Raw genomic sequence first — 57406 nt, 5'->3', positions numbered from 1 at the left:
ATGAGAATATTACAAGAGATTTCACTCAATTTATGAAGGAACAGACGAAAATTGATGTTATTGAATGTAAGGAAGCCATGACTGGTGAAGATTTCGGTTATATGTTAAAGGAAATTCCAGGTTTGATGTTTTGGCTGGGAGTGGATTCCTCATATGGACTCCATCATGCGAAATTAAATCCAAAGGAAGAAGCAATTGAAGTTGCTATAAATATTCTCACCACCTACCTAACGTATAAAGGAAATTGATGAAAATTGCAGCTCAAAAAACGTATTACTTCATTCTTATGTCTAAAAATGTTAAACTGAAAATTAGAAAAGATTGTTACATATCGTCGTTTATTCTTTATGATAAAAGGGTAAAACAATGAAGGAACTAATATTTATTTGGAGGGATTAGACATGCCAGAACGTATGGTAGCTAAGCAAGCGCCTAGATTTGAAATGGATGCAGTCTTACCGAACAAAGAATTTGGAAAGGTAAGCCTTGAAGAGAACATGAAAAACGACAAGTGGACAGTGCTGTTCTTCTATCCTATGGACTTTACTTTTGTTTGTCCAACAGAAATCACAGCAGTTTCAGACCGTTATGAAGAATTTGATGATCTTGACGCAGTTGTAATCGGTGCTTCTACGGATACCATTCATACTCACCTTGCCTGGATTAACACAGACCGCAAAAACAACGGTCTTGGTGAGCTAAACTATCCATTAGCAGCAGATACAAACCATGTGGTTGCTCGCGACTACGGTGTTTTAATTGAAGAAGAAGGTATTGCACTTCGTGGCTTATTCATTATCAGCCCAGAAGGTGAATTAATGTATTCTGTAGTAAACCACAACAATATCGGTCGTGATGTAGATGAGACATTACGTGTCCTTCAAGCACTTCAAACTGGCGGACTTTGTCCAGCTAACTGGAAACCAGGTCAAGCGACTCTTAATGCTTAATTCCGATCGCTCATAAAAATAAGAGACCTAACCTTAGTGGTAGGTCTTTTTAAAAAGGGGAATAGATCATGAAATTACGTGAACCAATGCCAGAATTAACAGGTGCAGTTGAATGGTTAAATGGAGAAGTTAGAAAAGAGGAATTAGTCGGTGAAAAACCTACCCTCATTCATTTCTGGTCTGTAAGCTGTCACCTATGTAAGGAAGCTATGCCGCAGGTTAATCAATTCCGTGATCAATATAAAGATAAATTAAATGTAATTGCTGTACATATGCCAAGGTCAGAAGAGGACCTAGACCTAGAGCAAATCAAGCAAGTTGCTGCAGAACATAGAATTAACCAGCCTATATTTGTTGATAGTGATCATAAACTAGCTGAGGCCTTTGAAAATCAATATGTTCCTGCTTATTACGTATTTGATCGTGAGGGGAAACTCCGCCATTTCCAAGCCGGCGGCAGCGGTATGAAAATGCTCGAAAAAAGAGTTAACCGTGTATTAGACGAAATAGATAAAACAGAATAAGTGTAATAAAGGGTGCTGTTCGTTTTACAACGAGCAGTCTTTTTTATTTTTATGTAACTATATGAAACTTTAATCGTCCGTATTAATAAATAGAGAAATGGGGGCTTTCATAAAATGAAGAAAATGTTTAAAATATTCGTTATGATATCACTAATTCTACTTTTGGCAGCATGCAGTTCTACCAGTAAAAGTGAAGAAGTGAGGATGAGCAGTGACAAAAGTGCAGAAATGGATTCAGGACAGGCAGGTATGGAAGAAAAGACACAAGTAGCACTTGACAATAGTACAAAACAAGAGTCAGCTGCTCAAACTGAATTAGATGTCCCTAACCAAATGATCATCTATCAAGCAGATTTACAGCTCCGGGTAAAGAAATTTGAGCAGACTTTACAAAACTTAGAAGAACAAGTACTAAAGTATGGTGGATACATTGCGGAATCTAACGTCTCTAAAGATGGAGTAGAGCAGGTTAGTGGAAGAATTGTTGTTCGAATACCTCAAAAGAATTTCCAAACATTCTTACATGACGCCGAGGGGCAGGCTGCAGAGGTCCTGCAGCGTACGATTAGTGGAACAGATGTGACAGAAGAATATGTGGACCTAGAGTCCAGACTAAAATCCAAAAGAGTGGTAGAAGAACGGTTAACCTTATTTATGAAATCGGCAGAGAAAACAGAAGATTTGTTAAAGATTTCTGCTGACCTTGCTGCCATACAAGAGGAAATTGAAACAATACTAGGGAGAATGAAATATCTAGAAAATCAGACGTCGCTATCAACCATTCATATTTCACTTTATGAAAATAAAGTGATTGTGCCAAATCTTGAAGATGAAGATCTTAATACTTGGGATAAAACAAAAAAACAATTTATGAAAAGTACCAACATGTTGTTAGCAGCTATTTCAGGTTTTATTGTTTTTATCGTTGGTAATTTACCTATTTTAGGAATCCTAGCAGTGGTTACTGTTTTTATCTTTCTATATTTTAAGAAAAAAGTTCGGAAAAGAAATGACATCGACTAAATAAGTATATTCAACTAATTTGGTTATGCTAAAATGAAAATAATTAATTGACTTTGCTGGGGGAATTGTAGTGAGAAAGAATTTTGCAGTTATAGGATTGGGTCGATTTGGCGGGAGTATTTGCAGAACTCTTTCTGATGAAGGTTTTGAGGTGCTTGCAATTGATAAAAACGAAGAAAGAGTAAATGCATACGCCATGATTGCCTCACATGCTGCTGTAGGGGATACAACGGATGAGACAGTCCTAAAGAGCCTGGGTATTCGTAATTTTGATCGTGTAATCGTTGCAATTGGTGATGATATACAATCGAGTATTTTAACCACTTTGATTTTGAAGGAACTCGGAGTCACTCATATTACTGTAAAGGCACAAAATGATTATCATGAAAAAGTGCTAGTCAAAATAGGCGCTGATAAGGTCGTTCACCCGGAAAGGGACATGGGAAGACGGATAGCTCATAATTTGGCTTCTAGCAGTGTGTTGGATTATCTAGAGTTATCTGATGAACATAGCATTGTTGAAATCGTGGCAAACAGCAAGATAAGTGGTCATACTATCATCGAGTTAGACATTCGAAAGAAATACGGATTAAATATTGTTGCAATTAAAAGAGGAATGGATATAATCGTTTCTCCAAAACCAAATGAAGATATCAAAGCGAATGATGTGTTAATTGTGATTGGGACGGATGAAGATATCGATCGATTTGAGAGGAAAGTCTTGCAATAAAGAAAGCGGAAGCGCCTGAACGGTGCTTCCGCTTTTTTTTAAACTTCCATAATGATTGGTAGAATCATTGGTCTGCGTTTTGTCTTTTCGTAAAGGAAAGGTGCTAATGTATCAGTAATTTCATTTTTAATTTCTGACCATTGACTTGTTTTGCGTTCCATCACTTTATTTAAATGCTTAGTAATCAGATTTTGTGCATCGTTAATTAAATCACCAGATTCTCTCATATAGACAAACCCTCTAGAAATAAGATCAGGTCCTGAAGCGATTTTAAAGTCTTTCATATTAATACTTACCACCACAACGACCAATCCTTCTTCCGAAAGGATTCTCCTGTCACGTAAAACAATATTCCCGATATCGCCAATCCCGCTTCCGTCGATATAAACAGAACCAGATGGGATTTTCCCAGCTACTTGCGCACTGTTTTCAGAAAGAGCTAATACTTCACCATTATCCATGATAAAACAATTTTCTTCTTCTACACCACAATCCACAGCTAGTTTGGCATGCATTCTTTGCATTCTATATTCACCGTGAATCGGCATAAAGAATTTTGGCTTTATTAAGCGCAGCATTAACTTTTGTTCCTCTTGGCCACCATGACCCGAGGTATGAATATTGCTTAGTTTCCCGTGAACAACTTCGGCACCAGCTCTAAATAACATGTTGATTGTCCGGTTTACACTAATAGTGTTCCCTGGAATAGGTGAAGATGAGAATACCACTGTATCCCCCGGGATAATTTGTATTTGTCTGTGAGTGCCATTGGCAATTCTAGATAAGGCCGCCATAGCTTCGCCTTGGCTTCCTGTACAAAGAATTGTAACTTTATCTGCAGGAAGACGATTAATTTGATTTGCTTCAATAAATGTCTCTTTTGGTGCAACAATATACCCTAATTCTTGACCAATATTAATAGCTGATTCCATACTGCGGCCAAAGACGGCTACTTTTCTGCCATTTGCAACTGCAGCCTCCACAACTTGTTGCAATCTATAGATATTTGATGCAAATGTTGCGAATATTATCCGGCCGGAAACCTTTCGGAAAATATCATCAATGCTTTCACCTACAAGACGTTCAGACATTGTGAATTCAGGAATTTCGCTGTTTGTACTGTCTGAAAGTAAGCACAATACGCCTTCTTTACCGATTTCAGCCATTTTTGTTAAATTTGCTGGTTCGCCAACCGGTGTAAAGTCAAATTTAAAGTCACCCGTATGGACAACTTGCCCAGGAGGAGTTTTTACAACAATACCATAAGAATCAGGAATGCTGTGTGTTGTTCGGAAAAAAGTAACAGACGTTTTGCGGAATTTTATCACATCGTCTTCTTGAATGGGAATTAACTTTGCATTCCGTAAGAGACCGTGCTCTTCTAGTTTATTTTTGATTAGTCCTAATGCAAGCTTTCCACCATAGATTGGAATATTTACTTCTCTTAATAAATATGGAATTCCGCCAATATGGTCCTCGTGTCCGTGAGTAATGAATAATCCTTTAATCTTGTCTTCATTTTTTACTAAATAGGTGTAATCAGGGATGACATAATCAATTCCTAATAGCTCATCCTCTGGGAATTTAATGCCGGCATCAATTAATATTATCTCATCCTGAAATTGTACTGCATATGTGTTTTTTCCAATTTCGCCCAAACCGCCTAAGGCAAAAACAGCAGTTTGGTCATTTTTAACAAATTTCATAAATTATCAAATCTCCAATACTTTAAAATCTTCATTTTGTTGTTCATATTCTAAATATGCTCCTGTCACTGCCTGTAAAAATTCAACGTTATATCCACGATCTGCAATTTTCTTGCGAACATCTAGAACAGATTCTCCCTCCACATAGAGAACCTTTGTTTTTTCTCTTACAGGGACTTCATTGATTCTTTCTTGAAAATAAACTTTAAATACCATAATAAATCGCTCCTTAATCGATCATGACTTTTTCTATTATATTAAATAATTACATTTTTTTCATTTAATTTCACTTTTCGCCTAAATTTAAGCATTTGGACTTATAGAAAAATATGTAAATAAATACACTGATAATCAATTTACAATAAGGAATGAGCCCTTCGCAAGTTTGAAGGGCTCGAAAAAAGTTGTTGTTAAGCAATTGATTTTTTTCGTAGTAAATCTTTCCACTGTTTTAAGAGCTTCTTTCTTAGCTTCTTTAACATAGTGGATCATCTCCTTACTTCCTATTTTAAACGATCCTTGTCCAATGTAAAGCAAGCCATGACAGATATTGTAGATTTTTTTTTATTTAAGGGTTTTTATACTAATATTATATGGAATAATTAAGAAATCTTTCATGGATAAACATGGCAGAATGATGAAAGTTTAATAAATTGACAATTATTCTTATTATGATTAGTGTTTATTAGAGAAATTATTATAAAGCTTAATCATAATTGAAAAAGGCAAAGAGGAGTTGAAATTATATGAAGAAAATTGTTTTTTTTGATATAGATGGAACCTTGCTCAATCATGAAAAAAAACTCCCCACTAGTGCTAAAAAAGCTATCCAAACACTAAAGGAGAATGGTGTATTTGTTGCAATAGCAACGGGAAGAGCACCTTTTATGTTCACAAGTTTAAAAAAAGAACTTGATATTGATTCCTACGTTAGTTTCAATGGCCAGTATGTGGTGTTTGAAAATGAAGCGATTTATAAGAATCCGCTAAAACAATCTGAGTTAGAAAGATTTCTACTGGATACAAAGACGAACGAACATCCATTGATATTTATGAATGAATTAACCATGAAGGCTACTACTCATTACCATCCATTTATTGAAACTAGTTTGGGCAGTTTATTATTTCCACATCCAGATGAAGACAAATCTTTCTTTGTTGATAAGGAAATTTATCAATCCTTACTTTTCTGTAAAGAGGGTGAGGAAAAGTTATACTTTGAAAACTTTCCTGAATTTGATTTTATCAGATGGCATCCCTATTCAGTAGATATTTTACCTAAAGGTGGATCTAAAGCTGAAGGGATAAAGAAAATGATTGACAGATTAGGGTTTGATTTGAAGGATGTTTATGCATTTGGTGATGGCTTGAATGATTTAGAAATGCTTAAAGCTGTTGGAACGGGTGTTGCAATGGGGAATGGTGTTCCCGAGGCAAAGGCACTTGCAAACTTCGTTACTTCCGATGTATCGGAAGATGGAATTTGGAATGGATTGAAAGAATTACAACTTATATAAAACTTAAATAAAAAGTAAAAGCGCAAGAGCACTTGCGCTTTTTTTATCTTTCTATTGCGATTGCACCCTCAATTGGTTTAAAAGCGTCTTTCTTATTAATATGATCATAAAACATAATTCCGTTTAAATGATCAATTTCATGTTGAAAGCAAATGGCTGGGAGACCTTTTAAGCGGAGTTTAACCTCTTCGCCTTCGAGGGTAATTCCTTTCACAGTAATTCGAGCAAACCTTTCTACATAACCAGGAATGTCTTCATCTACAGAAAGACAGCCTTCCCCTGAAACTAAATAAGCTTTTTCGACTGAATGGCTGACAATTTTGGGATTAAACAATGCATAGCTATACAAATTTCCTTTGTCGTCGTGAAGATGAATGGCAATCATGCGCTTGGAAACGTTAATCTGTGGTGCAGCTAACCCAATTCCAGGTCGTAATCCAAATTGTGAAGAAACTTCAGGATTTTGACTATTCTTTACATATTCTAAAAGGCTTTCAAGTATTTTTCTGTCTTCCTCCGATGGCGGCATAGGTACTTCAACTGCTACTTTTCTAAGAGTAGGATGGCCGTCTCGAATGATATCATTCATCATTAACATGATTGATTCACTCCTGTTTATAAACTAAAATTATTGATATTCATTAGTCTATCAGACTATTCCAGAAAAGTTAATTGAAAGTATCAACAATTATTCTGATTAATAGGAGAGAAATTCCAGGGGATATTGTCAAAAATAAGAAGTATAGATATAGTAGAAATTGTAATCAGTAAGGGGGTTGCGAATTGTCTATTATTAGATTAACACGTATTATTATAACGGTTGTAATTAGTGGTTTCTTATTAACTGGCTGTATTAGCCAGGATTCTTCAGCTGAAAAGCTGTATCAAGTATTAGAGGATGTTGTGGATGCAGAGAAAGAATTTGAAGAGCAGCAAGAGCCGCTTGTAGAGTTAGAAAAGCAAGAAAAGGAAATCTACAATGAAATTATGACTTTAGGGATGAAGCAGCATGAAAAGATTATCATGCTTTCTGACGAAGCCCTTTCTATTATTGAAGAAAGAAAAAACCATTTACAGCTGGAAATTGACAGTATAAATGCTTCTAAATCGGAATTTATGAAAGCGCAAGAAGTAATAAATGATATAAAAGATACTGACCAAAAGAAAAAGGCAGAAGATTTATCAAAAATCATGAAGAAGAGATACCAAATACATAATAGACTTTCAAAGGAGTATTCAAGTGCGCTAGATCGTGATAAAGAATTATATTTAATGCTCAAAGAGGAAAGTACTTCTTATGACAAGCTTGAATCACATATAGTTGATTTAAATACTACCTATCAAAAGGTATATGAGGCAAATGAAGAATTCAATGATGTAACAGCACAATATAATGAAAAAAAGCTTGAATTTTATAAACAAGCAGGTCTTAACCTTGCTGAAGAAAAGTAAGAAATTGGCTGATTGGGCCGATTTCTTTTTTTTTGATAAAGCAGAATCTATTTTAATATAACAGGATAAAGTGTAGAGTGATACAGAGGTTGGCATTAATCAAAAAGTTAATAACATTATTATGATGTAAAATAATGAAACATAGTATTTGACGAGCGTATTTAGATGATGTAAACTCAATATGGAATTATTTATTGTACCATTATTTTTTACGAAAATTATAGTACAGGGCAGCAGGCGATTAAAGTAAATAATTGTTTATGTTGTTTTAGGTTTTTGGGTAATCTAATATGAGTGAATTTATTTTTACATTTTTGTAACGAAAGAAAGGAAGATGTGACGAATGGCTTCTAAAACTCAGAACGCTCAAGTCGATGCTAAAAAAGTACTTGAAGTAGTAGAAGATCAATTTACAACGCTTCAAATTTTAAATGAAGAAGGCGAAGTTGTTAATGAAGCAGCAATGCCAAATCTAAGTGACGATCAGCTGCAGGAATTAATGCGCAGAATGGTATATACCCGTATCTTGGACCAACGTTCCATTTCGTTGAACCGCCAAGGACGTCTTGGTTTCTATGCACCAACAGCAGGACAGGAAGCATCCCAATTAGCTTCACAATTTGCACTTGAAAAAGAGGACTTTATCTTACCTGGTTATCGTGATGTTCCACCAATCGTATGGCATGGTCTTCCTTTATATCAAGCATTTTTATGGTCCAGAGGTCATTTCGAAGGCGGTCAGATTCCTGAGGGAGTAAATGTCGCAATCCCTCAAATTATTATTGGTGCACAGTACGTACAAACAGCAGGTGTTGCATTAGGCTTTAAAAAACGTGGAGTTAAAGCTGTTGCTCTTACATATACAGGCGATGGCGGAACTTCTCAAGGTGATTTCTATGAAGGAATGAACTTTGCAGGAGCTTACAAAGCGCCAGCCATCTTTATTGCACAAAATAATCGTTTTGCTATCTCGACTCCTGTTGAAAAGCAAACAGCAGCTAAAACACTTGCTCAGAAGGCAGTTGCAGCTGGTATCCCAGGTATCCAAGTAGACGGTATGGATGCATTAGCAGTGTATGCGGCAGTTAGAGAGGCACGTGAGCGTGCTGTTAACGGCGAAGGGCCAACGTTTATTGAAACTTTAACATATAGATATGGTCCACATACAATGGCCGGAGATGATCCTACTCGTTACCGTACAGCTGAACTTGATAATGAATGGGAAAAGAAAGATCCGCTTGTACGTTTCCGTAAGTTCCTGGAAAAGAAAGGCTTATGGAATGAGGGAAAAGAAAACGAAGTAATTGAGCAAGCAAAAGAAGATATTAAAGAAGCACTTAAAAAGGCAGATGCTGCTCCTAAACAAAAGGTGACTGATTTAATCTCAATTACAAATACGGACTTGCCTTATAACTTAGAAGAACAATATGAAATATATAAAGCAAAGGAGTCGAAGTAAGCCATGGCTCAAATGACTATGATTCAAGCAATTACAGATGCAATGCGTGTAGAACTAAAAAATGATCCGAATGTATTAGTTTTCGGGGAAGATGTCGGCGTAAACGGTGGTGTTTTCCGTGCAACGGAAGGGCTACAAAATGAATTTGGTGAAGATCGTGTATTTGACACACCACTTGCAGAATCAGGAATTGGCGGTTTGGCAGTTGGTCTAAGCTTACAGGGCTTCCGTCCCGTACCGGAAATCCAATTCTTTGGTTTCGTTTATGAAGTAATGGATTCTATTTCTGGCCAAGCGGCCCGTCTTCGTTATCGTACAGGCGGTAAATTCAATGCTCCAATAACATTCCGTTCACCATTCGGAGGAGGCGTACACACGCCTGATATGCACGCAGATAGCTTAGAAGGTTTAATGGCACAACAACCTGGCTTAAAGGTAGTTATTCCATCAACACCTTATGATGCAAAAGGTCTCTTAATTTCATCTATTCGTGATAATGATCCTGTTATTTTCCTTGAGCATATGAAATTATATCGTTCTTTCCGTCAAGAAGTTCCTGAAGGTGAATACACGATTCCACTAGGAAAAGCAGATGTAAAGCGTGAAGGTACTGATATTTCAATCATTACTTATGGTGCGATGGTTCATGAATCATTGAAAGCAGCTGAGGAATTAGAAAAAGAAGGTTTTTCTGCTGAAGTTATTGATTTACGTACGGTTAGCCCAATTGATATTGAAACAATCATTGCTTCTGTTGAAAAAACAGGTCGTGCAATCGTGGTTCAGGAAGCACAAAAGCAAGCTGGTGTTGGGGCAAATGTTGTGGCTGAAATTAGCGATCGTGCTATTTTAAGCTTAGAAGCACCTGTATTGCGTGTGGCAGCGCCAGATACTATTTATCCATTCCCACAGGCTGAAGCAGTATGGCTTCCAAACTACAAAGATGTAATTGAAACAGCTAAAAAAGTACTAAATTTCTAAATGAAAGATGGGGAATAGGATTCCTGTTTCCCGCTTTTTCTTATAATTGTCGTTCGTAAATATGTATAAATAGGAGGATGAATCGCGAGATGAGCGCAACCGCAACCACATTCCAATTTAAAATGCCTGACATTGGTGAAGGTATTCATGAAGGCGAGATTGTTAAATGGTTCATAAAGCCAGGTGATAAAGTCCAAGAAGATGATATCCTTTGCGAAATCCAAAATGATAAAGCAGTCGTTGAAATTCCATCTCCTGTTGAAGGATCTGTTATTGAAGTGAAAGTAGCAGAAGGAACGGTAGCTACTGTAGGACAGGTTCTAGTAACATTTGATGCGCCAGGATATGAAAACTTGCAATTTAAAGGTGACGAGCATACGGAAGAAGCACCGAAGCAAGAAGCAGCACCAGCACCAGCACCAGCACCTGCTGCAGTGCAAGATGCTCCTGTAACACCACCGCCGGCACCGCCTGCTTATGGTATTGGTGTAACACAACCACAAGGACAAGGACAAGTGGAAGTTGACCCAAATCGTAAAATTATTGCGATGCCATCTGTTCGGAAATATGCCCGTGATAAAGGTGTGGAAATTACACAAGTTCCTGGCTCAGGTAAAAATGGGCGCATCGTGAAAACGGATATTGATGCATTCTTAAACGGCGGTGCAGCTGCAGCAGCACCACAAGCGGCTGAAGCTCCAGCACCAGCAGCAGCAACAACTCAGGCAGAGGAAGCTCCTAAAGCTACGCCTATTCCACAAGGTGAATATCCTGAAACTCGTGAGAAAATGAGCGGAATCAGAAAAGCAATTGCAAAAGCAATGGTAAATTCAAAACATACCGCACCACACGTAACACTCATGGATGAAATCGATGTAACGAAACTTGTTGCTCATCGTAAAAAATTCAAAGAAGTTGCGGCTGCTAAGGGTATTAAATTAACATTCTTACCTTACATCGTAAAAGCATTAACTAGTGCTTTACGTGAATTCCCTGCATTAAATACATCACTTGATGATGCTACAAGTGAAGTAATTCATAAGCACTACTATAATATTGGAATTGCGGCTGATACAGAAAAAGGGTTATTAGTACCTGTTGTTAAAGATGCAGACCGTAAATCAGTATTTACAATATCAAATGAAATCAATGAATTAGCTGGTAAAGCACGTGATGGAAAGTTGGCTCCAAACGAGATGAAAGGTGCTTCTTGTACCATTTCTAATATTGGGTCGGCTGGTGGACAATGGTTTACACCAGTCATTAACCATCCTGAAGTAGCCATCCTTGGGGTAGGTCGTATTGCAGAAAAACCAATCGTACGTGATGGTGAAATTGTAGCTGCTCCTGTATTAGCATTGTCATTAAGCTTTGACCACAGAATGATTGATGGTGCTACAGCTCAAAATGCGTTAAATCATATTAAACGATTATTGAACGATCCAGAACTATTGTTAATGGAGGCGTAACAAATGGTAGTAGGAGATTTTCCAATCGATACAGACACTATAGTCATTGGCGCTGGTCCCGGCGGATATGTGGCTGCTATTCGTGCAGCACAGTTAGGTCAAAAAGTTACAATTGTTGAAAAGGAATATATTGGCGGAGTTTGTTTAAACGTAGGTTGTATTCCATCTAAAGCAGTAATTGCTGCTGGACACCGGTACGAAGTAGCGAAGCACTCTGATTCATTTGGAATTACAGCTGAAAATGTAAAAGTTGATTTTACAAAGGTTCAAGAATGGAAAGCTGGAATTGTTAAGAAATTAACTGGCGGTGTTGAGGGGTTACTAAAAGGAAATAAAGTTGAAATCGTTCGTGGCGAAGCATACTTTGTTGATGGTAATTCATTACGAGTAATAGGCGAGAATTCTGCCCAAACATACAACTTCAAAAATGCGATTATTGCTTCTGGCTCTCGTCCAATTGAGTTGCCAACTTTTAAATACTCAAAACGAGTACTAAATTCTACTGGTGCATTGAACCTGCAAGAGGTTCCAGAAAAAATCGTAGTAATCGGTGGCGGTGTCATCGGTATAGAACTTGGTGGAGCCTATGCAAATTTTGGTACTCAAGTAACAATCTTAGAGGGTGCAGATGATATCTTAGGCCTTGGAGTTTTTGAAAAGCAAATGGCTGCCCTTGTTAAGAAAACAATGAAGAAAAAAGGTGCCGAATTCTATACGAAGGCAATGGCTAAAGGTGTAGAAGAAACTGAAAATGGTGTGGTTGTAACTTTTGAAGTTAAAGGCGAAGAAAAGAAAATTGAAGCAGATTACGTATTTGTTATGGTTGGACGCCGTCCAAATACAGATGAAATGGGTCTTGACCAAATTGGTGTGAAAGTCACTGACCGTGGATTGATTGAAATTGATAATCAATGTAAAACGAGCGTCTCTAATATCTATGCAATCGGTGATGTTGTTGCAGGTCCTCAATTAGCTCACAAAGCTTCTTATGAAGGAAAAATCGCTGCAGAGGCAATTGCAGGTCATAATGCTGTTATTGACTATTTAGGTATCCCTGCAGTAGTTTTCTCGGATCCTGAACTTGCAAGCGTAGGTTATACCGAAGCGCAGGCGAAGCAAGAAGGTATTGAAGTTAATTCAGCCAAATTCCCATTTGCTGCAAATGGCCGTGCTCTGTCACTAGACAGTGGTGAAGGTTTTGTGAAATTAGTTTCACGTAAAGAAGATGGTGTCTTGATAGGTGCACAAATTGCTGGTGCAAGCGCATCTGATATGATTGCTGAACTAGGGGTGGCTCTTGAAGCAGGAATGACAGTCGAAGATTTAGCCTTGACCATTCATGCTCACCCAACATTAGGAGAAATCACAATGGAAGCTGCTGAAGTAGCGATGGGTACACCAATTCATGTTTTAAAATAGCTAAAATGAAAGTCCTTTCTGCAGTAATAGAAAGGACTTTCTTATTTTCAATCGAATGATAAATTAACACTTCTGAGCATATATTTAAAACACTACAATCTTTATTTTTAAGAAAAGATGTTGAGTGGTGATAAAAAATGCGAATGTATGTTGTAATTATATTGCAATTAATAATATGGAGTGCCTTTACTTTGATTGAATGGATGTCAAAGCATGATCAACTACTATACAAGGTGATAATGTTTTTTGTGTTTTTTTATTTAGCCTTTGTCCTTTGTAACAAATTTACCCAATCAACTGCCAAAACACTATTTATTACATCTTTAAGCCTTATGCTATATACTTCCATACACTATACACTCGCACTTTTAACGCATTAAAAAAACTCCCGGGCTGGGAGTTAGTTTTTTTACTTCCTTGGATAATAATACATGATTCTCTCATTAAAAAGGTGCAGCTCTCCTTGTAATTTCTTTGCAAGGAATTTGCAGAATTCATTAGCTTTGCCCTTATCACCGAAAGTGGATTGTTCTGGAAGAGTTACTTGTATGTAGGTTTGAATTCTATCAGTACCATCTTCATCACGAATACTTTCCTGATCAACACCAATCAAGATAGCGTAATAGCGTTCATTAGTAGAATATAAGTAAAACCATTTTCCTTTTCCATCATCTTTCTCTTTAATTTCGTAAGGAAAAGCAGAGTCACCATATTCCCAATCAACTTGGTTTCCTGTTTTACTAGTAATATCTTTATAGTAATTTAAGAGTTCCTTTACTTCCTCTACAGTAACTGTTTGCTTTGCAGATGAAGGCACAAGTTTAACAAATGCGTTTTCAGCCATCTTCATCCCCCCTATGTCCCATTTGATCATTTGATATCTCCTTTATTCTAGCATTGTAAAAACCATGGTGACAACATTAAGACACATAAATGTCATTTGTTTTAAATGAAAAAATAAATTATAATAATATTCTAAATATTATTATAATAAAAGGAGGATAATTATGGAATTATTTGACAAGCTCTATGATGAGCATGAGAATGTAAAGGTCAGGTTTATTGGATTTACTACTGAACATACTCGTTATGATTTTGGGATTATTTACACAAACATGTTCTTTGGAAAACCCCTAGTTGTATGCATGCAAACAGGTCGTTCCACTCTCCTCGATCCTAAAGAAATTGAAGATATTGAATACCTTCAAAATGTATTCCGGATTCCAGATAAACAACAAGCTGCCGATTTGGCTGAATTCTTCCGTGAAACCCTCCCGCAAATCCCATTTGTTACCCAATATGAATAATTTGAAAGTAAAAGACCTAATTATAGGTCTTTTTTGGTTAAAAATAATTAAATGTGACATACAATTTAGGCTTGATAATTTCAATGTGTTATATTATTATTGAATTAACAAGAATAAAACGTTTTCAATGTAATGAACATTCAAAAATGAAAAGGGGATTGAAAATAATGGGTACAATCGTATGCCAGGCTTGCGACTCAACAATTGATCATTTCGAAGATGAAAAAGTAACAGTTCTCTATTCTAGATGTAATTGTTGCGATAATCACCATTCAGAAGAAGAACGATAAATCTTACTTTAAAATAGAAACAGGATTCCTCATCGGAATCCTGTATTTTTATTTTATAGCTTTATATTCCTTTATGACACGTATGCTTTTTATTTCATCATCCTCAGGTCCTTGTACGGGTAAACCCGCCTCAAGATTTTCCTGAATATAGTGGAGATTCTCTTTCGTAATGATTTCACCTGGGATAAATATAGGGATCCCTGGGGGATAAACCATGATAAATTCGGCAATAATTCTACCTTCTGATTCCTCAAAAGGAATTACCTCCGTATCCGCATAAAAAGCATCTCTTGGAGTTAATGCTAAAATAGGAATATCCGGAAGAAGAACTTGTATAGGTTCAAGTCTTTCTTTTCGATGTTCTCTTTCCTCGGCCAGCTCCTTTAAAGCTTTTACTAAAATGTCTCCTTCATTATCTGTATCGCCAAGTGTTATGATACAAAGAATGTTATAAAGGTCAGACATTTCTACTTCAATATTATGTCTTTCTCGTAACCACTTTTCAACCTCATAGCCTGTTAAGCCTAATTCTTTTACTGAGATAATCAATTTTGTTGGATCATAATCAAATGTTGCCTTTGACCCTAAAATTTCTTCGCCAATGCAACGCAAATGGTCAATTTCATTAATTCTTTTTCGAATCGATTGTGCCAAATTGATTGTCTTATCAATCAGTTCTTTTCCTTTAGTAGCTAACTGCTTACGAGCTACATCAAGGGAAGCAAGTAATAAATAGGATGTTGAAGTGGTTGTCAGCATACTAAGTATTGCTTGAACATGCTTGGCAGAAACAAGACCTTCTTTTACATTTAAAATAGAGCTTTGTGTCATTGATCCTCCAAGTTTATGGACACTGGTTGCAGCCATATCAGCACCTGCTTGCATAGCTGATAGAGGCAATTCGTCATGAAAATGAATATGGACCCCATGGGCTTCATCAACAAGAACAGGTACATTATGAGAGTGAGCAATTTCCACTATTTTCTTTAAATCTGCGGATATCCCAAAATACGTGGGGTTTATCACTAAAATCGCTTTTGCATCAGGGTGTTGTTTAAGAGCCTTTTCGACCGAATCAATCGTTATACCATGGGATATACCTAAATCTTCATCAATTTCTGGATGAATAAAAACAGGAATAGCGCCAGAGAAAACAATCGCTGACATAATGGATTTATGGACATTTCTAGGGACAATGATTTTATCCTCTGGTCCACAAACAGCCATAATCATAGCAATAATGGCCCCGCTGGTTCCTTGGACGGAAAAAAAGGTTCTATCAGCGCCAAATGCTTCAGCTGCCAAATCTTGTGCTTGTTTAATTATACCTTTTGGCTGATGAAGGTCGTCGAGTGGACCGATATTAATAAGGTCTATCGATAAGGCATTATCACCAATGAAATTTCTAAAATCAGGATCGATTCCAACACCTTTTTTATGACCAGGGATATGAAATTGAACGGGATTTTTTTTTGCATGTTCTAATAAACCGCTAAATAACGGTGTTTGGTTTTGAGACAATTTATTTCCACACCTCTTTATATACAAATTGCTTTTAGTTAAATACAAAACAAATGAATTATAGCATTAATACCAATGCTTGCATAGAAATTTCTGTCTAAATTAAACCACTTTTTATAGTGTTACGTTAGTTTATCAATTAAACAGGAAAATTAACCTTTAGTAACGAAATATGAAGGTAACAATAATTAGGAGGGGTTTTAATGAATTGGCAAACTCGAGTTACTGAAATTCTTAATATCAAATATCCCATTATACAAGGAGGCTTAGCCCATCTAGCCTATTCTGAACTAGCAGCAGCTGTTTCCAATGCAGGTGGACTAGGTCAAATTACTGCCATGTCACTGGATAATCCGGATCAACTTCGGGAGGAGATTAGAAAAGTCAGGGAGCTGACAACTAAACCATTCGGCATAAATTATGCAATTGGACAGCATAATCGCCCCTTTGAAGATATGCTTCAAGTAGCCATTGATGAAGACGTGCCAGTTATTTCTATGACAGGTGGGAATCCTGCACCGATATTTGAACAGTTAAAAGGAACATCGATAAAAAAGTTAGTTCTTGTAGCTGCTAGGAGGCAGGCTGAAAAGGCTGAAGAATTAGGCGCAGATGCGGTAATGGTAGTGGGACAGGAAGGTGGCGGTCATCTTGGACGGGATGATATAGGAACGATGGTATTGATCCCTCAAGTGGTTGATGCGGTTTCTATCCCAGTAATTGCCTCAGGTGGCATTGGCGATGGCAGAGGACTCATGGCAGCTCTTGGTTTAGGAGCGGAAGGAATTGAGATGGGGACGAGGTTTATAGCTACAAAAGAATGTGTACATGCTAGTGAACTATACAAAAATAGACTTGTTGAGGGCAGTGAAGCGAATACAGTTATAATTAAACGCACACTTGGGGCGCCCGCACGTGTAATTTCAAATAATTGGACAGATAAAATTTTAGAGATTGAAAAAGAAAATGGCGGTTATGAACAATTAAAAAATTATATTAGCGGACAGGCAAACAAACGATATATATATGATGGAGTGGAAGATGAGGGGTTTGGATGGGCAGGTCAAGTGATGGGACTCATTAAGGATATACCAACCGTTAAGGAATTATTTAATCGAATGATTACTGATGCAGAGCAAATTCGTGGTAAATGGGCAAAATAAGAGTATTATACATATATGTAAAAAAAGTAAGCAGGTGAAAACAACTTGGAATACCAATACCCAATTAATTATCATTGGACAACAGATGAGATTGTTGATGTAATTAAGTTCTACGGAGCTGTTGAACAAGCATATGAAAAAGGAATTGACCGAGATGAACTAATGGCTATTTACCGGAGATTTAAAGAAATCGTCCCGAGTAAAGCGGAAGAAAAAACACTTTGTGGTGAGTTTGAAGAAATGAGTGGTTATTCTTCCTATCGAGCAATAAAAAAAGCCAAAGATGCCTCTCTTGGTGACAGGATTAAAATGAAGTAATGAGAAAAAACTCCGAACAAGGTTCGGAGTTTTTTTATTTGATAGTAAGAGCAATTTTATAGAAAGGTGCAACTTTATTAAAGACGTAATCAACCTGCTGTAGGAATTCTTCATTGGTTAATTTAAGAACATCTTCCCGTTTAATTTCGTATCCGCATAATAATTCTGCTTTTTTCACCTGTTCCAGTCTTTCAAACATACTCCGTAAATCTTCTTTTGAAAGATTCCCATGTGGCACCGATTCCGATTTTGTATGGTCTAATGACCAAACAAAGTCTTTTGGAGTTTCTTTATAAATTTTATTTAAATTTTTTATAAATCTTTTAGCAAAGTCTTGTTTTTGGGGTGCTTCATAAATAACAGCAAACCAAATGAATAAATGAGTATGCCATAGACCAATTTGAAAATGTGGAAGCATTTTGTATCCACGTGGATTATTTGCAAATGCTACCCAAGTATCTTTAGGCGGGTTAATCGTCCTCCTTGCATGTTTGGCTACATGAACAAATAGTTCATCCCCAGTCAATGTTGTTAACACAGGAGCAAAATTGTGTCCTAGGCTTTCTAATTTTGGACGAATTCTCTCTTTAAGTGCGTCCATTCTTGCCTCTAATCCATCTATTTGAAAAACATCGAAATCTTCATTCGTAAAGTTTTTAAAGTCCATAATCAACCCTCCGTATGCTGACATTTGTCATTCATTGTAGCATACTGGCGGAAATTCTTGAAACGAACTGCTTATATAGGTTAACGCACATATTTGTTGCAACCTTCCATGATGGTTCATATTATATTACTAAAAATAGTCTGAAAAATTAAATAACGGTTGAAAGGAGAAAGCTAAAATGAAACAATTAATGAATACTTCTCTAAAAAAAGTTGGCGATAAGGAAAAAATGGCATATTTACGATTGGAAATGGATTATGAGCTGGCAACATTATTTGAAGCTCTTGAAGAAAAAAATGAAAAAAAAATGAAGGAGTGTAAACAAAAGTTAGAAAAAATCCGCCAAGAGTTATTAAAACTAAAAGCTCTTTGATAATTTGTTTTCAAAGGGGATACAATTTAGAATGAACATAAAGATTTTTATAATGAAATTATAAAACGAACTCTGTGTAGGAAATTAGAGAGTTCGTTTATTGTTTTGTCCTAATTGTATAGGACTGTTAAAAGTTGAATGCTTACCTAATTTTGATTAAGCTAAGTATGTATTACATAATATGGGAGGGAAAATATGGACTGGGAATACATTGATCTTCAAGCTAAGCAATGGGTAATGGAAGCAGGGGATAAAATTAGGGATTCTTTTTCTAAGACTCTAAATATCCAAACCAAATCCAATCCCAATGATTTAGTAACAAATATAGATAAAGAGATTGAACAATTTTTTATTAATAAAATCAGAAGGACTTTCGTAAACCATAGGATATTTGGTGAAGAAGGGTTTGGGGATGAGGTAGATAATCTTGATGGTGTTGTTTGGATTATTGATCCGATAGATGGCACGATGAACTTTATTCATCAACAGCGGAATTTTGCAATATCTTTAGGTATTTATGAAAATGGTATTGGTAAAATTGGGATTATTTACGATGTTGCCCATAATGAATTATATCATGCTGTTAGTGGTAAGGGGGCCTTTATGAATGACACCCCGCTTCCTCCATTAAATAAAATAACAGTTAAAGAATCAATCATAGCATTAAATGCAACTTGGGTAATGGAGAATCAGCGAATTGACCATAACCTGCTAGTTCCACTGGTTAGAGAGGCAAGAGGTACAAGGTCATATGGTACAGCTGCACTTGAAATGGTTTTTGTAGCAACAGGAAGAGTAGATGCCTATATTTCAATGAGGCTGTCACCTTGGGATGTGGCGGCAGGTGCTGTTATTGTTGGAGAATTAGGAGGTATAGTAACCAATCTGAGAGGAATAGAGCTTGATTTCCTTTCAAAAGATACACTCCTCGTCGCAAAACCAGGATTACACCAAACCATTATAAGTGATTATTTAAAAGAAGGAAAATGGTAAAAAAGAAGCCTGGATAGGCTTCTTTTTTTGTCGAGCTAGATTGCATTTTGCGCTGCAGCTTGTCCTATAAATCTCCATTAGCTCTAAATTTAGCTTTTGTTATAAATCCTAATCCCATTACGAGTACTAATACGATGATACTTCCAATGATTCCTAATATACTTTCTTCACCAATTGCTACACCAATTCCCATAATACTTACAGTTGCAAGTATAGCGTAAAGTACAAAAATCCATTTAATTTGCTTCATTTTGCTAATCCCCCTTGTCACAAAAATAAGAAAAATTCTTATGGTAATTAAATATAGCTTTATTCTATAGAAAATGCTTTTAGTTTTCCACCATTAATGTGGTATAATACTTTAGTTGTTAATGGGAAACTATAAATAGCTTAAATTTTTGAAATAGAGGCAGGAGTGAATCATTTGAAATTAAGAGAAGATATTCGCAATATAGCAATCATCGCACACGTTGACCACGGGAAAACAACTTTGGTTGACCAATTATTAAAGCAATCAGGAACATTTCGTTCAAATGAGCACGTAGAAGAACGTGCAATGGACTCAAATGATCTGGAAAGAGAACGTGGAATAACGATTCTTGCTAAAAATACAGCGATTCAATATAAAGATACACGTATCAATATCCTGGATACACCAGGTCATGCTGATTTTGGTGGCGAAGTTGAACGTATCATGAAAATGGTTGATGGAGTATTACTAGTAGTGGATGCCTATGAAGGAACAATGCCTCAAACACGCTTTGTATTAAAAAAGGCATTAGAACAGAATTTAACTCCAATTGTGGTTGTTAATAAAATTGACCGAGATTTTGCTCGTCCTTTAGAAGTAATTGATGAGGTTATTGATTTATTTATTGAACTAGATGCGAATGAAGATCAGCTTGAGTTCCCAGTTATTTTTGCTTCTGCAATAAATGGAACTGCCAGCACAGATCCTGAAAAACAGGATGAAAATATGCAATGCCTTTATGATTCAATCGTTGAGAACATTCCATCACCAGTTGACAATCGTGAAGAGCCCCTGCAATTCCAAGTTGCTCTTCTGGACTACAATGATTATGTAGGAAGAATTGGGATTGGCCGAGTTTTCCGCGGTACAATGCATGTTGGCCAACAGGTTTCATTAATGAAGATAGACGGTACAGTTAAACAATTCCGTGTAACAAAAATCTTTGGTTTCTTTGGGTTAAAGCGTCAAGAGATTCAAGAAGCAGTAGCTGGAGACTTAATTGCTGTTTCCGGTATGGAAGATATCAACGTCGGTGAAACGGTTTGTCCGGTAGAACACCAAGAAGCATTACCAATCCTAAGAATTGATGAGCCAACTTTACAAATGACTTTCGTCGTAAATAACAGTCCATTTGCTGGAAGAGAAGGTAAATACCTAACTTCGAGAAAGATTGAAGAAAGACTTCACGCTCAGTTGCAAACAGATGTAAGCTTACGTGTTGAAAATACAGATTCACCAGATGCATGGATTGTATCAGGGCGTGGTGAGCTTCATTTATCCATTTTAATTGAGAACATGCGCCGTGAAGGGTATGAGCTTCAAGTTTCAAAGCCTGAAGTTATTGTAAAAGTAATTGATGGTGTTCGTAGTGAGCCGATTGAAAGAGTACAAATTGATGTACCAGAAGAGCATACAGGTTCTGTAATGGAATCCATTGGTGCCCGTAAAGGCGAAATGATTGATATGATTAATAATGGATCAGGTCAAGTACGCTTAATCTTTAATGTTCCGGCACGCGGATTAATTGGTTATACTACAGAGTTCTTAACTATGACACGCGGGTATGGAATTATTAATCACACATTTGACAGCTACCAGCCAATGGTTCAAGGTCAAGTGGGAGGAAGACGTCAAGGTGTGCTAGTATCAATGGAATCAGGAAAAGCTTCTACTTATGGTATTATGAATGTTGAGGACCGTGGTACAATTTTCGTTGAACCTGGTACTGAAATATACGAAGGTATGATTGTTGGCGAACACACGCGCGAAAATGATATTACCGTTAATATCACAAAGGTAAAGCAAGCAACAAACATTCGTTCAGCGAACAAAGACCAAACTTCAGTTATTAAAAAACCAAGAATAATGACACTTGAAGAGTCATTAGAATACCTAAACGATGATGAGTATTGTGAAGTTACACCAGAATCCATTCGTTTACGTAAGAAGATTCTAGATAAAAATGAACGTGAAAGAATGGCCAAAAAGAAAAAGGTTGCAGAATTAAGTTAATATCTCTTCGGGGGAGGTAATATGCGTGAATGTAGCGGACCGGCTTTCTTTTTTTCCAGCCCTCTATAACGTAACTGAACAACCCAAATTGGGGATGTGGCTGCTTTATATTACTATTGTAGCTTTATCAATTTTGGTTTATAAACTTGGCTTTGCACAGAAGCAAAAGCTGCCGTTAATAAAATCAATATTGATTTATATCTTTTTAGCCGCAGGGTGTACGATTCTTACTGCACTCGGAATCTTTTTACCAATAACAGAGGGGCTAGTTGTAGCAGCTTTGATTTTAATCATTTACAAAATACGCTTACATCAGTCGAAAAAACAGCACGCTGAGGCAAAGTAACGGGGGATATAAACATGAAATCGGTACAGGATGCACTCTATAATTGGTTATCGATAAAGGTTGTTTGCGATGCTCGTCCTGATGATACTGCAGCAAGAGAAACGTTAGATCTTTTTGATGACATTATTAAGAATGAACAACATTTAACGAATATTGAAGTGACAACAGATGATGTAATGTATTATGTTACTTACATTCTTGAGGGTGCATCAAAGAAGACGAGATTTCCTCGTGAACTTATCGAAGTAATGCTTAATCAAATTAACCAAGAGCCAGATAAATATTGCAACTTTCCATTTGAAAATGAATAAAAAAACATGCCAATTCCATAATGGAATTGGCATGTTTTTTACCAGTCATCCTTCTCAGACTGTGTTCGATAAAATCTAAAATTACCTGTATCAATTCTCGCTTTTGTTTTATCGGAGATTCTACTACTACAGTCTTGACACATATATGTATGGATAGGACGATTTCGAAGTCGTTTAGCTATAAATGATTCATCTTCAATTGATTCAATTTTGTCGCAAATTACGCATTTTACTCTCATAAAGCACCTCTTGGGTCCATTCTAGTCTTGCTTTTCATATATTATAGTATATCATGCAAATGTGATAACAAGTAAATCAATTGTGTTTAAGTTGCTGAAAAAAACAGATAATAGTACTATTAGAATGTCTGTTTTTTTGACATGAAGATGTAAGGAATTGAATGAAGGGGTTGTAAGTATGCCGAATCAAGTAGAACCAAGACTCATTAAGCCATTATTTGATGAGCTGCAGAAAGAAAGGTTTGTAACACTAGCAAGTGTAGATTTTGAAACAGGTGGTCCAAATGTTAGCGCAATATCTTGGATTTTAGCAAAAGATGAGGAGACGATCTATTTTGCTGTAGATAATAAATCTAGAATTATTCAAAATATCACACAAAATAATAAAGTGGTTATTAATTTAATTGCTAATGAATCTACATATTCCATACAAGGTGAAGCATCATTGAAGGAAGAACGGCTCAAGGATGTTCCTTTAAAGCTTGCATTGATTAAAATCCAGATTCACGAGGTTAGGGATGTTATGTTCTATGGTTCAAAAATTGTTTCAGAACCACAGTATGACAAAACATATGATAAAAATGCCGCTGCCCGGCTAGATACCCAGGTAATGGAGGCAATGAAAAAAGCTTAGTCATCGACTAAGCTTTTTTCATTTATTTATAATGTTTGGATTCTTCTTGCTGTTTATCCTCTAAACTTTTCTTCTCGTTCTCCTGCAGCTTTTTCTTTGGTTCTTCTGGGGCATTTTTAGGATTAGGGTCGATCATATCTCCAGGGATTTCAGGCATTAGTCTGCCTGCCACGTCTGCAAGCTCTTCCATTATACCTTGGATGGGTCTCCCTTTTTCAATATCTGCGGCAATTTCTTTCAGTCGCTGATTTGTATCTGCATCAGCCACTACAATCGCACGTGCACCATAGGGGTCTTCCTTAAGGCTTTCCGCAACTGAATATTTTATTGAGCCGACTTGAGACCGTTCAATTTTTGAATTTACATCAATACCAACAATGGCATATCGGCCAATAACAACTGCAGTAGCATCATGAACATTTGGAATACTTGTGGCAAGTTCAACTAAACGTTTGGAAACCTCCTGACCCGTCTTCCGGTCTACATCTTCTATATAACTGTTCTTAACGTTAATCATTGATTGCTTTTCATTATTTTGGGCATTGTTACTGTTGTTATTGTTACAAGCTGCTAGGACTAATACTAAAGTAGTAAATATGAAAAGCTTCTTCATGATAAAAGCCACCTCCGAAATAGAGTTGTATAACCGATTCACTTGTATCCACCTGAATTTTGTTATACTCAACTTACATTTATTGTGCGGAAATCCTTCTATCTTTATTCGAACAAACATATATTTTACCAAAGTCCTATCTAGCAATAGGTTTGTAATGAACGGATTATCAAACCAATCAACTAGGAAAAGTGGAGGCGTTGCTTTGAGTAAAATATACGTGTTAGATACAAATGTCTTATTACAAGACCCGTATTCCATATTCTCATTCGAAGATAATGAAGTAGTCATTCCTGCAGTTGTCCTTGAAGAAGTGGACTCAAAGAAAAGGTACATGGATGAAATTGGGAGAAATGCCCGTCATGTATCAAGATTAATTGATGAATTGCGAGCAGCGGGGAAGCTTCATGAAAAAATTCCTCTTGAAAATGGGGGAACGATTAGAATTGAACTTAATCACCGTGCTTTTCATGAATTACAGGAAATTTTTGTAGAAAAAACAAATGACAATCGAATCCTTGCAGTTGCAAAAAACTTATCAACAGAAGAACAACAAAAGGAAAATGGAAAGCCAGTTATCCTTGTAAGTAAAGATACATTAGTCAGAGTAAAGGCAGACGCTATTGGATTAATTGCTGAAGACTTTTTAAGTGACAGAGTGGTCGAAATTGACCATATTTACACCGGATTTTTGGAAGTTTTTTTATCTGTAGAGTTGCTGGGTTCCTTTTATGAAAAAGGGGAGTTACCATTATCGGAAATTGGAAAGTATTCATTTTACCCCAATCAATACTTAATCATGAAAGATGCATTAGGAGGCTCGGCATCAGCGTTAGGAATGGTCGATAAAACAAGAAAAAAGGTAAAGAAACTTGCCATTAATCAAGAACATGTATGGGGAATTCACCCTAGAAATGTGCAGCAAACGATGGCAATTGAGCTGCTGCTTCGTAAGGATATCCCGCTTATTACCTTAATAGGAAAAGCCGGGACAGGTAAAACCTTACTGGCACTGGCATCTGGATTAATGCAGACTGAGGACTTTAGAGAATTTAAAAAGCTATTAGTAGCCAGGCCGATTGTACCAGTTGGTAAGGATTTAGGGTATTTACCTGGTGAAAAACAAGAAAAACTTAGACCATGGATGCAGCCGATATTTGATAATCTTGAATACCTATTTAATACTAAAAAACCTGGGGAATTGGATGCCATTCTTGCAGGAATGGGTTCGATAGAGGTAGAAGCTTTAACGTATATCAGGGGAAGAAGTCTGCCAAAGCAATTTATTATTATTGACGAAGCCCAGAATTTAACTAAGCATGAAGTGAAAACCATCTTAACTCGTGTGGGCGAGGGCAGTAAAATTGTTTTAATGGGTGACCCTGAACAAATAGACCATCCATATCTAGACGCTTACAATAATGGTCTAACCTATGTCGTGGAACGTTTTAAAGACCAAGTTATTTCCGGACATGTTAAGCTTTTAAAAGGGGAGCGATCAGGATTAGCAAGGCTGGCAGCAGATTTGCTATAACAGTGGGGGAATTTGATAATAATCGCTATAACGGGTACCAAATTGGCACCCGTTGTTTACTATTTAATGATCAATTCTCTAACATTTTTTATCGGGTGTTTTAGGTTAGAACCATCACCGAAATAAACATGGACAGGTCCATCTTCTGAAAGTGGTTTACCACTATTTGAAAAACCTAATAGTAGATTCTTTGCCTTATCAAGAGATATTTCATGTTCTGATGTTGTAGTTTTTATAATTAAAGAAACAGCATCTACATCAAGTTCTGCATTTTTTAAAAAAGGCAGGATAGGTATACCGAAACTACCTGTTAACACCTTTTCTTTCTCATATTTCTTTTCTGTTTTTAATGTTGGTGGATAGACAGCACCCTCCATGATTTCACGGTCCCAATGTTTAGATACCGATTTAGTGTACTCCTCCAGTTCATTTGTCTGTTCAAAAGACGTAGAGAAGTATGTAGTCAAATCGACCTTTCGATCATCAAAAATCCAAACTGTGGGATCGAGAGTAATTGAGAACCTTACCTTTCCGGATAGTACGATTATATTTTCCATCTTTTATTCCTCCAGTTCATTTCTACTAAAGTATAACGTGAAATAGAGTGAATGTCATATAAGGAATACGAATGAAGTATATGGCCACGGGTTATTGTTCTTGCATTTTTCTGTGGTAAAAGGTAAAATTTATAGATAAGTTGGGTTATCGCTCTGAAATGGGGGGATCAATGTTGGCGTCTGAAATGATAGTGAATCATCAGGAAAAAGCCTATGCCTTGTTACAGGCAGACGCTGAAAAAATATTAAAGCTTATTAAGGTGCAAATGGAAAATCTTACGATGCCTCAATGCCCTCTTTATGAAGAGGTATTGGATACGCAAATGTTTGGGTTATCAAGAGAAATAGAATTTGCGGTTAGATTAGGCTTAATTGAAGTCAAGGATGGGAAAGCGATTCTAGATAAATTAGAAAGAGAGTTATCTGCGCTTCATGAAGCATCCCTTAGAAAATAGCTAAAAAACTCAAACAATGTTGATGTGTTGTTTGAGTTTTTTATTAACCTTTACCATTTTCAGAATATTCCCATTCAAAAGATTGATGTAATGTAACTTTTCCTCAACTAATTCGTTCCATTTTCTATTATAATAGCAATAACGATACTATTAAAAACGAGGAAGTTATTACATGTTAAAAAAAATATTTAAATCCTATGATTATTCACTCATTATCGCAATCATTCTTTTGTCTTTATTTGGATTAGTAATGGTATATAGTGCCAGTATGGCTTCAAGCGTCCAACGGTATGAAGTTCCAAGTGACCATTTTTACACCAGGCAAAGACTATTTTTACTAGGCGCAGCTGTAGTATTTTTCTTTACTGCATTATTCCCTTATAAAATAATGAAAAGCACAAAATTTCTAGTGCCTATGGTTTTTCTTTCGGTCTTTGGGCTTTTGGGACTTTTTATTTTTGGACATGTTGCTGGAAATGCTCAGAGTTGGTTTAAAATCGGTCCATTAAGCCTGCAACCAGCAGAGTTTGTGAAAATCTTTGTCATCATTTACTTGTCTGCAGTTTATGCAAAAAAGCAGTCATATATTAATAAATTTAATCACGGAGTTCTGCCTCCCTTAGCATATCTTGTTATTGTTTGTGGTTTAATTGCTTTGCAGCCTGACTTTGGAACTGCAATGATCATCGGTTTAATCGCAGGTACAATTATTATTTCATCTGGAATGAACTTTAAGAATATAACAAAGTTAATTCTGCTAGGGCTTATTTTAGCCTCTCCATTCCTTATTGCCTTAAAGGGTGAAATATTTTCTCAGAAACGAATAGAGCGATTTACGGTTTTAAGTAATCCATTTAAGGATGAATTGGATGCAGGTTTTCACCTAGCAAATTCATACATTGCAATTGGTTCGGGTGGGGTAAATGGTTTAGGTTTAGGAAAAAGTGTCCAAAAACTTGGCTATTTACCAGAATCCCATACTGATTTCATAATGGCAGTAATTGCAGAGGAACTGGGTATTTGGGGCGTAAGTTTTGTGGTACTTACGTTGTCATATATTGTTTTAAGAGGTATATATATTGGGTTGCGGTGTAAAGACCCATTTGGAAGTTTATTGGCCATAGGGATTTCTAGTATGATTGGAATACAATCGTTCATAAACCTTGCTGGTGTTTCAGGTGTTATACCGCTTACAGGTGTGCCGCTGCCGTTTGTAAGCTATGGAGGCTCTTCCCTCTTGCAATTAGCTATTGCTTCAGGAATTCTAGTAAATGTTTCTATGTTTGTTAAGTATGAAAATAAATATAAACAACAGCACCAAGAAAAGAAAAGTAATCATCAGGATAGCAACGTATACCAATTTAGATCATAGCGCGGGGAGAATGGTATTCCCTGCGCTTTTTTCAAAACGAGTTAAGGGGTGCAAAAAATGACAGGACAAATTAATAAAGTGTTAGTTGCAAACAGAGGAGAAATTGCTATTCGGGTTTTTAGGGCCTGTACTGAATTAAATATTAAAACCGTTGCAATCTATTCTAGGGAAGATACTGGAGCCTATCATCGCTATAAAGCAGATGAGGCCTACTTAATTGGTGAAGGCAAGAAACCTATCGATGCCTACCTGGATATTGATGGAGTCATTGAAATTGCTAAGTTTAGCGGAGCAAATGCGATTCATCCGGGATATGGTTTTTTATCAGAAAATATTCATTTTGCGAGACGTTGTGAAGAAGAAGGAATTATTTTTATTGGACCAACATCAAGTCATCTTGATATGTTCGGCGATAAAGTCAAAGCTAGGAAGCAAGCTGAACTAGCAGGTATACCTGTAATTCCTGGAAGCGATGGACCTGTCGAAAACATCAAAGAAGTGCAGGAGTTTACCTACCAGCATGGTTATCCGATTATTATTAAAGCAGCTCTTGGCGGCGGCGGTCGTGGAATGCGGATTGTAAGGAACCAGGAGGAAATGCAAGAAGCGTTTGATCGTGCTAAATCAGAAGCCAAAGCAGCTTTTGGAAGTGACGAAGTTTACCTGGAAAAATTAATTGAGAAGCCAAAACATATAGAGGTACAAATATTTGGAGATAAACAGGGTAACATCGTCCATTTGTATGACCGGGATTGTTCCGTACAGCGCCGTCATCAAAAGGTTGTAGAAGTAGCCCCAAGTGTATCAATATCCGATTCATTACGTGAGAAAATTTGTGCTGCTGCAGTTAAGTTAATGAAGAATGTAGCTTACTTAAATGCGGGGACAGTTGAATTTCTTGTTTCTGGTCAGGACTTTTATTTCATAGAAGTAAATCCAAGGATTCAGGTTGAACATACTGTAACAGAAATGGTAACAGGAATCGATATTGTACATACGCAAATCTTAGTGGCTGAAGGTCAGGATTTACACAGTCCAATTGTCGGAATTCCTCCCCAAGAAGAGATTAGGATTAACGGATTTGCAATCCAATCGCGTGTTACAACAGAAGACCCGCTTAATAATTTTATGCCTGATACCGGGAAAATTATGGCATATCGCTCTGGAGGGGGCTTTGGTGTTCGTCTTGATGCAGGAAATGGTTATCAAGGTGCTGTGATTACACCCTATTATGATTCTTTGCTTGTGAAGCTTTCTACATGGGCATTAACATTTGAACAAGCAGCCTCTAAAATGGTACGAAATCTTAGGGAGTTTAGAATTCGTGGAATTAAAACCAATATCCCTTTTCTTGAGAATGTTGTAAGACATGAGAATTTTAGAAGAGGAGAATATGACACTTCATTTATCGATTCAACTCCAGAGTTATTCGTATTTCCTGCTAGTAAGGACCGTGGAACCAAAATGCTATCGTATATTGGAAATGTTACGGTGAATGGGTTCCCAGGTGTTGAAAAAAAGAAAAGACCTGTGTTTTCAAAACCGCGAGTACCAAAATTGAAATATGATTTTCCTTACCAAGACGGAACAAAACAAATCTTAGACCAAAAGGGTGCAGAAGGTCTTGTTCAGTGGGTAAAGAATCAAGATAAAGTATTATTAACGGATACTACCTTCAGAGATGCCCATCAGTCGTTATTGGCAACAAGGGTAAGAACCACCGATATTTTGCATATTGCAGAGCCGACAGCAAAGCTTATGCCTAACCTGTTTTCTCTTGAAATGTGGGGAGGAGCAACTTTCGATGTTGCCTATCGCTTCTTAAAAGAAGATCCATGGGAAAGGTTGCGGTCACTTCGCGAAAAAATTCCGAATGTTTTGTTTCAGATGTTAATCCGCGGTTCCAACGCAGTTGGTTATACAAATTACCCGGACAATCTCATTCGAGAATTTGTTAGAAAGTCTGCAGCGGAAGGCATTGATGTATTCAGAGTTTTTGATAGCTTAAACTGGGTACCGGGAATGGAAATTGCTATTGAAGCTGTTCGTGACAGTGGGAAAATCGCTGAAGCAGCCATCTGCTATACGGGTGATATTCTAGATTCAACTAGAGTGAAATATAACTTAAACTATTATAAAGCACTAGCTAAAGAACTAGAGAATCAAGGGGCACATATATTGGGGATAAAAGATATGGCTGGCTTATTAAAACCTGAAGCAGCCTACCGGCTTATATCTGAATTAAAAGCAACAATCGATATTCCGATTCATCTTCATACCCATGATACAAGCGGTAATGGTATCTTCACCTATGCCCGTGCCATAGACGGTGGAGTAGATATTGTGGATACAGCCCTAAGTACGATGGCGGGGCTTACTTCACAGCCAAGCGCCAATTCTCTTTATTATGCATTAGAAGGTAAGGATAGGAAACCAAATGTTAATATTAATGCCCTTGAACAGCTATCCTATTATTGGGAGGATGTAAGGAAATATTACCATGATTTTGAGAGCGGAATGGTTGCACCCCATTCAGAAGTATACCAGCATGAGATGCCAGGTGGACAATACAGTAATTTACAACAACAAGCAAAGGGAGTGGGGCTTGGTGATCAATGGGATAAAGTCAAACAGATGTACACCCGGGTCAATCACATGTTTGGGGATATCGTAAAAGTTACGCCATCTTCTAAAGTCGTCGGGGATATGGCACTCTTTATGGTACAAAATAATTTATCAGAAGCTGATGTCCTTACTAATGGAGACTCTATTGACTTCCCAGATTCGGTAGTGGAATTGTTTCAGGGGTATCTCGGTCAGCCTCATCAAGGATTCCCGGAAAAACTGCAGAGCGTAATATTAAAAGGGAAAAAACCTTTAGAGGTTCGTCCTGGTGAGTTACTGCCTGAGATAAATTTTTCAGAATTAAAGGAAGAGTTAGCTAAAGAGTTGGGACGAAACATATCGGAAATTGATTTGATTTCCTATGCGCTCTATCCAAAAGTTTATAAAGAGTATTTGAATACGGTTGACCTATATGGAAATATATCGTTTCTAGATACACCTACTTTCCTTTATGGTCTTAGACTTGGTGAGGAAATTGAAGTAGAAATTGAAACTGGAAAAACACTTATTGTTAAACTTGTCTCAATTGGTCAGCCTCAGAGTGATGGTACACGTATCGTTTATTTCGAACTAAATGGTCAGCCTCGTGAGGTTAATATTAAAGATGAAAGTATAAAAGCAGCAGTAATTACTCGATTAAAAGCCGATCCTAAAAATGAGACACATATTTCGGCCACGATGCCTGGTACAATTGTCAAAGTATTAGTGGAGAAAGGGGAACAAGTGGAGCGGGGAGACCATCTCCTAATCACTGAGGCAATGAAGATGGAAACAACCGTTCAAGCTCCTTTTTCAGGTGTAATAAAAGAAATTCACGTGAAAAATGAGGAAGCCATTCAAACTGGGGATTTGCTGCTTGAATTGGATAAATAGTCAAAAAAAGTTGCCAAGTGTAATACCTGGCAACTTTTTTCTTATTTCTTTCGTGATCTTGATAGTAAAAAGAGAAAATAGCTTAGAACACCAAATAAACAGGTAATAAATAATGCATGCATTAAAGCGATGAAAAGATTTAACTGTGTAAAAATAACAAGAGCACCGGATACTACCTGAAGAGATACTAAAGTAAACGCAGTAATCCAGCCCCAATAGATAACTTTTTGCTGGCGATACTTTTTTACTGCTAGAAAAGTGACATATCCAATCCAAATAAAGATGAGGCCTGCTGCTGCACGATGTCCCATCTGCACCCATTCAAATAGGTTAGTTGGTAGCGAAGGATTGTCATTGATACACAATGGCCAATCACGACAAACTAAACTTGATTTGGTATGGCGAACGAGTGCACCTGTATAAATAACAAAATAGCTGTAAATAGAAATAGAGATAATATGGAAACTCATTCTTTTATCAATATAGATTTTATCTGCATCAAACTTTTTATCGATTTCAAAGATTAATAAAGTTAGCAAAAATACAGCTGCGAATGAAATGAGTGATATACCAAAGTGCAGTGCGAGGATAAAGTCTGACTGTTCCCATATAACAGCTGCTGCACCTATTAATCCTTGCAATAGTAAAAAGAAAAAAGAAAGAAAGGATAGGAATTTTGTTTCCCTAATATGCCCAATTACTTTCCATGTCCAAATGGATAATATGAGTACCATAAAACCGAGCGCGCCAGATATTAGTCTGTGAGCGAGTTCAATAACTAATTCAGGAGTAATATCGGTTGGAACGAACTCCCCATTACATAATGGCCACGACCTTCCGCACCCCATCCCAGATTCTGTTTTTGTAACAAGTGCGCCCCCAAGTAAAACTAATATCATTCCAATAGTAGTTGCTACAGCTAACCACTTTAAAGAGCGTTGCAAACAATCACCTTCTTAATAAAAGTCTAATAAATTTTATTCAATATTTTGTAAGTATAATGATTTGGGATATCAAGCGATAAAAGTACTACCTTATCATAACGAAAACATAGGAAAAAGAACAGAAATAAAACTGAAATTTTTGCATAACTTTTTATAAAATATGATTGCAGATAACTTTAAGTTAATACTATTATTATAGTGAAAACTATTACTAAAAGAGAAGTGTCTGTTAGAAATAAAAAGATAGGTTAAATTAATCTTATCTATAACAACATTACTAAATGCTTTCGTTGTCTATAACACAAAGAAAATATTAAGTTTTTGTTTAAATTAGAGTGTATATTATTATCTAAAGATTCTAATATGTAGTATAATGGTTATTAATAACCCTTGGACACAATTTAGACAAAAATTATTCAAAAAAAATTCACAAAAACATACCAAAGTGTGATTTAATATACAGAGAAAGCGTTCCTTAAATAACAGTATTATAAAATAATAATAGCATTTAAATAACTATTATAATTTGGTAAAGTTATCTATCGGGATTATAATAATAATTACAACATATTTAGGAGGGGGAAAGATGCCAAATTCAAAGGCATATGGTGAAGCAACGATAGAAAATGGCTCAACGGCTCTAAATTCACATATGGCAAAATCCACTATGTGGAAAGATTTTATGGCACTTATAAAGATCGGAATTGTAAATTCTAATCTTATTACAACTTTTACTGGCATATGGCTGGCACTTCATTTTAGTGGTCAAAGTTTTCTAAGTAACATAGATATAGTTTTATTTACCGTTATTGGTTCCTCCCTTATTATTGCGGGTTCATGCAGTATAAATAATTACATTGATCGTGACATTGACCCCTTAATGGAAAGAACCAAATCAAGACCTACGGTAACGGGGAAAATAGTTCCTTCAAAGGTACTTGGATTGGGTATTTTCTTAATTGTTCTAGGAACAATTTTTCTATTGTTTACTACCATAACTGCAACAGTGATTGGGCTGCTTGGGGTTTTTAGTTATGTTGTACTGTACTCCTTATGGTCTAAACGGCAATTGGTGTCAAATACAATCATAGGCAGTATTTCAGGTGCTGTACCGCCGCTAATTGGCTGGGCTGCAGTTGATGGAAATCTTGATATGATAGCATGGGCTTTGTTTATTATTATGTTTATTTGGCAGCCTCCCCATTTTTATGCATTAGCAATGCGGCGGGTAGAAGAATATAGAGCTGCAGGAATCCCAATGCTTCCAGTAGTAAAGGGATTTAAGACAACTAAGAAACACATTTTAATATGGGTAGCTGCATTATTGCCGACACCTTTATTACTTACTTCATTAGGAATCCCATTTCTAATTTTGGCAACCGTGTTAAATATCGGTTGGCTTGTATTAGGGATTTATGGATATAAGATCAAAGATGATATTAAGTGGGCAAAATTAATGTTTGTGTATTCATTGCAATACTTAACGATTATTTTTGTTGCAATGGTCATTGTTACATTAGTTTAGCTGGAATGTTCTTTCTTAATAATGGGGATTATAAGTATTCCTAAAGGTTATTAATAAAATATCGGAGGCATTTATACTTTCTTTTGTCTCCGTGTTTCTTTTAACGTTAAGAAGGAACAATACTACATACATGTTTGATCACATATACGAAAAGAAATCATTTATCGAAAGAGGGGTATGAATTAGCTATGAAAAGGCTTGCAAAATGGCGTTTAATTTCGATATTTGCGATTCTTTCGCTTATCCTTTCAGGATGTGGCGAACCGTTCCTATCGACATTAAGGCCTGCTGGTGAAGTTGCAGACATTCAATATGATCTGATGAAACTAAGTACATTGATTATGGTAGGGGTTATTGTAGTTGTAATGGTAATTTTCTTTATCGTTTTGATTAAGTTCAGACGTAAAGATGAAAAGATACCAAAACAGGTAGAAGGAAGTCACAAACTAGAAATTATTTGGACAGTTATACCTATTTTATTACTATTGCTTTTAGCAGTTCCAACGGTTTCTGCTACGTTTAAATTAGCAGATGTAAAAGAAATGGATAAAAAAGACTCAGATGCACTTGTCATCAATGTACGCTCCAATTTATATTGGTGGGAATTTGAATATCCAGGCCAAGGAATTGTTACCGGTCAAGATTTAGTCGTTCCAACAGATGAGAAGGTATATTTTAATTTAATATCTTCTGATGTAAAGCACTCCTTTTGGGTGCCAGCAATTGGCGGTAAGCTAGATACCAATACAGAGAATGTTAATAAATTCTGGTTAGAGTTTGATAGTGCCAAGGCTAAAGAAGCTGGGGATTTATTTTATGGTAAATGTGCAGAGCTTTGTGGACCATCGCATGCATTAATGGACTTTAAAGTTAAAACCATGAGCCGTGATGACTTTGACAGCTGGGTTGCAGATATGAAAGATGTTGAAGAACCAAAAGTAGCAGAAACTGAAAGTGCTCAACGTGGTCAAGAAATCTTTAATAAAAGCTGTATAGGCTGTCATGCTGTTACACCTGCAAACGCTACACCACCGGAAGCAAGACGTGCTCCAAATTTAACAAACTTTGGCGAACGTTCTCGTATAGCTGGTGTATTGGATCACAGTGAAGAAGATTTGAAAAAGTGGCTTAAAGATCCTGAAAAATACAAGCCGGGTAACTTGATGACAGGTAGTTATTCATTAACAGATGAACAGATTAATGATGTAGCAGAATATTTAATGGGATTAAAAGTTCAGGAATAATTGGGGAATTGGTAGAAAGGGAGGTAAAAAGCGTGAGTACCTACGCACAAAAAAAGGGATTTGGCGCAACTATATGGGATTATTTAACGACAGTTGACCATAAAAAAATCGCCATCCTATATCTTATTGCAGGTGGATTCTTCTTTGTAGTCGGCGGATTAGAAGCTGTTTTTATCCGCATCCAGCTTGCAGTACCAAACAATGACTTTGTAAGTGCAGGATTATTCAATGAAATTATTACCATGCATGGAACAACGATGATATTCCTTGCAGCAATGCCGCTTGTTTTTGCTTTTATGAATGCCGTAATGCCATTACAAATTGGAGCGCGTGACGTTGCATTTCCGTTTGTCAATGCATTAGGATTTTGGTTATTCTTCTTCGGAGGAGTTTTTCTAAACCTTTCATGGTTTTTTGATGGTGCACCTGATGCTGGATGGACTTCTTATGCGTCCCTCGCAATGGCCTCCAAAGGTCATGGGGTTGATTTCTATGTATTGGGATTACAGATCTCAGGTATAGGTACCCTTATTGGTGGTATAAATTTTCTTGTAACAATTATTAACATGCGTGCACCAGGAATGACATATATGAGGATGCCATTGTTTACTTGGTCGACTTTTGTTACTTCAGCACTTATTTTATTTGCATTCCCTCCATTAACTGTTGGTCTCGTCTTAATGATGTTTGACCGTATGTTTGGATCGAATTTCTTTGTTACTACCATGGGTGGTAACACGGTTATCTGGGAGCATTTATTCTGGATCTTCGGACACCCAGAAGTATATATATTAGTACTTCCTGCATTTGGTATTTTCTCGGAAATCTTTGCAATGTTCTCAAGAAAACGCCTATTCGGATACTCTTCAATGGTATTCGCAACAGTATTAATCGGTTTCTTAGGATTCATGGTTTGGGCTCACCACATGTTTACTACTGGACTAGGTCCCGTGGCAAACGCAATTTTTGCGGTTGCTACTATGGCAATTGGTGTACCGACAGGTATTAAAATCTTTAACTGGCTATTAACCATGTGGGGCGGAAGTGTCAAATTTACGACTCCGATGCTTTATGCTTTAGCATTTATTCCATCATTTATTGCCGGTGGGGTTACAGGTGTAATGCTTGCGTCTGCTGCTGCAGACTATCAATACCATGATACGTATTTCGTAGTCGCTCACTTCCATTACGTTATCGTTGGTGGTGTAGTATTTGCGATTCTCGCAGGGACTCACCTTTACTGGCCGAAAATGTTTGGAACAATGTTAAATGATACACTAGGAAAAATCACATTCTGGTTATTCTTTATTGGTTTCCATATGACATTCTTTATCCAGCACTTCTTAGGTTTATGGGGAATGCCGCGCCGTGTATTCACATACCTGCCTGGCCAAGGATTTGAAACATCAAACTTAATTAGTTCATTGGGTGCAGTTTTCATGTCACTAGCTGTGCTAGTCCTATTATACAATGTCATCATGACATCAGTGAAAAATGTACGAGTTGGAAATGATCCATGGGGAGATGGAAGAACACTTGAATGGGCATTACCATCACCGCCGCCATTCTATAACTTTAAACAGCTTCCATTGGTTCGTGGTTTAGACGCTTACTGGTTGGAAAAGATGGAAGGCAAAAAAGGGATGACTCCAGCAGAACCATTAGGAGATATTCACATGCCTAATTCATCATTCCTGCCATTTGTAATTGCTTTCGGTTTATTTGTTGCAGCGTTTGGTGCATTGTTTAACATGGATGATAAAGCATGGTCAGTACCAGTTCTTATTATTGGTTTATTGATTACCTTTGGAGCGATGTTCTTACGCTCTGTGAAGGATGACCATGGTTTCCATATTCATAAAGAGGATTTAATGGAAGATGATAATGATAAGGGGGCTAAGGCATAATGCAAGCAGAAGATAAATTAACATATGAAACATGGCCTGCTGAGCCTGAAAAATCAACCCTTGAGGCAAAAAATAAATTTTTAGGTTTTTGGTTCTTCCTTGGTGGAGAGACTGTGCTTTTTGCCTCTCTCTTTGCTACCTACCTAGCTTTAAAAGATAAAGTACCTGATACAACACATACTTTAGCAAAAGATTTGTATGACTTGCCATTGACATTTGTAGCTACAATGTTGTTATTAACAAGTTCTTTAACAAGTGTGTATGCGATGTATCACATGAAGAACTTTAATGCTAAAAAAATGAATCTTTGGTTAATCCTAACCCTATTATTAGGTCTTGGATTCCTTGGATTAGAGATTTATGAATTTACTCATTATGTTCATGAGTATCATCATACCTTTACAAGCAGTGCATTTGGTTCTGCATTTTATACATTAGTTGGTTTCCATGGGGGGCACGTTGCATTCGGTCTTTTATGGATCACTACGTTAATTGTTCGTAATGCTAAACGTGGCTTGGATCTATATAATGCTCCTAAATTTTACGTAGCCAGCCTATATTGGCATTTCATTGACGTAGTTTGGGTATTCATCTTCACAGTAGTTTATTTAATGGGAATGGTGGGATAAACTGATGGCAAATTCACAATTAAATTCAGGGAACCCAAGAGTTGACATTGAATATCGTCGTAAAAAAAGCGCTGAAGAAATGAGACATCAAGTTGTATCATTTGCTTTGATGATTTTCTTAACATTAATCGCTTTTGCAGTAGTAGCTGCTAAAGGATTTTCAGCTTGGTTTATCGTGCCGTTTATTCTTTTACTAGCGATTGTTCAAGTTATTTTTCAGCTTTACTATTTTATGCATATGAGCCATAAAGGTCATGAGGCACCATCACTGTTTCTTTATTCAGGATTGCTTGTTGGCTTAGTAACAGTGTTAGCTTTCTCAACAATTATTTGGTGGTAGACAGTAGAGAAAATCGGCGTATGCCGATTTTCTTTGTATAGGAACTGTTTCATTTCTTTGCGCCCATGAATTAAAAATGTATATAATAAAATTATGATTTCATTACTATTTAGAGGTGATTTGCGGTGCTTACATTAGATATTTTTGGCTTTAAAGCACTTTGGAGCCCGTACTTTCTATTAAGTCTGCTTGCAATAACTGCAGTATACTTTTTAATTACCATAAAATTTCGTAGCATGTTTGTAGATAGTGAACCACTAACAAAGAAACAAGCAGGGTTATTTTTGCTCTCTATCTCACTAATCTATGCTATTAAAGGGTCTCCATTAGATTTAATGGCTCATTTAATGTTTTACGTCCATATGATATCAATGGCAATATTAGTGCTTGTCATACCGCCAATATTTATTTTTGGTATTCCGGTGTGGATATGGAGAAAGCTTTTCAAAGTAAGGCTGATTAATTCTTTGTTTAGGTTTTTCACAAAACCATTAATAGCATTAATCATTTTTAATGGATTGTTTTCTTTTTATCATATCCCAATGATTTTTGACCGTGTTATGCAAAACTTCTGGTTCCACGCTGGATACTCTGTTCTTCTTTTTATCGTTGCGATATTCATGTGGTGGCCGCTAATTAACCCTGTTCCAGAACATCAAAGATTAAGCGGATTAAAAAAGGTTGGTTATGTCTTTGCTGATGGTATTTTAATTACTCCTGCATGTGCCTTAATCATTTTTGCACCAGGATCCATCTATGCAACCTATTCTGATCCCGAGGTATGGGCACAAGTGATGAGCCTTTGTGTTGGACCAGCAACATTTGCAGGGTTGAGTATCAGTGGTCCAGAGTTATTTAGTTCGATGTCATTATTACATGATCAACAACTCGGTGGAGTTTTAATGAAGATTATTCAAGAAATTGTTTATGGTGTTATCTTAGGTCATGTATTCTTTGAATGGTACCGAAAGGATAAAGCAGATTCGGAAAATGAACTGAATCAGCCGACTCTAAAGCCTTCGCTTATTGAATAAATCTCCCATTTGACTGGGAGATTTTCTTTTTGTTGAAAAAAAAGGTTATCTAAACTAAGATTATTGTAGAAAATAAAAAAAGAAGTGAGGCTAATTCCATGAATTCCCTAGTGTTATTACCAACGATAAGTACCACCTTTATCGTTTTAAGTGCTATTACAGTAGCAATTGGCTGGTGGCAAATTAAACAAAGGAAAATAGAAGCACATAAAAAAACTATGTTTCTAGCTGCAATATTTGCTCTTATTTTCTTTATTATCTATGCATCAAGGACTATTTTTATCGGAAATACGGCCTTTGGAGGACCAGATAATCTAAAAATTTATTACACGATTTTTTTAATCTTTCATATCTTTCTAGCAACCACTGGAGCAGTTTTTGGAATCGTGACACTCTATACAGGTTATAAAAATAACCTTACTAAACATCGAAAGCTTGGTCCGGTTACAAGTGTTATTTGGTTCTTTACAGCTATAACAGGTGTGGCTGTATACTTATTACTTTATGTTTTTTACACCGGAGGAGAAACAACCTCGACAATAAAAGCTATATTAGGAATATAAAGTGCCTTCAATGGTACTTTTTTTGTATGATAAAAAGGAATTTTTGGCTATTTAGAGAAATATTTTATAAAGGGAGTGAGGGTCTTGGAAATCAGAGAACTAAATGAAAAGGATTACTTAGAATCACTTAAGCTATCAATGTATGCTTTTCAATACAAAATACCTGAAGACAGTGTAGCACAAAGACTAGAAATGCTAAATGACCATACAGTAATAGGAGCCTGGGAGGATAATAGTCTGGCAGCAAAGCTTCATATTATTCCTTATCATATTAATATGAAGGACAATTCTTGGAAAATGGGAGGTATAGCTGGAGTAGCAACATATCCTGAATTTAGAAGAAACGGATATGTAAAAAGATTAATCATTACTGCATTAGAACGCATGGTTCTGGAGGACCAGATTGTTTCACTATTACATCCCTTTGATATTGGCTTTTACCGAAAATACGGCTGGGAAGTATTTACTGAAAATAAGAAGTTGCTTATTGAAAAAAAGAATCTTATATTTTTAGAAAATCAACCTGGTTCCATTAAACGGTTTACGAAAGAAAGCCACGATGCTGTCATTGAAACTGTTTATGGGCTCTACAGTAAGAAATTCATGGGGATGCTTGTTCGTGAGACATCTTGGTGGAAAAATAACATCTATGGTGAGGGTCAGATTGCTGTTTACTACGATAAAAATGAAGATGCAATAGGGTATATCTTATTTGAAGTAAAAGACCGGACAATGGTAGTTGAGGAGTTTGTTGCGTTAAATAATGAGGCGAGGTATGGATTGTGGAATTTTATTTGTCAGCACGACTCAATGGTTGATAATGTCAGCATTCTAACTTCAAGCCATGAGCTTTTACCATTTATCCTGCATCAACCAAAAGTAAAGATGGAGGTTGCTCCGTATTTTATGGCACGGGTTGTCAATGCAGAGCAATGCCTAAATAAATATCCTTTTAATAACATAACTAATAATGTATTCCTGCATCTTGAAGATGAATATGCGCCTTGGAACAATGGCACCTATCTCCTTAGTAATGGAGAAGTAAAAGTCTATAAAAACAAACAAGGAAGTAATTGTGTACAGTCCCCTAAACGAGGTGTAAGATTAGATATTAATTCATTGACCGCATTACTATTTGGTTACAAACGGCCTGCTGAATTATTTGAACTAGGTTACTTACATGGTCAAGAAACAGAAATAGAAGCCTTAGAAGAACTGTTTCCACAAACCAAACCATTTTTTTACGATTTCTTTTAAAAATAGGCTGTGTTAAAGAATACTGTTGATTTATAGAACCGGTTGATTGGAGCGGAAGGGCGCTTGACTCCTCGAAAATGCTATCGCATTTTCTTCGTGCGTGGGCAGATTCGAGGATGTAAATCAAAGTCCTGCGGGATGAACGAGCTGAGTGAGACCCCGCAGGAGCGAAGCTGCGAGGAGGCTCACGGGCGAGCCCGCGGAAAGCATAGCGCCCTGGAGCGCAAATCAACAGCCTAGTTTAACACAGCCTAAAAATAAAGAGACGCATGAATACAATTCATGCGTCTTTTTGCTTACAAAGCAAATTTATCAACTTCGGTTTTGATACCCTCAAGAATTTTCTTGCATTGATTTACTAGTGATGTTGGGAAGTTTTCCCCTTCACCATATTCTACACCGTGAGGATAATAATGTTTCCCTAATAATGGCGTCATTAACTCGATAACTGCCTTATTGGAATCAACGTTTCCTTCAACTGCATAGCCCTGAACCCGTAGGTAAAATGTTCCTTCTTTTAATTCAAACTTACGGTCGTATGTAACACGGTCGTAATCCCACTGACCTTCTCGAACTAAACCGTACTCAAGCATTACATCATCTAATCGGTTTAAATCAGCTTTCATCTTTTCATAGCCAGTATTCTCGAATTTCATAAATAGTCCCTCCTAGAAACAATGCCTTATCTAAGCAAATTAATTCAATTTAATAATAGTTGAAAATGTTTAAACTTGCAATGAATACATCATCGAATATATTATTCCCTTTTGGTAAACATAAGAAAATGTTAAAGAAAAATTATTAATAACTGGGGGCGTAGAATTGGAAAAGATACGTGATATTATGACAGATAATGTAGAGTGCTGTACTTTGTTGGATAATGTTTTTGAAGTGGCAGTGAAGATGAAAGAATTAAATGTTGGAGCTATTCCTATTGTTGACAAGGACAAGATTGTTGGTATGATTACAGACAGAGATATCGTGGTTAGAGGTGTCGCTGAAAAACACCCTGGTTCTACAAAAGTGGAAGATATTATGAGTAGTAAACTTGTAACAATATCTGCAGACGCTACAACAAAGGAAGCAGCAGATTTAATGGCTGAGCACCAAATACGCCGGCTCCCTGTTGTGGAAGGTGATAAATTAGTTGGCATTGTTTCTCTGGGGGATTTTGCGATTCGAAAATTGACTGACGATCAAGCGAAAGAAGCACTTACAGAAATTTCAGAGCAGAATTACAATGGGGTACAACACTAATAGGGAGAGCAGATACATCAAAATGGTGTATCTGTTTTTTTGCTTAATTATATTTTTCTGACAAGTTTAATATTCTCTATTACTTACGATGATAATGGTGATATAATTATTAACATAAGACATATTAGAATGAAAAGTAATAGAGAGGGTGAAAACATCTGCGTACTCTCTTCAGAATCCTCATCCTAACGTCTATTTTCTTAATGATTGGTTTTTATGCAAATATCAATGAAAATGGCGATAATGAAGTTTTAATTACTGATGACCATACGTTAGAAATGAATAAATCATTATATCAAAATCAGGACAATAATATTCAAGAGAAAACTTCTGGGGAACGGCCAAACAGTGGGATGGGCTTACTAATTGGTCAAGACCTCACCTATTTAAAAGGAATCTTAGGAGAACCACAAAGAATCGATGCATCTCTATATGGGTACCAATGGTATATTTATAATATTGACTACTCCCGTTATGTTCAGGTTGGTGTGGAGAATAACAAAGTAGTAACTGTTTTTGCAATTGGTGATAGCTTGGATGTTTCACCTTTTATAATTGGACAGCCAATTGAAGAAATTTTTAATTCACAGACTGTTGATACAAATATAGATATTGAGTTTAAGGGGAATTCTTATCGTTTTGAATTGAATGATACGGATTTGAATATTCGTCCATTAATAAAATTGGGTGATATTTTTGTCCAATTATATATAGACCAATTTACTGGCAGTCTTTCAAGTGTGCGCTTTTTGAACGATGAAACCTTAATTAAACAGCGGCCATATGAACTAGTTTATAGCGGTGAATTAATTGAAGCACTTGAGCCTAGTGAAGATTTGTGGAGAGTCATCGAGGAAAGTACAGAGAAAGAAATACTTGATATTACTAATGTTATGCGGATAAGGCATAATGTAAACAGTTTAAAATGGGATGAGGAGACTTCAGAGGTAGCCTATGGTCATAGTAAGGATATGTCCGAAAACAATGACTTTTCCCATACATCTAAGAAGTTTGGCAGTCTATCTGATCGGCTAAAAGCTGCAGAAGTTGCCTATAAGTCTGCTGGTGAGAATATTGCGGCTAATTACACAGATGCTCCTGCAGTGGCGGAGGGCTGGTTAAATAGTAAAGGGCACCGGGAGTCATTATTAAATGAGGATTTCACTCACCTAGGTGTCGGAGTATATCAAAAATATTATACGCAAAACTTTATTCAAAAGGATGAGGAATAGATAAAAGGTAAAAAGGTGACTTTAAAGTCACCTTTTTACTTTTTATCTATATGTACCTGTTGGTATTCGTTAAAGTGAAAATGATTTCCTACCCAGCTGCCATATATTCTTACAACGTCGCCAATCGAAAAGGTTGCCATTTCAGTATTATTTCTGATTGGGACTATTTTTTTAGCTTTTATTAATTTCGTTTCGGTTTGGATTGAAAGTTCATATAAAAGGATAAAGCGATGATAATAGAAACGTTGTTTTTCTTTGTTGATACTTATTATTTCACCAGTCAGAACCGCTTCTTTTGCTACTTCAGCAGATGCTATCCACTTACTATCATTTAGTTTCATTTCTTTCCTAGTAATCCAAAAGAAGTAAAGGCAAAGTATGGGAATAACAACTGCAGTAACCATTTTTTCTTTCTCCTCGTTCACGCTATTTTTGAATAATGAAAAATGTTCCTGTTGCATGTGCTATTTTTTTTCCGTCCGAGCGGAAAGCTTCTCCTGAAATCACAACTGTCTTGCTTCCGTGATGAATGATTTCAGCTTTACAAAGGAGGGAGTCTCCTATTCCAGGGGCAATATAATGGATATTCAGTTGATTTGTTACTGCTCCATAACCTTCTGGAAGGATAGCGTTTATTACTGTCCCCATGACAGTATCAAGTAAAGTGGCTGTGATTCCTCCATGGACCATATCTAATGAATTATGCCAAATGGCATTTAATGGCACTGTGATTTCACAGGTTTTCTTTTCCTTATCTATTTTTCTCTCCATATGTAAGAGTCCATCAATATACTGTGTATACTTTTTATCGATATTCTTTTGAAATCCTTCTAATAAATAGGCAAGTGCATGTAAGTCCTTTTCAGATCCTTTTTCAATACAATTGTTTAATAATTGTTGTAGTGCGTCTTTCATCAGTAATCCCTCTCTCGTTTCTCATTCTGAAGTCATCTTACCATTATAAATATAATTTTTACAGCAAGTAGTTTTTCACAATTTTTAATCTAACACATATCGTATAGTAGGCACATTGGATTTGGGCAGGGGTGAAGTATTATGCAAAAGAATTTACATCCTTCCGTGATTAAATTTAAAGAATTTGTGAAAAATAACCCGGCGTTAATTAAGGAAGTAAGGAATGGAAATTCAACTTGGCAGGAGTTATATGAAGATTGGTATTTACTTGGAGAAGAAGATAATCGTTGGGATACAATAGGGGTTAAAACTAGTCCTAGTGTTGAAAAGGAAGAGGATAAAAATGGAGATTGGGTATCAACCATTCTAGGAACCGTACAAAAAATGGATCCGAATCAAATCCAGCATTATGTCAATAACTTGAGTCAAGCGCTGGGGGCTATCCAAGGCGTACTTTCCCAATTTCAGGGCAGTCAATCTAAACAAACTCCATTAAAAGTTGAACACAAACATCCTTTTTCATTTCGTAAAGACTAACTAAAGGGGAAAATTTTCATGAGAAGAGATGTATTCGAATATTTAAATCGCCAAAAAGAATTAAAAAAATTTATCCGAGAACAGCCTTTGTGGTATCGAAAGCTGTCTAGGAACCCTTATGATCTGCAGACTTTAGAAATTGAGTCACTGCATTATTATAAAAAAACGATTCCACACAAGGTTGAGAAATTTACAAATAATGTACAAATGGCATCCATGATGTTTTACATGCTTCAGTCTATGAAAGACCAAGATTAATGAAAGACCACATATCTTGTGGTCTTTTTTCGAGTGTAAAAAAAGGCTAAAGAGTAAAAAAAATAAACAAGGTGAACAATACAGGTAAAAGGAGTGATGGATTTGAAAAAGCGCATGAAAGTAACCATTCTTTCTATATTCTTAGTTAGTATTCTTTCGGGTTTCCGGGGTTCACCTGTTACACCTGTCTTCACTGAATACTCAGTCAAGAATCCCACGTTATTTGTTCAATCTAAAACGAATGGCAAAGATGTATTTGTTGAATGTATTTTATCTGGAATCAGCTTTCGGCAATCAGATCATAATGGTCAGAAAGTAGGTAAGTTGGTAATTTGGGTGGATGGGAAAAGAACAAAGGAAGTAAACGCAGCAGCCTTTATCATTAAAGGTCTTCCTCCTGGGAATCATGAGGTTAAACTGGAGGTTGTGGATTTACATAACAAACCTTACGGATTAACGAGTGAGTTCTTGGTAAATATCCCTAAGTAATAGTTTATTTCACTTTCAGCCTCCTTTCATGTTAAAATGTGAATGGAGGTGGGCGTACATGCTTGCTACATCAGAAAGAGTAGAACTATTAGAATATGCTGAGGAATTAGCACAAATGGTTATAGAATCTGATATTTTAGAACAGTATCAGATTTGCCTATATAAAATGAAGACGAATAAGGAAACGCAAGAGAAGATTCATCGTTTTGTCAACCTTAAGGAGCTTTATGAAGAGGTGCAGCGGTTTGGCAAGTACCATCCAGATTATAAAAGGGTAATGAGTCAAATTCGTGAATATAAAAGGGACATGGACTTAGATCCACATGTGGCTGAATTCAAGTTAGCAGAAAATGACCTGCAAAATCTGCTCGATGAAATCAGTATCCAAGTGGGTGGCGCAGTTTCTAAACAGATTAAGGTTCCTACCGGAAACCCATTTTTCCATTCCGATTCTCACGGCTCAGGCTGTGGCGGTGGTGGAAGCTGTAGTTGTTCAGCTTAAAAAAGCGGCTTAATTTTGATTAAGCCGTTTTTTGTTACCTTTTTAAACGCGTACAATCAACGCACAGGTTCCCGCAGCAAAACATTTTTTCTTGCGGTACATAAAACCGGTGGCGATAAACCAAAAGCACGCCATCCTGCCTCACAAAAATTGTCTCACTGTGCAAACGGTGACCCTTCATTGCGACAACAGAACATTTTTTAATGATTTCCTCAAGAGTCCGCTGAGATACATTAGGAGTTATGATAATATATAAAAAAGGAATTCCAGTTATCTTTTTCCAATATACATTTGTTATACTCTTGTTGGATGAGAGTTTCTTAATAAATTGCTGCCAGATTGGCTCTAAATCCATATGGATCACCATTATCCTTTGGTGTTTTGATTAAATTACCGAATCATCAGTAAAGTTTGAATTGAAAAAGAGTGTTTTAATATGCTAGACTTATTAAAATGATGGTTTATTGAAGGGGAAAATAAGTATGTTCGTTCAAAGGCAAGGATTGGTTATTTGGCTCTATTCCTTAAAACAAGCAAAGATGTTAAGGCGTTTTGGGAATGTTCATTACGTTTCAAAAAAATTAAAATATGTTGTACTTTATTGTAATCAAGATGAACTTGAAGTGATTATGGAAAAGATAAATTCCTTTTCATTTGTTAAGAAAGTGGAACCGTCATATAAGCCTTTCTTAAAGATGGAATTTGAAAACGCAGCACCAGATAAAGCAAAAGAGTATGATTATAAAATGGGTATATAAAAAAGGCTTCAGCGCATATGCGCCGAAGCTTTTTTATTGTTTTAATGAAGAGGTTTAATATAATGATTTAGTCTTAATATGGCGATTAAATGTTGATAATACAAGTCCTTTTCATGAAAAATAGTGGATGGTTTAACGGAAAGCTGAATAATTTGCTTTCCAAGTTCCTCTGCAGTCTGCTGAAATAAATCATATCTTTTATTCGGAGTAAAGTTTGGATTAGGGATACCCTCACGGCAAATATAGAGTGCTTGGAATTTTCCTGGATCTGTGAGCTGCAAAACGACTGCTAAAGATGTCACTTGCTTATCATTCTTTACTGTATGAAATGCCATCATATGAAGAAGTCGGTGGTGATTAGCCTTTGCTAGTTCAAGCAACTCGTATATATCCGAATACCCCTCGCCTAGTTCAATAAAGCGTTGTATCAAAGATAACTCTCCTTTATGTAAGAATTCATTCCATACTTTATCATATTTTTAGATATAAAGCTTTAAAAAGAAAAAACCCTGCAGACATTCATCTGCAGGGTCCTTCTATATCCTTATTAAGGATAGAAGGCAAAGGGAGAGGAGAAACCGGAGGAAGAACTTATGGGGAAACGTAAGTCTTCTCCGCGGTTGGCAACAACATCCTCGAATTGATGTTGTTAATTACATTATTTCCACAACTACCAAGCTTATACGTATTTAAAATAATTTTTCGTAATATAATCCGACAAGTTGGCTAGTTTAGTCAATTATGATAGGATATTGTTAAAATAGAATACAGAAAAATTGTGGTGATTAGTATTGAGAGTCGTTTCAGGAGTTTGTAAAGGAAGAGCATTAAAAGCTGTTCCCGGAAATACAACAAGACCAACAACTGATAAAGTAAAAGAAGCCTTGTTTAATATGATTGGACCCTATTTTGAAGGTGGATTAGGGCTGGACCTTTTCGCTGGCAGCGGTGGATTAGGATTGGAAGCGCTAAGCAGAGGGCTAGAAAGAGTCATTTTTGTCGACCGGGATGCGAAGGCAATTCAAACAATTCATGAAAATATTCAAGCATGCAGGATGGAGGAGAAGGTAGAAGTATATCGGAATGATGCAGACAGAGCATTAAAAGCCCTAGTAAAAAGGGATATTCACTTTGATTACATATTTTTAGACCCGCCGTATAAAAAGCAGCAGTTACTCAGTTTGATGCAGAAAATTTCGGAATATAGATTATTAACAAATGACGGGTACATAATTTGCGAACATAGTCATGATGTTGATTTGCCAGAAAGGGTAGGGGAGTTCTCACAATATAAGCATGAAAAGTATGGAATTATTGCAATAACAATTTATTCACAGCATAGTGAGGAATAAGGGGGAGTCTTTTGTGGCAAGTATTGCCGTTTGTCCTGGGAGTTTTGATCCAATTACGTATGGTCATTTAGATATCATCAGAAGAGGCGCAAAGGTATTTGATATGGTCTATGTGAGTGTTATGAATAACTCATCAAAAAACCCGCTTTTTAGTGTCGAGGAGCGGATTAGTCTCATAAAAGAAGTAACAAAGGATCTTCAAAATGTGAAGGTGGATGAACATTCCGGACTTCTTGTTGAATATGCTAAGTCAGTTAATGCGAATGCTATCATTCGTGGCTTACGTGCAGTCTCAGACTTTGAATATGAAATGCAAATAACCTCCATGAACAGAGTTCTAAATGATGAAATTGAAACCTTCTTCATTATGACTAATAGCCAGTACTCATTCTTAAGCTCTAGTATTGTAAAGGAAGTATCAAAGTACAATGGTAATATTTCAGAGCTTGTCCCACCTGTTGTAAAAAATGCACTAGATAAAAAATTTAATAGATAATGTAAAAAGCCTTCAGGGAATCCTAAGGCTTTTTTGGTGTTCTTACCGAATTGAAATATAAGATCAAAACATATAGTGAAAGTGAAAGGATGGTAATTAATGGGCCAAGTTCAATGGTTTTATGGTATAAAGTATGCATCCATGTACCTTCTTCAAACAAACTTACCGGGATTGCGTTAGATGGCTGTTCTGTTTGATAAAATCGAACATAGATTGGTTTCCACAAAATAAAAGCAAATATACTTGCGAATATCCCTTGTGCAATTCTTGCAATGAAGAACGGTTTAAAGCGTATATCCGACTGGGCTAAAATACTGGCAACCTGTGCTTGAACACTAAAACCGCTAAATGCAAGAATAAAGCTTGTAATAATCGCTTGTTGGAGTAGAGTAGCGTCCCCGACTCGGCTAGTTAAATCACTTCCCATTGTAATTTCAAATAATCCTGAAATGAATGGAATGCTAAGCATTTCAGGAAATGAAAATGTTGAAAGAGCAAAATCAAAACCTTTTGCGAGAGCAGCAGTTATATGTAGATGAAAGAGAAGCTTGTTAACTACTGAAAATAAAATAATAAATCCACCAACCATTAACAAAGTTTGAATGGAAGAACTTACAGCATCGCCTAGAAGTTTGCCAATGGGGCGGTTGTCATTTATTCTTGTTTGGTGAAGTGCTGAGAAAGCAGACCTAAGTATAAATGTTCCTTGCTTGTCCTCCGTTTTATCGGGGGTTTCCCTGCCATAAAACCTCATCATAAGACCCACACATATATTTCCTAAGTAATGAGCTAAAGCTAAAATGACTCCTAAATGAGGGTTGTGGAAAAAGCCAACTGCAACGGCCCCGAAGATAAATAAAGGATTTGAGGAGTTGGTGAAGGAAACAAGCCGTTCTGCTTCAATTTGGGTTAACTGACCTTCCTGGCGAAGTCTTGTAGTCAACTTAGCACCTGCCGGGAATCCAGAAGCCATTCCCATAGCCCAAACAAACCCACCTACACCAGGAACTCTGAATAAAGGTCTCATGAGAGGCTCTAATAACACACCAATAAATTTAACTACCCCAAACCCAATTAACATTTCAGATACAATAAAAAACGGTAATAAGGATGGAAAAACAATTTCCCACCACATATTAAGTCCACGGATTGAGGCTTCAAAGGACTCCTTAGGATATGCAATCATGGAACCAGCTAAAATAATAGCAGATATCGATAAAAATATTGTTTTTATTTTTGATTGAAACAAAGAAAGAGCCTCCTCCCCGAGGGTTTTGTTATACTGTGTAAATAAATAATGTTAAAATAAGGATTATTCATTCATTTATCACTCTGGCCTTGTCCCCATATAACACAAATATACTCATAGAACGCTAATTTAGACCATAAGATTGAACGAGATTTCTCCTAACATATTTTGTATTGTCATATGCTTTTAAAGCTTATGAAAGGGAGGGAATGCTATGGAGCGTCCTAAAATAGGTTTAGCACTTGGTTCTGGCGGAGCACGGGGATTTGCCCATTTAGGGGTCATTAAAGTTTTGAAGGAAGCTGGAATTCCTATTCATATTATCTCCGGCAGCAGTATGGGAGCATTAGTTGGCAGCTTTTATGGGGCAGGTATTGAAATTGACCGTTTATATAAATTATCAACTGCATTTAAACGTAAATATTTTTTAGATTTTACTGTTCCGAAAATGGGATTTATTGCAGGAAAAAGAGTAAAGGATTTCATTAGGGTTTTTACTCACGGAAAAAATATTGAAGATTTATCCATTCCATTAGGGATTGTGGCAACCGATTTACTTACAGGTGAAAAAGTTGTGTTTAAAGAAGGTCCCGTGGCAGAGGCTGTAAGAGCAAGTATATCTATCCCTGGGATATTTGTCCCTGAAAAATATAATGGAAGAATCCTGGTGGATGGTGGAGTGTCAGATAGGGTTCCGGTATCCGTTGCGAAAGAAATGGGTGCTGATATTGTAATTGCTGTTGACGTATCGAGGGTAAAACGTAATGCGGAAATCACCTCTATATATGATGTCATTATGCAGAGTATTGATATTATGCAAACAGAAATCCTTATTAATCGTGAAATTGCTTCTGATATCATGATTCGTCCGCCGGTTGAGGAATATAGCTCCCGTGCATTCACAAATATCGACGAAATCATTACTCGTGGAGAAGAAGAAGCAAAAAAACAAATAAACCAAATTAAACATGTTATAGAGGGATGGAAGGGGTAAACTGCTATGAGAAGAAAAATATTTGTGAGTTCTTCCATTGTTATTGCCATACTGATGATTGCGGGCATATTTTATTCATTACCTTATTATGTTTCAAAACCAGGTATTGCAAAAGAATTAGCTCCCATCATTCAAGTAGAGGACCGAAAGGCTGGGAAGGGCAGCTTTATGCTAACAACTGTAAGAATGGGAAGAGCCAATATCTATTCTTATGCGGAAGCTAAGCTTTTTGATTACGTTGAATTGTATCCGGTGGATGCCATTTTACATGAAACAGAAACGCAGGATGAATACAATGCCAGGCAGCTTCACATGATGGCAGGGTCGAAACTAAATGCAATAGAAGTAGCTTATAAAAAGGCAGGTTATCCTGTTGAATACGAATATAAGGGTGTCTATGTTGTTCAAGTAGTCCCCGATATGCCAGCAGAAGGAAAATTACTTCCTGGAGACCGTATCATTGAGATTGACGGTCAAGAATTTCCATCTTCAGAACATTTTATCGAATTTGTTGGCAGCAAAAAGGCTGGTAATCAAGTAGAATTAACGATTATCAGGAATAATAAAAGTAAAAAAGTAAAAGTTACCCTTCAAGCTTTCAAAGAGGATGCGAAAAAGGTAGGTATTGGAATTTCTTTGGTGGATGATAAAGAAATTATTGTAAGTCCAAAAGTAACAGTTAAGACCGATGAGATTGGCGGACCTTCAGCAGGATTGATGTTCGCATTGGAAATTTATGATCAATTAATGGAGGAGGACTTTACAAAAGGCTACAAAATTGCAGGAACAGGGACCATTGATTCAAAAGGAACAGTGGGGCCAATTGGTGGGATTGACCAAAAAATTGTTGCTGCAGACAAGGAAGGAGCAGAAATTTTCTTTGCTCCGAATGAAAAAGGAAGCAGTGATTCCAATTACAACATAGCGGTTAAGACAGCAAATGACATTGATTCAAAAATGAAAATTGTTCCGGTAGACAAAATTGATGATGCGATAAATTACTTGAAGAAATTACCTATGAAATAAGAAAGATGATGTCTCTTTGAGGCATCATCTTTCTACATAAATAGGGTGTTGTTTAAATTCTTGTTGTAATAAGATGTTTCCATTTTGTTTTCCTAACCCAAAGGAATATACACGTGATGCTTTAACATCGAGGGAAATATCGTTTTCTTTATATGCTGATAGTTTGGAAATAAGCGGAAGGTTAAATTGTGATTTATTTTTATTTAAGTATTCTTTTCCTCGTCTTGTCATTCCTAATAGTCTTAGATATGAAGCTTTTTCTAAAGTACCGCTCATTTCTGCTTTTTTTGTATTGGTTAAGATATGGACACAAATCCTTTGAAGTCGAGTCCAGGTATAGCGTTTTGTTTTTACTTTTTCCATAAATTCTTTAAAGTTAAAGGACTCTAGTGCAGCTGCTATTAATCTGTTTTCTATTCCTTCTTCAACCTCGTAAATTTCTCTAAGTTCAAGTGGGGTGCTATGGATTAGGCGAAAACGTAAAAAACTCCAATAATTTTCCCATTCATGAAAATTACCGTAACCATTTAGATACTCTTTGAGCAATGTGCTTGTTGTATCAGGTACATATTGTTCAATGGAGCTGTTGTTTCCTGTAGGAGCAAAGAGTGCTTTTCGAATGCTTGTCGCACTAGCAATGGTCTCAGTGGCAAAGTGTTCATCATGGTAATCCGCATTTTTTCTCTTTACCGTAAATGGAACAATTGAACTTTTTTGCTTTTTTAGAGCTTTTACATAATGAAATCCAAGGATATTATTTGGTTTATCTAAACTTAATAGGTTTTCAGTACTTGACAATGACTGAAAAGACAACGATAATGCTTTAGGGAAACTTACACCTGTTTTGATATTCATTTTTATTTTTTCATCTAAACAATCTTTATGCAAATCCATATAATCGACTGTTTTCTGGAAGGTTGAAATTTCACCGCTTTCACTGCCGAAGCAAAGTGAATGGCACCCAATGGCATCTAGAATCGAGACTGCACCATTTGCAAAGGTTTCGGCCTTTTGAGTTGCAAATGGATAAGGAAGTTCTATGACAATATCAACCCCGCTAAGGAGTGCCATTTTTGTCCGGTACCATTTAGAAACAAGAGCAGGTTCACCGCGTTGAAGGAAATTCCCACTCATAACAGCGACAGCAAGATCAGCATGAGCAGTTTCCTTTGCTGCTTGTAGATGATAGGCATGTCCATTATGAAATGGATTATATTCAACAATTACACCAACAGCTTTCATGATTAAATTCTCCTTATTCTTTAAAATATCTTGGTATTTTTTCAGTAATCGTATTATAGCAAAAATTACCAAAATAAGATATTGGTTCATAATAATGGCAAACGTGGATTGTAATAGGATTGAACTGGGTAAGCTAGTATGAAGAAAGTGTTTTGGAAAAAAGTAAGATGAAAATCACGTTTTTAGGTGTAAAGAAAAAACATTGACAAAAATTTAATCGAAGGCTATAATTACCTTTGTTGCCTTGGGGTGATTCAATTGAAATGGACATTAAGCCAATTACAAAAATATCGAAACAAGGATTTTCTGATAGATGATACGATTAGAGTTGATGAAGTTATTGAAACGGATCCATCGATTCGTGAAGTATCTCCGATGCATATTACCGGTCGGGGTGACATTGATTCAACAAAAGTGACATTTCATTTGAAAATAGAAGGTTATTTAATCCTGCCTTGTTCTCGTACTTTAGTGGATGTAAAACTTCCGATTAATGTCGACACAACTGAAACTTTCCTCTTACAAGGTTCAGAATATGAAACTGAAGAGGAAGTATATCAAGTAAAAGGGGAAGTAATTGATTTAATGCCAGTCATTAGAGAAATCCTTTTACTAGAAGTTCCAATGCAGGTGTTCTGTGAGGATGTTAATCATGAAGATGCTGCACCACAATCCGGTAAGGACTGGGAAGTTGTTCATGATCAAGATCAATCCAAGAAGATTGATCCAAGACTAGCAGGTCTTGCAAAGTTTTTTGATAAAAACAATTCTTCTTCCGAATCATAATCAGCAAAACAAGAAGCAAAGTGAAGAACCAGCATTCCTGGCCTTCATTACTTTCTTAATACTCTTTAAGGAGGTGGGAAGAATGGCTGTACCTTTTAGAAGGACTTCTAAAACAGTAAAAAGAAAACGTCGTACACATTTTAAATTAAATGTACCTGGTATGGTAAGCTGCCCAAACTGTGGTGAAATGAAAGTTTCACACCGCGTATGTAAAGCTTGCGGAACATACAAAGGAAAAGACGTTGTTAACGACTAATTTCCATTAGGATAAAGCACAAGGCGCAATATGCCCTTGTGCTTTTGTCGTTACCTGAGAATTTTATTTACATACAAACAGGGAGAAAGGTGGAAGCAGTTTGTCTTATTCGATTGAGAAAAGAGATAGTGGGTATTTATTATTTACAATTGCAAGAAGTAATAAAAGAAATGCGATAAATTATGATGTCATGCAAGGATTAACAGAAGCTGTTTTCTTAGCAGATGATCCTACTATAAAGGCGCTTGTTATTACGGGGGAAGGTGACACTGCTTTTTGTTCAGGTGGTGACTTATCTGTATTTCATCAGCTTAAAACAAAAGAAGAGGCCTATGTAATGCTTTCGAAGATGTCCAAAATTCTTATTTCAATACTGACAATGACGAAACCAACGATTGCGCTTATTAATGGTACGGCCATTGGCGGGGGATGTGAGATTGCAGCCGCATGTGATTTCCGTTTAGCAAGAGAAGGTATAAGAGCTGGATTTGTTCAAGGTAAACAAGCAATTACCACTGGTTGGGGAGGGGGCACGATTTTAGCAGAAAAACTACCAGCCGCGGGAAGTATGAAGCTTTTAATGGAAGCTGAAATTCAAACAGCTGATTATTTAAGAGAAGCTGGTTTTATAGATTTGATTTATTCAAAAGACCCCATCGCTTCCTGTGAAGCCTATTTGGAGAAGTTGTTAGCTGTTGAATTAAGTGTATTAGAATCATATAAAAGGATGTGGATTCGAAAATGGGAGGAAAGTAAGCTTCTGGAAAGAATAGAGGAAGAAATTAGTCGTTGTAGTGTCCTATGGGAAAGTGAGTCGCATCATAGATATGTCCAAAAATTTATTAGTAAAAAAATACAGAAATAAGAATAAAGACAATCTGTTAATCAGTCTATCTTTTCTAGTAGATGCATATGTATGAATAAAAACACTAGGAGGGATTTGACTTATGTCACCAACTCGCCAAGATGCATGGTCCCAAGATGAAGATTTATTGCTTGCTGAAGTTGTGTTAAGACATATTCGAGAAGGCGGGACGCAGCTCCAAGCATTTGAAGAAGTTGGAAAACAGCTATCTCGAACATCGGCTGCCTGCGGATTCCGATGGAACTCGTTTGTTAGGAAGCAATATAAATCAGGAATTGAACTGGCAAAAAAGCAGCGGAAAGAATTAAAAAATCAGGGCGTGCCTGCAGAAAAAGATTATCCGAAAGAGTTAGTTAATGAAGAAACGACGTCACCTGTTTCAGCTAGGAGTGAAGGGGTTACATTCCAAGCTGTGCTGCACTTTTTAGAAAACCTTCATAAGAAAGCTTCGGCTGCGTCAAGCATCGAGGAGGCGAAAGAGAAGTCTATTCAAAAAATAAAAGATCTTGAAAAGAAATCTTATTCACTTGCAGCGGAAAATGAAAGATTATCAAAAAACCTAAAGGCAATCGAGGAGGACTACCGTTCTTTAATTGAGATTATGGAAAGAGCACGAAAAATGGTTGTCTTGCAAGAAGAAGATAGACAGCAAAAAGTAAAATTCCAAATGGATAAAAACGGGAACCTCGAAAGAGTTGAAAAATAGTAAAAAGCGGACAATATGTCCGCTTTTACTTATTCGTGATGAGCTGCTTCTACACCTTCTGGGTACCAGACAAGTGGATTTTCCCCTCTGTCGCGTTCCATATCGTATTCAACATTTGTAAAGTTCATATGCTCCCAAAAGCTTCTTGATTGTACTCTTGGGTTGGTTTTAATTGGGAGACCAAAGCTCTTTGCAAACTCTACAAGTACTTTTCCATAGCCCTTGCCCTGATATTCTGGTAAGACTTCAAGCTTCCATAATTCTAAATAATTTTGTGGAGGATAGAAGTATCGATCAAACTTCGAGTCTATTTGATATAGACTCATACGGGCTACTAGTTTGTCTCCAAAATAGATACCGTAAAAAGGAGAGTCGCTATTATTATCAACCATATTTGCTTCTAAATCCTCGAGCATAGAAAGCTCTTGTATTCCATATTCTTTGAATTTTTTAAATTCCTCTAGTGTTTTATAATTTACTTTTAATTTTTCAACCTTCATTACCATCATAAAGCCCCCTAAGAATTGATTTGCATATGAATTGTATATATTCATTTATTACTGAATAATATGGAATGTGATTAATGAGAAGATTATTCAAAATGAATTAATATATATTATATAACAAATAAACAAAAAATTCTTTAAATAAATGATTGAAAGAAAGCGTTTCCTGACTTGCAGTAGTAAAAACCTAAAAACATAAGGATTTAGGTGGAAAAAAGGTGATAATTTAATTCTAATCTAGAAGTCCCAACTCACAAATAATTGAATTGGGATTTTTCTTTTTTTTAAACAGACTTACAAACTAGTATCTGCTAAAATATAAATAAAATAGATAAAATTGGGTGGATATCATGAATACTATTGGCATTGTCGGTGCTGGGTCGATAGGATTATTATTTGCGTCATACTTGGCTAAGTCCTTTTCTGTAACACTTTATACAAGAACAAGTGAACAAGCAGAAATAATCAATCAAAAGGGTATAATCCTTCAGAAGGGTAGTACTCAAAGGACAATCCGCGTTAAGGCCTTTCCAATTTCAAAATGGCAGGGTAATGAAGAATTAACAATCATTGCGGTTAAACAATATCACCTTCATTCTATTATTGACCATGCAACTAAATACGATTGCAGCCCACAAAATCTATTATTTTTACAAAATGGTATGAGACATTTACCATTACTTGAAAAAATGGATGCTGCTGCTATTCTTATAGGATCCGTTGAGCACGGAGCAAGTAAGGTGAATTCAAATACGGTACGTCACAATGGTGAGGGTGCTGTAAATGCAGCTGTATATAAAGGTGAATCTGAAATTCTCATGGAGCTTGCAAAAATATGCGCACCAATGTACTT

67 protein-coding genes (2 of these 67 cut by a window edge) are annotated in these 57406 nt (G+C 36.5%); 49 read left to right on the top strand and 18 right to left on the bottom strand.

All coding sequences use genetic code 11. The features are described 5' to 3' along the window. The 5 genes from M3189_RS01875 to M3189_RS01855 all read left to right on the top strand — a co-directional run. Positions 1–248, top strand: the 3' end of a protein-coding gene (locus M3189_RS01875) for an N-acetyldiaminopimelate deacetylase (RefSeq protein WP_251631284.1). Its footprint begins 871 nt before the window's first position; the window shows 248 of its 1119 coding nt (coding positions 872–1119); its start codon lies off the left edge, out of view; its stop codon occupies positions 246–248. A gap of 153 nt (positions 249–401) precedes the next feature. After that, entirely contained in the window at positions 402–950 is a 549-nt protein-coding gene (locus tag M3189_RS01870; protein ID WP_179158453.1) for a peroxiredoxin, read from the top strand. Between the two features lie 68 nt (positions 951–1018). After that, positions 1019–1474: a TlpA family protein disulfide reductase gene (locus M3189_RS01865; RefSeq protein ID WP_251631282.1), complete on the top strand. Its 456-nt coding sequence runs from the start codon at positions 1019–1021 to the stop codon at positions 1472–1474. A 114-nt stretch (positions 1475–1588) separates the two neighbouring features. Further along, the gene (locus tag M3189_RS01860; protein WP_251631280.1) at positions 1589–2497 is read left to right on the top strand and encodes a DUF4349 domain-containing protein; all 909 of its coding nucleotides are present in this window, start codon (positions 1589–1591) and stop codon (positions 2495–2497) included. Between the two features lie 70 nt (positions 2498–2567). Next, positions 2568–3227 (top strand): potassium channel family protein, encoded by a 660-nt coding sequence (locus M3189_RS01855; protein WP_251631278.1) that lies wholly within the window; start codon positions 2568–2570, stop codon positions 3225–3227. Between the two features lie 38 nt (positions 3228–3265). Here the strand turns inward: M3189_RS01855 and rnjA are convergent, their stop codons facing one another. Next, entirely contained in the window at positions 3266–4933 is a 1668-nt protein-coding gene (gene rnjA, locus M3189_RS01850) for a ribonuclease J1 (RefSeq protein ID WP_251631276.1), read from the bottom strand. A gap of 6 nt (positions 4934–4939) precedes the next feature. Continuing rightward, positions 4940–5149, bottom strand: coding sequence for a DNA-dependent RNA polymerase subunit epsilon (locus M3189_RS01845; RefSeq protein ID WP_251631274.1), 210 nt, complete (start codon positions 5147–5149; stop codon positions 4940–4942). A 530-nt stretch (positions 5150–5679) separates the two neighbouring features. Between M3189_RS01845 and M3189_RS01840 the strand changes: the two genes are divergently transcribed. Further along, entirely contained in the window at positions 5680–6450 is a 771-nt protein-coding gene (locus M3189_RS01840) for a Cof-type HAD-IIB family hydrolase (RefSeq protein WP_251631273.1), read from the top strand. 43 nt (positions 6451–6493) lie between these two features. Here the strand turns inward: M3189_RS01840 and def are convergent, their stop codons facing one another. Then, positions 6494–7048, bottom strand: coding sequence for a peptide deformylase (def, locus tag M3189_RS01835; protein WP_251631272.1), 555 nt, complete (start codon positions 7046–7048; stop codon positions 6494–6496). A 185-nt stretch (positions 7049–7233) separates the two neighbouring features. On the opposite strand from def, the gene M3189_RS01830 reads away from it, so the two are divergent. The 5 genes from M3189_RS01830 (at position 7234) to lpdA (ending at position 13230) form a co-directional block, all read left to right on the top strand. Further along, positions 7234–7902 carry a YkyA family protein gene (locus M3189_RS01830; protein WP_251631270.1) on the top strand — a complete coding sequence of 223 codons (669 nt, stop codon included), beginning with the start codon at positions 7234–7236 and terminating at the stop codon, positions 7900–7902. Positions 7903–8245: 343 nt separating this feature from the next. Then, entirely contained in the window at positions 8246–9361 is a 1116-nt protein-coding gene (gene pdhA / locus M3189_RS01825; RefSeq protein WP_251631268.1) for a pyruvate dehydrogenase (acetyl-transferring) E1 component subunit alpha, read from the top strand. A gap of 3 nt (positions 9362–9364) precedes the next feature. Further along, positions 9365–10342 carry an alpha-ketoacid dehydrogenase subunit beta gene (locus M3189_RS01820; RefSeq protein WP_251631266.1) on the top strand — a complete coding sequence of 326 codons (978 nt, stop codon included), beginning with the start codon at positions 9365–9367 and terminating at the stop codon, positions 10340–10342. Between the two features lie 77 nt (positions 10343–10419). Further along, positions 10420–11811, top strand: coding sequence for a dihydrolipoamide acetyltransferase family protein (locus M3189_RS01815; protein ID WP_285889295.1), 1392 nt, complete (start codon positions 10420–10422; stop codon positions 11809–11811). A gap of 3 nt (positions 11812–11814) precedes the next feature. Next, complete coding sequence (gene lpdA, locus M3189_RS01810) at positions 11815–13230, top strand: dihydrolipoyl dehydrogenase (protein WP_251631264.1); 1416 nt, start codon at positions 11815–11817, stop codon at positions 13228–13230. Positions 13231–13639: 409 nt separating this feature from the next. Here lpdA and M3189_RS01805 read toward each other — a convergent pair whose 3' ends face one another. Continuing rightward, positions 13640–14074: a DUF1885 family protein gene (locus M3189_RS01805; protein WP_251631262.1), complete on the bottom strand. Its 435-nt coding sequence runs from the start codon at positions 14072–14074 to the stop codon at positions 13640–13642. A gap of 163 nt (positions 14075–14237) precedes the next feature. On the opposite strand from M3189_RS01805, the gene M3189_RS01800 reads away from it, so the two are divergent. Together M3189_RS01800 and M3189_RS01795 are read left to right on the top strand one after the other, a co-directional pair. After that, complete coding sequence (locus M3189_RS01800) at positions 14238–14537, top strand: DUF3055 domain-containing protein (protein WP_251631260.1); 300 nt, start codon at positions 14238–14240, stop codon at positions 14535–14537. Positions 14538–14704: 167 nt separating this feature from the next. Then, complete coding sequence (locus M3189_RS01795; RefSeq protein ID WP_251631258.1) at positions 14705–14827, top strand: GapA-binding peptide SR1P; 123 nt, start codon at positions 14705–14707, stop codon at positions 14825–14827. A gap of 48 nt (positions 14828–14875) precedes the next feature. Here M3189_RS01795 and M3189_RS01790 read toward each other — a convergent pair whose 3' ends face one another. Further along, positions 14876–16348, bottom strand: a complete 1473-nt coding sequence (locus tag M3189_RS01790) for an aminotransferase class I/II-fold pyridoxal phosphate-dependent enzyme (protein WP_251631256.1) — start codon at positions 16346–16348, stop codon at positions 14876–14878. A gap of 203 nt (positions 16349–16551) precedes the next feature. On the opposite strand from M3189_RS01790, the gene M3189_RS01785 reads away from it, so the two are divergent. Beyond that, entirely contained in the window at positions 16552–17511 is a 960-nt protein-coding gene (locus M3189_RS01785) for an NAD(P)H-dependent flavin oxidoreductase (protein ID WP_251631254.1), read from the top strand. Positions 17512–17556: 45 nt separating this feature from the next. Continuing rightward, the gene (locus M3189_RS01780) at positions 17557–17829 is read left to right on the top strand and encodes a UPF0223 family protein (RefSeq protein ID WP_251631252.1); all 273 of its coding nucleotides are present in this window, start codon (positions 17557–17559) and stop codon (positions 17827–17829) included. A 34-nt stretch (positions 17830–17863) separates the two neighbouring features. Here the strand turns inward: M3189_RS01780 and M3189_RS01775 are convergent, their stop codons facing one another. Then, a complete protein-coding gene (locus M3189_RS01775; RefSeq protein ID WP_251631249.1) occupies positions 17864–18496 on the bottom strand; it encodes a YktB family protein in 633 nt (210 codons plus the stop codon). A gap of 178 nt (positions 18497–18674) precedes the next feature. Between M3189_RS01775 and M3189_RS01770 the strand changes: the two genes are divergently transcribed. Together M3189_RS01770 and M3189_RS01765 are read left to right on the top strand one after the other, a co-directional pair. Then, positions 18675–18869: a hypothetical protein gene (locus M3189_RS01770; RefSeq protein WP_251631247.1), complete on the top strand. Its 195-nt coding sequence runs from the start codon at positions 18675–18677 to the stop codon at positions 18867–18869. Positions 18870–19064: 195 nt separating this feature from the next. Beyond that, positions 19065–19862 carry an inositol monophosphatase family protein gene (locus M3189_RS01765; protein WP_251631244.1) on the top strand — a complete coding sequence of 266 codons (798 nt, stop codon included), beginning with the start codon at positions 19065–19067 and terminating at the stop codon, positions 19860–19862. 64 nt (positions 19863–19926) lie between these two features. Here the strand turns inward: M3189_RS01765 and M3189_RS01760 are convergent, their stop codons facing one another. Beyond that, the gene (locus M3189_RS01760) at positions 19927–20112 is read right to left on the bottom strand and encodes a YlaF family protein (protein ID WP_251631242.1); all 186 of its coding nucleotides are present in this window, start codon (positions 20110–20112) and stop codon (positions 19927–19929) included. Between the two features lie 174 nt (positions 20113–20286). Between M3189_RS01760 and typA the strand changes: the two genes are divergently transcribed. The 3 genes from typA to M3189_RS01745 are packed head-to-tail and all read left to right on the top strand — an operon-like array spanning position 20287 to position 22782. Next, on the top strand, positions 20287–22125 hold the full coding sequence (gene typA, locus M3189_RS01755; protein ID WP_251631240.1) for a translational GTPase TypA: 1839 nt from the start codon (positions 20287–20289) through the stop codon (positions 22123–22125). 25 nt (positions 22126–22150) lie between these two features. Continuing rightward, a complete protein-coding gene (locus M3189_RS01750) occupies positions 22151–22471 on the top strand; it encodes a YlaH-like family protein (RefSeq protein ID WP_251631238.1) in 321 nt (106 codons plus the stop codon). Between the two features lie 14 nt (positions 22472–22485). Further along, a complete protein-coding gene (locus tag M3189_RS01745) occupies positions 22486–22782 on the top strand; it encodes a hypothetical protein (RefSeq protein ID WP_251631236.1) in 297 nt (98 codons plus the stop codon). A gap of 38 nt (positions 22783–22820) precedes the next feature. On the opposite strand, the gene M3189_RS01740 is transcribed toward M3189_RS01745, so the two are convergent. After that, positions 22821–23021 carry a YlaI family protein gene (locus tag M3189_RS01740; protein ID WP_251631234.1) on the bottom strand — a complete coding sequence of 67 codons (201 nt, stop codon included), beginning with the start codon at positions 23019–23021 and terminating at the stop codon, positions 22821–22823. A 178-nt stretch (positions 23022–23199) separates the two neighbouring features. Here M3189_RS01740 and M3189_RS01735 point away from each other — a divergent pair, with 178 nt between their 5' ends. Beyond that, complete coding sequence (locus tag M3189_RS01735; RefSeq protein WP_251631232.1) at positions 23200–23655, top strand: pyridoxamine 5'-phosphate oxidase family protein; 456 nt, start codon at positions 23200–23202, stop codon at positions 23653–23655. A 22-nt stretch (positions 23656–23677) separates the two neighbouring features. Here the strand turns inward: M3189_RS01735 and M3189_RS01730 are convergent, their stop codons facing one another. Continuing rightward, complete coding sequence (locus tag M3189_RS01730) at positions 23678–24268, bottom strand: YhcN/YlaJ family sporulation lipoprotein (RefSeq protein WP_251631230.1); 591 nt, start codon at positions 24266–24268, stop codon at positions 23678–23680. 157 nt (positions 24269–24425) lie between these two features. Here M3189_RS01730 and M3189_RS01725 point away from each other — a divergent pair, with 157 nt between their 5' ends. Then, a complete protein-coding gene (locus M3189_RS01725; RefSeq protein WP_251631229.1) occupies positions 24426–25802 on the top strand; it encodes a PhoH family protein in 1377 nt (458 codons plus the stop codon). Between the two features lie 59 nt (positions 25803–25861). Here M3189_RS01725 and M3189_RS01720 read toward each other — a convergent pair whose 3' ends face one another. Continuing rightward, positions 25862–26359 carry a peptidyl-prolyl cis-trans isomerase gene (locus M3189_RS01720; protein WP_251631227.1) on the bottom strand — a complete coding sequence of 166 codons (498 nt, stop codon included), beginning with the start codon at positions 26357–26359 and terminating at the stop codon, positions 25862–25864. A 173-nt stretch (positions 26360–26532) separates the two neighbouring features. Between M3189_RS01720 and M3189_RS01715 the strand changes: the two genes are divergently transcribed. The 3 genes from M3189_RS01715 to pyc all read left to right on the top strand — a co-directional run bounded on the left by M3189_RS01715 (position 26533) and on the right by pyc (position 31684). Next, the gene (locus tag M3189_RS01715; RefSeq protein ID WP_095247795.1) at positions 26533–26814 is read left to right on the top strand and encodes a YlaN family protein; all 282 of its coding nucleotides are present in this window, start codon (positions 26533–26535) and stop codon (positions 26812–26814) included. 172 nt (positions 26815–26986) lie between these two features. After that, a complete protein-coding gene (locus M3189_RS01710; RefSeq protein ID WP_251631225.1) occupies positions 26987–28186 on the top strand; it encodes an FtsW/RodA/SpoVE family cell cycle protein in 1200 nt (399 codons plus the stop codon). Between the two features lie 57 nt (positions 28187–28243). After that, positions 28244–31684: a pyruvate carboxylase gene (pyc, locus tag M3189_RS01705; RefSeq protein ID WP_251631223.1), complete on the top strand. Its 3441-nt coding sequence runs from the start codon at positions 28244–28246 to the stop codon at positions 31682–31684. A 41-nt stretch (positions 31685–31725) separates the two neighbouring features. Here the strand turns inward: pyc and M3189_RS01700 are convergent, their stop codons facing one another. After that, positions 31726–32628 carry a COX15/CtaA family protein gene (locus M3189_RS01700; protein WP_251631221.1) on the bottom strand — a complete coding sequence of 301 codons (903 nt, stop codon included), beginning with the start codon at positions 32626–32628 and terminating at the stop codon, positions 31726–31728. Positions 32629–33214: 586 nt separating this feature from the next. On the opposite strand from M3189_RS01700, the gene cyoE reads away from it, so the two are divergent. From cyoE to M3189_RS01660, 8 genes are all read left to right on the top strand, one after another. Then, positions 33215–34153: a heme o synthase gene (cyoE, locus tag M3189_RS01695; RefSeq protein ID WP_251631219.1), complete on the top strand. Its 939-nt coding sequence runs from the start codon at positions 33215–33217 to the stop codon at positions 34151–34153. A gap of 188 nt (positions 34154–34341) precedes the next feature. Beyond that, positions 34342–35397: a cytochrome c oxidase subunit II gene (gene coxB / locus M3189_RS01690; RefSeq protein WP_251631217.1), complete on the top strand. Its 1056-nt coding sequence runs from the start codon at positions 34342–34344 to the stop codon at positions 35395–35397. A 32-nt stretch (positions 35398–35429) separates the two neighbouring features. Next, entirely contained in the window at positions 35430–37304 is a 1875-nt protein-coding gene (gene ctaD, locus M3189_RS01685) for a cytochrome c oxidase subunit I (protein WP_251631214.1), read from the top strand. Beyond that, positions 37304–37933, top strand: coding sequence for a cytochrome c oxidase subunit 3 (locus M3189_RS01680; RefSeq protein WP_251631213.1), 630 nt, complete (start codon positions 37304–37306; stop codon positions 37931–37933). Before ctaD ends, M3189_RS01680 begins: the two co-directional genes overlap by 1 nt. 4 nt (positions 37934–37937) lie before the next feature. After that, positions 37938–38273: a cytochrome c oxidase subunit IVB gene (gene ctaF / locus M3189_RS01675; RefSeq protein ID WP_133369495.1), complete on the top strand. Its 336-nt coding sequence runs from the start codon at positions 37938–37940 to the stop codon at positions 38271–38273. A 125-nt stretch (positions 38274–38398) separates the two neighbouring features. Continuing rightward, positions 38399–39307, top strand: a complete 909-nt coding sequence (gene ctaG / locus M3189_RS01670) for a cytochrome c oxidase assembly factor CtaG (protein WP_251631211.1) — start codon at positions 38399–38401, stop codon at positions 39305–39307. A 98-nt stretch (positions 39308–39405) separates the two neighbouring features. Further along, entirely contained in the window at positions 39406–39870 is a 465-nt protein-coding gene (locus M3189_RS01665) for a DUF420 domain-containing protein (RefSeq protein WP_251631208.1), read from the top strand. A gap of 84 nt (positions 39871–39954) precedes the next feature. Beyond that, positions 39955–41127 carry a GNAT family N-acetyltransferase gene (locus M3189_RS01660; protein ID WP_251631206.1) on the top strand — a complete coding sequence of 391 codons (1173 nt, stop codon included), beginning with the start codon at positions 39955–39957 and terminating at the stop codon, positions 41125–41127. Between the two features lie 296 nt (positions 41128–41423). On the opposite strand, the gene M3189_RS01655 is transcribed toward M3189_RS01660, so the two are convergent. Next, positions 41424–41783, bottom strand: a complete 360-nt coding sequence (locus M3189_RS01655; protein WP_251631199.1) for a YugN family protein — start codon at positions 41781–41783, stop codon at positions 41424–41426. A gap of 166 nt (positions 41784–41949) precedes the next feature. Between M3189_RS01655 and M3189_RS01650 the strand changes: the two genes are divergently transcribed. Together M3189_RS01650 and M3189_RS01645 are read left to right on the top strand one after the other, a co-directional pair. Then, positions 41950–42384, top strand: a complete 435-nt coding sequence (locus M3189_RS01650; RefSeq protein WP_251631197.1) for a CBS domain-containing protein — start codon at positions 41950–41952, stop codon at positions 42382–42384. A gap of 203 nt (positions 42385–42587) precedes the next feature. Continuing rightward, positions 42588–43616 carry a CAP domain-containing protein gene (locus tag M3189_RS01645; RefSeq protein WP_251631195.1) on the top strand — a complete coding sequence of 343 codons (1029 nt, stop codon included), beginning with the start codon at positions 42588–42590 and terminating at the stop codon, positions 43614–43616. 35 nt (positions 43617–43651) lie between these two features. Here M3189_RS01645 and M3189_RS01640 read toward each other — a convergent pair whose 3' ends face one another. Continuing rightward, on the bottom strand, positions 43652–44020 hold the full coding sequence (locus M3189_RS01640; RefSeq protein ID WP_251631193.1) for a hypothetical protein: 369 nt from the start codon (positions 44018–44020) through the stop codon (positions 43652–43654). 22 nt (positions 44021–44042) lie between these two features. After that, positions 44043–44531, bottom strand: coding sequence for a PaaI family thioesterase (locus M3189_RS01635; protein WP_251631192.1), 489 nt, complete (start codon positions 44529–44531; stop codon positions 44043–44045). A gap of 141 nt (positions 44532–44672) precedes the next feature. On the opposite strand from M3189_RS01635, the gene M3189_RS01630 reads away from it, so the two are divergent. From M3189_RS01630 to M3189_RS01610, 5 genes are all read left to right on the top strand, one after another. After that, complete coding sequence (locus M3189_RS01630; protein WP_285889294.1) at positions 44673–45068, top strand: YlbD family protein; 396 nt, start codon at positions 44673–44675, stop codon at positions 45066–45068. Between the two features lie 18 nt (positions 45069–45086). Next, entirely contained in the window at positions 45087–45326 is a 240-nt protein-coding gene (locus tag M3189_RS01625; RefSeq protein ID WP_251631190.1) for a YlbE-like family protein, read from the top strand. 102 nt (positions 45327–45428) lie between these two features. Then, the gene (locus M3189_RS01620; protein ID WP_251631187.1) at positions 45429–45815 is read left to right on the top strand and encodes a hypothetical protein; all 387 of its coding nucleotides are present in this window, start codon (positions 45429–45431) and stop codon (positions 45813–45815) included. A 58-nt stretch (positions 45816–45873) separates the two neighbouring features. Beyond that, positions 45874–46317, top strand: a complete 444-nt coding sequence (locus M3189_RS01615) for a YlbF family regulator (RefSeq protein ID WP_251631185.1) — start codon at positions 45874–45876, stop codon at positions 46315–46317. Between the two features lie 482 nt (positions 46318–46799). Further along, entirely contained in the window at positions 46800–47075 is a 276-nt protein-coding gene (locus tag M3189_RS01610) for a YlbG family protein (protein ID WP_045515404.1), read from the top strand. 41 nt (positions 47076–47116) lie between these two features. On the opposite strand, the gene M3189_RS01605 is transcribed toward M3189_RS01610, so the two are convergent. After that, positions 47117–47506, bottom strand: a complete 390-nt coding sequence (locus M3189_RS01605) for a DUF7147 family protein (protein WP_251631183.1) — start codon at positions 47504–47506, stop codon at positions 47117–47119. A gap of 360 nt (positions 47507–47866) precedes the next feature. On the opposite strand from M3189_RS01605, the gene rsmD reads away from it, so the two are divergent. Further along, positions 47867–48427 (top strand): 16S rRNA (guanine(966)-N(2))-methyltransferase RsmD, encoded by a 561-nt coding sequence (rsmD, locus tag M3189_RS01600; protein ID WP_251631181.1) that lies wholly within the window; start codon positions 47867–47869, stop codon positions 48425–48427. A 13-nt stretch (positions 48428–48440) separates the two neighbouring features. Further along, entirely contained in the window at positions 48441–48923 is a 483-nt protein-coding gene (gene coaD / locus M3189_RS01595; RefSeq protein WP_251631179.1) for a pantetheine-phosphate adenylyltransferase, read from the top strand. A 22-nt stretch (positions 48924–48945) separates the two neighbouring features. Here the strand turns inward: coaD and ylbJ are convergent, their stop codons facing one another. Continuing rightward, a complete protein-coding gene (gene ylbJ / locus M3189_RS01590; RefSeq protein WP_251631177.1) occupies positions 48946–50172 on the bottom strand; it encodes a sporulation integral membrane protein YlbJ in 1227 nt (408 codons plus the stop codon). Positions 50173–50386: 214 nt separating this feature from the next. On the opposite strand from ylbJ, the gene M3189_RS01585 reads away from it, so the two are divergent. Next, positions 50387–51166, top strand: a complete 780-nt coding sequence (locus M3189_RS01585) for a patatin-like phospholipase family protein (protein WP_251631174.1) — start codon at positions 50387–50389, stop codon at positions 51164–51166. A gap of 6 nt (positions 51167–51172) precedes the next feature. After that, positions 51173–52192, top strand: a complete 1020-nt coding sequence (locus M3189_RS01580; protein WP_251631172.1) for a SepM family pheromone-processing serine protease — start codon at positions 51173–51175, stop codon at positions 52190–52192. Positions 52193–52216: 24 nt separating this feature from the next. Here M3189_RS01580 and M3189_RS01575 read toward each other — a convergent pair whose 3' ends face one another. Further along, complete coding sequence (locus tag M3189_RS01575; RefSeq protein ID WP_251631170.1) at positions 52217–53434, bottom strand: nucleotidyltransferase; 1218 nt, start codon at positions 53432–53434, stop codon at positions 52217–52219. 258 nt (positions 53435–53692) lie between these two features. Here M3189_RS01575 and M3189_RS01570 point away from each other — a divergent pair, with 258 nt between their 5' ends. From M3189_RS01570 to M3189_RS01555, 4 genes are all read left to right on the top strand, one after another. Continuing rightward, positions 53693–54220, top strand: coding sequence for a YceD family protein (locus M3189_RS01570; RefSeq protein WP_251631168.1), 528 nt, complete (start codon positions 53693–53695; stop codon positions 54218–54220). Positions 54221–54302: 82 nt separating this feature from the next. Further along, entirely contained in the window at positions 54303–54476 is a 174-nt protein-coding gene (gene rpmF / locus M3189_RS01565) for a 50S ribosomal protein L32 (protein WP_251631166.1), read from the top strand. A 100-nt stretch (positions 54477–54576) separates the two neighbouring features. Then, positions 54577–55341, top strand: coding sequence for an enoyl-CoA hydratase/isomerase family protein (locus tag M3189_RS01560; RefSeq protein ID WP_251631163.1), 765 nt, complete (start codon positions 54577–54579; stop codon positions 55339–55341). 82 nt (positions 55342–55423) lie between these two features. Continuing rightward, the gene (locus M3189_RS01555; RefSeq protein ID WP_251631161.1) at positions 55424–56047 is read left to right on the top strand and encodes an RsfA family transcriptional regulator; all 624 of its coding nucleotides are present in this window, start codon (positions 55424–55426) and stop codon (positions 56045–56047) included. Positions 56048–56076: 29 nt separating this feature from the next. On the opposite strand, the gene M3189_RS01550 is transcribed toward M3189_RS01555, so the two are convergent. Then, complete coding sequence (locus tag M3189_RS01550) at positions 56077–56553, bottom strand: N-acetyltransferase (RefSeq protein WP_251631159.1); 477 nt, start codon at positions 56551–56553, stop codon at positions 56077–56079. A 350-nt stretch (positions 56554–56903) separates the two neighbouring features. Between M3189_RS01550 and M3189_RS01545 the strand changes: the two genes are divergently transcribed. Beyond that, a protein-coding gene (locus M3189_RS01545; protein ID WP_251631157.1) for a 2-dehydropantoate 2-reductase crosses the window boundary here: on the top strand, positions 56904–57406 show its 5' portion. The gene runs 406 nt beyond the window's last position; 503 of the gene's 909 nt are visible here — the first part of the coding sequence; its start codon is at positions 56904–56906; its stop codon lies off the right edge, out of view.

Origin of the sequence: Neobacillus niacini, from assembly GCF_023715415.1 — a bacterium.
Classification (GTDB): Bacteria; Bacillota; Bacilli; order Bacillales; family Cytobacillaceae; genus Neobacillus; species Neobacillus niacini_C.
Note: the sequence above shows the minus strand (reverse complement) of the source record. Positions and strands in the feature narration are given on the sequence as shown.

Excerpts from the sequence above, each read along its gene's own strand:
- M3189_RS01870 (WP_179158453.1), top strand. The coding sequence starts at position 402 with ATGCCAGAACGTATGGTAGCTAAGCAAGCGCCTAGATTTGAAATGGAT.
- M3189_RS01865 (WP_251631282.1), top strand. The coding sequence starts at position 1,019 with ATGAAATTACGTGAACCAATGCCAGAATTAACAGGTGCAGTTGAATGG.
- M3189_RS01860 (WP_251631280.1), top strand. The coding sequence starts at position 1,589 with ATGAAGAAAATGTTTAAAATATTCGTTATGATATCACTAATTCTACTT.
- rnjA (WP_251631276.1), bottom strand. The coding sequence starts at position 4,933 with ATGAAATTTGTTAAAAATGACCAAACTGCTGTTTTTGCCTTAGGCGGT.
- M3189_RS01845 (WP_251631274.1), bottom strand. The coding sequence starts at position 5,149 with ATGGTATTTAAAGTTTATTTTCAAGAAAGAATCAATGAAGTCCCTGTA.
- M3189_RS01840 (WP_251631273.1), top strand. The coding sequence starts at position 5,680 with ATGAAGAAAATTGTTTTTTTTGATATAGATGGAACCTTGCTCAATCAT.
- def (WP_251631272.1), bottom strand. The coding sequence starts at position 7,048 with ATGTTAATGATGAATGATATCATTCGAGACGGCCATCCTACTCTTAGA.
- pdhA (WP_251631268.1), top strand. The coding sequence starts at position 8,246 with ATGGCTTCTAAAACTCAGAACGCTCAAGTCGATGCTAAAAAAGTACTT.
- M3189_RS01820 (WP_251631266.1), top strand. The coding sequence starts at position 9,365 with ATGGCTCAAATGACTATGATTCAAGCAATTACAGATGCAATGCGTGTA.
- M3189_RS01815 (WP_285889295.1), top strand. The coding sequence starts at position 10,420 with ATGAATCGCGAGATGAGCGCAACCGCAACCACATTCCAATTTAAAATG.
- lpdA (WP_251631264.1), top strand. The coding sequence starts at position 11,815 with ATGGTAGTAGGAGATTTTCCAATCGATACAGACACTATAGTCATTGGC.
- M3189_RS01805 (WP_251631262.1), bottom strand. The coding sequence starts at position 14,074 with ATGGCTGAAAACGCATTTGTTAAACTTGTGCCTTCATCTGCAAAGCAA.
- M3189_RS01800 (WP_251631260.1), top strand. The coding sequence starts at position 14,238 with ATGGAATTATTTGACAAGCTCTATGATGAGCATGAGAATGTAAAGGTC.
- M3189_RS01795 (WP_251631258.1), top strand. The coding sequence starts at position 14,705 with ATGGGTACAATCGTATGCCAGGCTTGCGACTCAACAATTGATCATTTC.
- M3189_RS01785 (WP_251631254.1), top strand. The coding sequence starts at position 16,552 with ATGAATTGGCAAACTCGAGTTACTGAAATTCTTAATATCAAATATCCC.
- M3189_RS01775 (WP_251631249.1), bottom strand. The coding sequence starts at position 18,496 with ATGGACTTTAAAAACTTTACGAATGAAGATTTCGATGTTTTTCAAATA.
- M3189_RS01770 (WP_251631247.1), top strand. The coding sequence starts at position 18,675 with ATGAAACAATTAATGAATACTTCTCTAAAAAAAGTTGGCGATAAGGAA.
- M3189_RS01765 (WP_251631244.1), top strand. The coding sequence starts at position 19,065 with ATGGACTGGGAATACATTGATCTTCAAGCTAAGCAATGGGTAATGGAA.
- M3189_RS01760 (WP_251631242.1), bottom strand. The coding sequence starts at position 20,112 with ATGAAGCAAATTAAATGGATTTTTGTACTTTACGCTATACTTGCAACT.
- M3189_RS01745 (WP_251631236.1), top strand. The coding sequence starts at position 22,486 with ATGAAATCGGTACAGGATGCACTCTATAATTGGTTATCGATAAAGGTT.
- M3189_RS01740 (WP_251631234.1), bottom strand. The coding sequence starts at position 23,021 with ATGAGAGTAAAATGCGTAATTTGCGACAAAATTGAATCAATTGAAGAT.
- M3189_RS01735 (WP_251631232.1), top strand. The coding sequence starts at position 23,200 with ATGCCGAATCAAGTAGAACCAAGACTCATTAAGCCATTATTTGATGAG.
- M3189_RS01730 (WP_251631230.1), bottom strand. The coding sequence starts at position 24,268 with ATGAAGAAGCTTTTCATATTTACTACTTTAGTATTAGTCCTAGCAGCT.
- M3189_RS01725 (WP_251631229.1), top strand. The coding sequence starts at position 24,426 with ATGAACGGATTATCAAACCAATCAACTAGGAAAAGTGGAGGCGTTGCT.
- M3189_RS01720 (WP_251631227.1), bottom strand. The coding sequence starts at position 26,359 with ATGGAAAATATAATCGTACTATCCGGAAAGGTAAGGTTCTCAATTACT.
- M3189_RS01710 (WP_251631225.1), top strand. The coding sequence starts at position 26,987 with ATGTTAAAAAAAATATTTAAATCCTATGATTATTCACTCATTATCGCA.
- pyc (WP_251631223.1), top strand. The coding sequence starts at position 28,244 with ATGACAGGACAAATTAATAAAGTGTTAGTTGCAAACAGAGGAGAAATT.
- cyoE (WP_251631219.1), top strand. The coding sequence starts at position 33,215 with ATGCCAAATTCAAAGGCATATGGTGAAGCAACGATAGAAAATGGCTCA.
- coxB (WP_251631217.1), top strand. The coding sequence starts at position 34,342 with ATGAAAAGGCTTGCAAAATGGCGTTTAATTTCGATATTTGCGATTCTT.
- M3189_RS01680 (WP_251631213.1), top strand. The coding sequence starts at position 37,304 with ATGCAAGCAGAAGATAAATTAACATATGAAACATGGCCTGCTGAGCCT.
- ctaF (WP_133369495.1), top strand. The coding sequence starts at position 37,938 with ATGGCAAATTCACAATTAAATTCAGGGAACCCAAGAGTTGACATTGAA.
- M3189_RS01665 (WP_251631208.1), top strand. The coding sequence starts at position 39,406 with ATGAATTCCCTAGTGTTATTACCAACGATAAGTACCACCTTTATCGTT.
- M3189_RS01655 (WP_251631199.1), bottom strand. The coding sequence starts at position 41,783 with ATGAAATTCGAGAATACTGGCTATGAAAAGATGAAAGCTGATTTAAAC.
- M3189_RS01645 (WP_251631195.1), top strand. The coding sequence starts at position 42,588 with ATGATTGGTTTTTATGCAAATATCAATGAAAATGGCGATAATGAAGTT.
- M3189_RS01640 (WP_251631193.1), bottom strand. The coding sequence starts at position 44,020 with ATGGTTACTGCAGTTGTTATTCCCATACTTTGCCTTTACTTCTTTTGG.
- M3189_RS01635 (WP_251631192.1), bottom strand. The coding sequence starts at position 44,531 with ATGAAAGACGCACTACAACAATTATTAAACAATTGTATTGAAAAAGGA.
- M3189_RS01630 (WP_285889294.1), top strand. The coding sequence starts at position 44,673 with ATGCAAAAGAATTTACATCCTTCCGTGATTAAATTTAAAGAATTTGTG.
- M3189_RS01625 (WP_251631190.1), top strand. The coding sequence starts at position 45,087 with ATGAGAAGAGATGTATTCGAATATTTAAATCGCCAAAAAGAATTAAAA.
- M3189_RS01615 (WP_251631185.1), top strand. The coding sequence starts at position 45,874 with ATGCTTGCTACATCAGAAAGAGTAGAACTATTAGAATATGCTGAGGAA.
- M3189_RS01610 (WP_045515404.1), top strand. The coding sequence starts at position 46,800 with ATGTTCGTTCAAAGGCAAGGATTGGTTATTTGGCTCTATTCCTTAAAA.
- M3189_RS01585 (WP_251631174.1), top strand. The coding sequence starts at position 50,387 with ATGGAGCGTCCTAAAATAGGTTTAGCACTTGGTTCTGGCGGAGCACGG.
- M3189_RS01580 (WP_251631172.1), top strand. The coding sequence starts at position 51,173 with ATGAGAAGAAAAATATTTGTGAGTTCTTCCATTGTTATTGCCATACTG.
- M3189_RS01575 (WP_251631170.1), bottom strand. The coding sequence starts at position 53,434 with ATGAAAGCTGTTGGTGTAATTGTTGAATATAATCCATTTCATAATGGA.
- rpmF (WP_251631166.1), top strand. The coding sequence starts at position 54,303 with ATGGCTGTACCTTTTAGAAGGACTTCTAAAACAGTAAAAAGAAAACGT.
- M3189_RS01555 (WP_251631161.1), top strand. The coding sequence starts at position 55,424 with ATGTCACCAACTCGCCAAGATGCATGGTCCCAAGATGAAGATTTATTG.
- M3189_RS01550 (WP_251631159.1), bottom strand. The coding sequence starts at position 56,553 with ATGGTAATGAAGGTTGAAAAATTAAAAGTAAATTATAAAACACTAGAG.